The sequence below is a fragment of the Alteraurantiacibacter buctensis genome, from assembly GCF_009827655.1.
GTDB classification, from domain to species: Bacteria; Pseudomonadota; Alphaproteobacteria; order Sphingomonadales; family Sphingomonadaceae; genus Alteraurantiacibacter; species Alteraurantiacibacter buctensis.
On the sequence record NZ_WTYV01000002.1, the window covers coordinates 506,735 to 562,209 of the forward strand.

The window sequence follows — 55,475 nt, forward strand, 5'->3', positions numbered from 1 at the left end:
GATTCCAAGTCGCTGGCTTGCCACCCGGCCAGCACCACGCACCACAACATGGGGCCGGAGGGCCGCGCCGACATGGGCGTGGACGAAGGGATGATCCGCATCAACGTGGGGCTGGAAGATCCGCTCGACGTGATCGAGGACCTGGACCAGGCGTTCAGCAAGGCCGGCATCTAGCCACCGGACGCCGCCAGGCTGGCCGGTGCGGCCGCCTTTGACATGCAATGGACCAAGGTCCATATTGACCGCGCGGTTTTACGGCAGCCGCGGCGCAATGGTCAGCCCGCAATGCGGTTCCCGATAATCACTCGCCAATCGGCCAGAAATGGTGTATTGGCCGCACATTGAAGATTTTGTTCAATGTTTTCAAGGTGATAGGGTTTGATCGGGATCTTCGACTTCTACGCTGCGCTGGTCGAATCCTCGGACGATGCCATCGTCGCCAAGGATGTGAACGGCGTGGTCATCTCGTGGAACCCAGCGGCCGAGCGGCTGTTCGGCTGGAGCTCCGCCGAAATGGTCGGCTACTCGATCCGCCGCCTGCTGCCGCCCGACCGCCAGCACGAGGAAGACGATATCCTCGCCCGCATCGGCCGGGGTGAGCGGGTGGGGCAGTTCCTGACCAAGCGCCTGCACAAGGACGGCCACGAGCTGGACATTTCGGTCACCGTTTCGCCTGTGCGGGACGAAATGGGCACCGTTGTTGGCGCCAGCAAGATCGCCCGCGATGCCGGACCGTACCTGAAGCAGCAGGCGGAACTGCTGGTCAGCAAGGCGCGCTTTGAGACGCTGGCCAACAATATCGCCCCGCTGTGCTGGATGGCCAACGCGGACGGACACCTGTTCTGGTACAACCAGCGCTGGTATGACTTCACCGGCACGACCTGGGAGGAGATGGACGGCTGGGGCTGGGAGAAGGTCCAGCATCCCGACCACCTGCCGCGGGTGAAGGAGCTGTGGATCAAGCACCTGCAATCGGGCGACGAGTGGGAGGACACCTTCCCGCTGCGGGGCAAGGACGGCGAGTGGCGCTGGTTCCTCAGCCGTGCCAAGCCGATCCGCAATGAGGCGGGCGAGATCATCCGCTGGTTCGGCACCAACACCGATATCACCGAGCAGCTCCAGCAGGCCGAGCAGATCCGCCTGCTGCTGCTGGAGGTGAACCACCGCAGCAAGAACATGCTCACCACCATCCAGGCCCTGCTGCGCCGGAGCATTGAGGGCAACGAGGAATTCGTCGCCCGCTTCTCCGAACGCATCCGCTCGCTGGCAGCCAGCCAGGACATCCTGGTGCGCCGCGCCTGGCGCGAAGTGCCGCTGGACGAACTGGTGGCCGGGCAGCTGAAGCTGGTGGAAGGGGCGGCGGGATCGCTGCAGACGGACCTGCCGGACCTGTCCATCGGCCCGCGGGCCGCAGAAACCATCGGCATGGCGCTGCACGAACTGGCCACCAATTCGCTGAAGTACGGCGCGCTCAGCGTGGCCGAAGGCGTGGTGCAGATTGCCGCGCGGGTGGAAGATGGCAACCTGCACCTCAGCTGGACCGAAAGCGGCGGCCCGCCGGTCAGCCCACCCACCCGCAAGGGCTTTGGCACCACGCTGATCAGCGACGTGCCGCGGCGCTATTTCGGCGGCAGCGCCGATATCGACTATGCGCCCGGCGGCGTCACGTGGCGGCTGGTGGCACCGGTGGCCATGGTAACGCCGGGGCACGAGCCGGAACCGGAGGCCTGAGCGCGCGGGCGCTGATGCGCCCGCACCACAGGCCAACGCGCGGCGTCGCATTCCGCCGCATGGCCCTTGCCCGCCACCGCAAACCCGTTACGCTGCCGACTCATGACCATTGCCGATGCCATGAGGGCCCTGTTCCAGCATGTCGCCACCACCAATGGCGTGACGGTGCGCGTCTCGGTCAACTTCATGCCCGAACAGAGCCGGGTAGAAGCGGGCCGCTGGTTCTGGGTTTATCACATCCGGCTTGAGAACCACCGCGAGGACGCGGTGCAGCTGCGCACCCGCCACTGGCGGATCACCGACTCGCGCGGCATGGTGAACCTGGTCGACGGAGAAGGCGTGGTGGGCGAAACCCCGCTGCTGCTGCCGGGGCAAAGCCATGACTATGTGTCCGGCTGCGAGCTGACCGTGCCCAGCGGGGCGATGGAAGGCTACTACACCTTCACCCGGCAGGACGGCAGCCACTTTGAGGTGGCGATCCCGCATTTCGGGCTGGCCGTGACCGAGGAAGACGAAGCGCGGCGATAGAGATCGGCGATAATTCGCTGAAACCGGGCTGCGAACAGGCGCTTTCTCCGCTCCGGTGCTCACGGCCGGAAAGGCCGCTGCGCGCCGGTTCTCGAAATCACCCATTCTCGCTCCAGTTTGAGCGAATTCTCACCAATCCCAGGCGAAGGCTCACCGCACCCGTGCCGGGGCCATCAGCACGGCGTTGGCCAACAGCAGGTCCAGCCCGTCCAGGTAACCGCGCATGGCCGGGTCCTGCGTGAAGCCGATCGCCAGGCCGCCGCCGGTGCCCTGGGCCACCATGAAGGGCTTAAAGGCCATCTGCCGGCGGTTTTCCGCCCATACATAGCCGCTGGCGACCAGATCCGGCGCGGCGGCATAGCGGACCACGTTGGTCCCGTCCGCGCGGCCCATCGGGGCGAATACCAGGTCACCGGCGGCGAAGACCACCGGGGCGGCCTGGTCGTAGCCGGCAGACAGGAAGCTGTCGGCATCGATGGCGGTGTTGAGCAGGGCACCCGGCAGCACGTCGGGCGAGCGGTGCGGATCGGCAATGGCGGCCAGGTAGTCGGCTTCGGAGCCGATGGCTTCGCCGGCGGCGCCGTCCTTCTCGTCCTCGTCGTCCTTGGCCGGTTCGCCGCCCAGCACGGTTTCGCGCTGCAGGGCGAACAGCGCGTTGTCGCCGCTGTTGAATGCGGTCAGCGCGTTGCCGATGGCCACCACCACGCCGCCGCTGCGAGCATAGGTGGCGATGGCTGCGCGCGCGCCGCTGCCCAGCGCCTCGCTGTAATAGCCATCGGGCACCAGCAGCACGTCATACCGGCCCAGGTTCGCCTGGCCCACGGTGCCGGTGCGGATGGCGGTGACGGGGATGCCCAGCCGCTGCTCCAGCGTATAGCGCAGCGCGCCGGCGCTGGTCGGGTCCACCCCATCATCCCACAGCATGGCCACGCGCGGGTTGCGCGAAAGGCGCACGAAGGCATCGCTGCCCATGTTGGGCCCGCTGTCGGTCCAGCCGGAGCCGAGGGCCACGGTTTCCGCCCCGATGCGGGTGGCGATGGCAGTCAGCTCGTCCAGCTTCTCCGGGTTGTCACCGCGGGCGAACACCACGGTGCCGCGCGGGAAGGTGCGGCTGCCCATGGTAAAGGCTTCGTTGGTGGCGCGGCCCACCAGCCCGGCGGCAAGCGCCTCGGTCACCAGGCGGACCTGGCCGCTGTCGGTCCACGGCACGGCCAGGCCGAAAGCGCCGGGGGCTTCGGCGCGCGCGGGCAGGGGATCGTCTGCCCCCACCAGCGTGCCGGCCCCGGTCACCGCGCATTCGCGCACGGCCAGGCCCGACATCTGCCCCACCGACCAGGCGGTGGTATCGTACAGCTCGTGCGCCAGCCCGCGGTCGCGGCGGCTTTCCTGGGCCTGCACGAACTGGGTTGGCAGGGGGGTATCGGCATCCAGCAGGCTGCGGATCAGCCGGCCGCTGGCCTGTGCGGTGGAGACCGACAGGTAGCCTGCGGGATAGGAGCGGCCGCACACGGTGGCGGGGCCTGCCACGCGGCGCACGGCGATGCCCTGCGTCACCAGGCGGCGGGCAAGCTGTTCGGCGTTCCACGGGCGCTGCGCCAGGTCGATCACATAGCCGCCGCTGCCGCCCACCTGCCCGGCCACCGCGCTGCGGCGATAGGCGGCATATTCGGTCAGGAAGCGCTGGGCGTTGTCGGCCACGGTCAGCGCGGTAGCAAAGGTGGTGGTGAAGTGGTTCCTCACCCCGTCGGCATAGGTCAGCACGCTGCCGTCCTTGCGCTCCCACGCCAGCCCGCGCGCCGATGCCTGCTCGAACGTCATGCCCACCGCGCCGTTGTGGGTGGGCCAGCTGTCACCGTAGCCGGGGTAGAACAGGTCGAACACCTCGCGGGTGAAATAGGGCTGGCCGATGCGGTCCATCGCGGCGGCGTTGTTGCGGCCCAGCAGGCCCATCAGGTCGCGCTGGCCCTGGGTTACGTTGGGGTTGATGGGATCGGCCACGGGGGGGAAGAAATAGCTGTCGTCCCCGCCCATCTCGTGCGCGTCCACCACCACCACCGGCTGCCACTGGCGCACGGCGGCGATGCGGCCGCGGGTTTCCGGCTGGGTGACGGCGAACCAGTCACGGTTGAGGTCGAACAGGTAGTGGTTGAAGCGCCCGCCCGGCCACGGCTGGTCCGCCGCCGCGCTGTACCGGTCGCCCGATGCGGCGATGCCGCTCTGCGCCATGAAGCTGTTGACGAAACGGGCGCGCCCGTCCGGGTTCTGGCTGGGGTCGATCACCACCACGGTGTTGTTGAGGATCCGGTCCACCGCCGTATCGTTCTGCGCAGCCAGCAGGTGATAAGCGAGGCTGAGCGCGGCATCGGTGCTGGAAATCTCGTCACCATGCACGCCATAGCCCAGCCAGGTGACCGGGAGCACGTTTCCGAGGGAAGAGGGCGCGGCCCCTTGCGCCAGTTGCGCCAGGTCGGCCTGCACCGCCTCGATCCGCGCCATGTTGGCCGGGCTGGAAATCACCGCATAGACCAGCGGGCGGCCTTCCCAACTGCGCGCATATTCCACCAGCCGCATCCGTTCCGGCTCGGCCTCGGCCAGGGCGCGCATATAGGTGAGCGCCTGCTCCGGGCTGGAGATGCGCGTGCCGCTGCGGTGGCCCACCACCTGCTCCAGCGTCGGCACGTCAGCCCGGAAGGTGCCTTCCACCATGCTTTGCGCGGCAACGGGCGCGGCAACAGGAGCAAGCATCAGCGCAAGGGCGGCAAACAGGCGGCGCATGGAAATCTCCGGCAGAACAGCGGTCTGCCGCAGTCCTGTGGTTTCACCTGCAATCGGTCAAGCCATTATCGACGGGGCCATTAATCGACCGCAAGCTTGCCCGCCGCAGCATGGGGCATTACACGCGGGGCCACCCATGAAGCGCACCCATCTGCCCCTCAACGCCCTGCGCGTATTCGATGCCGCTGCCCGGCACCTCAGCTTCACCCGCGCGGCGGACGAGTTGGCTGTCACCCCCGCCGCCGTGGGCCAGCAGATACGCGCGCTGGAGGATGTGCTGGGCGTGGTCCTGTTCCGCCGCACCAGCAAGGGCCTGGAACTGACTGACGAGGCGGTGGCCGGGCTCGATCCCTTGCGTGAAGGGTTCCTGCGGTTCGAGGAAAGCGTGCAGGCGATGCAGGCGGGCCAGTCCAGCAGCAACTATACCATCGCCGTCCCGCGCGAGTTCTACGCCCAGTGGCTGGCCCCGCGCCTGGCCACGTTCCGCAGCCTGCACCCCGATGTGCGCTTCCAGCTGATCGCCGATGAAGATGCCGACTTTACCGAGGCCAACCTCGATGTCGCCATCCGCCTCACCGAAGGGCCGGGCGAACTGGAGGGCGTGCAACTGGCCCCCGGTGCCCGCGTCACCGTGGCCGCCAGCGTGGATACGCAAGGGTGGATAAGCTGGCCCGGTTTCGCCGCGCCGGACGGCGAGGATGCCCTGCTGCAGGTGGGCAATGCGGGCCAGGCGCTATCTTCCGCCGTGGCCGGCCTTGGCCGCACATCCATGCCGCTGCCGCTGGTGGCCGACGCGGTGGGCAGCGGCAGGCTGGTGGTGCTGGACGGCCCCGAGGAATGCCGCCACGCCTATTGGCTGGTCGCCCCGCGCCCGCAATGGCGGCAGAAAAAGGTGCGCGAGCTGGTGGAGTTCCTGCGGGGCTGAGGCGGGCGGCAGCTATTGGGAAACTTTGAACAAAAGCTGCCTGTCAGCAAACGACCCAATTGCGGACATCGATGCTAATCCGGGTATGGCAGACCTTCGCCCCGGTGAAATAGAATCTCCTGCCTGGCGATCGGCGTGAAACCGGTGATGTCCGCAGTCAGAAGGATGCCGCGGTCCCTCCAAGCGCACCCAAGAACTTCTGCCGCCCTTTGTTGAAGCATTTCGCTTGCGCTTGCGTCGCGCGCCACCTTTTCAAGCTCAGGTAAGGCTTCGTCGAGCGAGTCGATCATGAGAGCGGCATAATCCCGCTCCCAGTCATTCGCGTCGGGGTTCCTAAATATTTCAAGAGCCTCCTGAGGCGTCCTTGGAGCCAGCAAGCCACCCTCTCCAATCACTAGCGCGAGGTAAACTGATGTCAGCTCTAGCACCGGAGGGACTTGAAGCAAATGTCTGCTTCCCACCCCCAATCTCGCCATTTCCGGCGGTCAAGCGTCAGCCTGAAACCGGACGCTCGGCAAACGGCCCCATTGCGGTCGATCAGTCCGGCGCCCCCCTCGGGATCATTTCTCCCCTCTCCCTAACAGCAATTGTCACCCACCTGACGGCCCGCGATAATCGGCTGGCAGCCAGCATTAAGCTTTGACCTGATACCAGCAATGTGGTGCCACTGGGGACGAGCCCGCTGGGCCGCTTGATGAAGGGGAACATCCATGAATTTGCCGCTTGGCAAGGCCGCGTTGCTGGCCGGGGCTGCCATCGTATCCGCACTTGTGCCCGCCGTGGCCACCGCGCAGGAGGCCCGCAACCTTGACCGCGCCACCAGTGACGTGCTGATCTTCGAGGGCGAGGTGACCACCACGCCGCTGAAGTATCGCTATACCATCCCCGCACGCACCCGCCTGCAGGTGGACGTGATCCCGGCGGAAGGCTCGTCGCTCGATCCCACGCTGACCATCACCGACGTGCGCACCGGCGAGGTGCTGGCCGAGGATGATGACAGCGGCGGCAACCTGGCCGCGCGCGCCAATATCCTGTCCGAACGCGGGCAGCAGGTGGAAATCACCGTCAGCCCGTTCGGCTTTCTGGAGGAAAACGAGACCGCCGGGGCCTTCACCCTGGAACTGCGCCCGCGGGCCTGGGTGCGGCCCGTCACGCGCCGCGTGACCACCGGCAGCGATACCACGGGCAGGCTGAGCGTGGGGGGCACCCAGTTGTTCACCATTGAAGGGCGGGCCGGGCAGGTGCTGGAAGTGGCTCTCGTGGCCGCGCAGCAGTCTGACGAGGAGGTGACCGAGAGCGCCTTCGACCCGTACCTGAAGCTCTACAAGGGCGAGGGGATCGACGGTGAGCTGCTGAGCGAGAACGACGACAACGGCAGCAATCTCAACAGCCTTATCCGCTATACCCTGCCGGAGGATGGCATCTACACGCTGGAAGCCAGCCCCTATGGCGATACCGCGGGCGAGTTCACCCTGCGCGTGGCTGCTCCGCGGGAGACTCACGTGGACGGCGAGACGCAATTGGCCTTCGGCGCGCCGCTGGCGGGATTCGTGCAGGCCGCCTATGGCGAACTGGAGGGGGATGAGCAGCCGCCAGCCGCCATCTACTCGCTGTCGCCGGACCTGATCGCCGCGATCCGTGGCGGGCAGGGCGAGGTGACCTTCAACCTTACCAAGCCGCTGTCGGAAGACCCGGATTTCCCCGGCGGCGTTGACCCGATGCTGGAACTGGGTTTCGAAACCCCGCTGGGCTTCGCCACGATGAAGAGCGACGATGACAGCGGCGGCGAGCTGAACGCCCGCATCCCCATCGACCTTTCGGCCATTGCCGCCGATGGCGACTGGCTGGAACGCCTGCGCCTGCGTGCCACCAGCATCGGCGAGGCCGGGGGCTTCTCGATCGAGGCCGTGCCGGGCCTGCAGGAAGTGGTGGCCCCTTCCTGGGATGAATACGCGATCGAGGCTGCGGCCGAGGCGGTGGAGGACGCCGCCGAGGCGGTGGAGAACGCCGCCGAGTAACGGCCCGGCTGGCGAATATCCCGCCGGAAAGTGACGCGGGGCGCGGCTTCAGGGCTGCGCCCCGCTTTTCGTGACCGCACAGGTCATTGATCTGACAAGGCTTGTCATTGGTGGCGGCGCGCCCGTTTTCCTAGCGTCATGGCAGCCGGGGCATTGTCCCGGCCCTGACTTGGGGAAGGGGATTGCCATGACACTGTCGCGCCGTGACCTGATTGCGGGGGCCGTGGCCGCTGCTGCCGTTACCAGCCTGCCAGCCCCCGCGCTGGCCCAGCGCCGCGGGCGCAACGAAGGGCCGGTGGAGATCGAGCGGCCCGAGCTGATGGCGGGGATGACGCAGGTGACGCCGTTCGCCTTCACCGTCGCCTTCATGACCGAAAGCCGCGCCTCGGCCCGCGCCGGGGGCGGCCTGCTGGGCGGCGGCTTCGGCGGGCGCTCAACCGTGCGCTCGGAACTGGTGGGGGTGGGCGATGCCGATTTCCAGGCCGCCACCGATGCCGCCTGGGCCGTGTTCCAGGCGCGGCTGGCGGCCAGCGGCGTTACGCTGGCGGATCGCGCCGGGCTGATCGCCTCGCTGCCCAGCCGTTATCGCCCGCTGGAGCAGGGGGTGGAGCGCGACGTGGTGGAAAGCCGCAACGAAAGCAGCAAGGCGCGGCTGTTCGCGCCCACTGCCCTCGGCACGCCGGTGATCATGCAGGAATGGATGGGCTGGGTATCGGGCGCGGGGTTCAACGGCACGATGCACTCGGTCAACGCCAACCAGGGCGCGGCGGCCTGGGCGCGCAGCACGGGCATTCCGGTGGTGTCCACGCTGCTGGTGGTGAGCTTTGCCGAGGCCGAGACCTATGGCGGGGCCTTCCGCAACACCTCGTCCGTCAGCACCGATGCGGCGCTGGCCCTGCTGCCGGAGAGGAGCCTGCTGTCGGTCTATGCCAACGGCCGCGTGGGCGAGGTGTCCCTGCGCGAGGCGGTCGCCTCCGCCGGGGACTTCGGCACCTACGAGAACACCAACACCACCGCCGACCGCATCGGCCAGGGGGTAGCCAACGTGATCGGCCTGCTGGGCGGGGTGGGCACCAATTCCAGCCGCAAGATGGCCATGACCGCCGATCCCGCCCGCTGGAAGGACGGGGTGAACGACATCATGACGCAGGGGCTGGACCGCCTGGTGGGCGGGATGACGGGGCGCTAGGCTCCGTCATCCCCCGCACGTCTCAGCTCCCGCTGCTGGCCGTCGGCGTGGGGCGCGGCGTGGGGATCGGCGCGCTGGCGCCGCCCGGGCCGGGGCGCGGGCCGGTGCCGGGATCCCAGTCGAACGGCTGGGCAAAGCGGCTGCGGTCGTCGTTCTCGGCGGTCACCGGCGCTTCCTCGCCCCGGCGCACGCGCTCCTGCTGGGCGCGGCTGGCGCTGATGTAGTCACGCGGCATGTAGTTGCCCTCGTGGCAGGCGTATTCGAAGAACTGGTAGTCATCGTCCCGCGTCCACTCGATCCGGGTGGTCCACGGCTGGGTATAGACCTGCGGGTCGGAATAGGTCAGCTCGTGGACGATGGTGTCCGGCCCGGTCATCGTCAGGCGCTCCACGGTCATCGCCTCGGTGCTCATCGGCACGGTGTTGAAGGCGGGGACGGTGAGGGTGCCGGTGAACTGGGTGGCCATGTTCAGCGGGCTGGCGGCGCGGCGGAAGGTATCCTGCGTGGCGCTGTCACCGGAAACGATGTTGGTCGTCTCGATCACCAGCGTCTTGCCTTCCCACCAGCCGCGGCTGTTGCCCATCCAGGCTTCCACCGGCTCGGCCCACTTGGCGGCGCGGGCTTCCTCGGCGGAAGGATAGATCTTGACCACGCGGGTGCCCAGCATCTCCAGCACGATGGTCATGTAGCCGGGGCTCTGGAACACGCGGATGCCGTTGTTGTAGCGGAACGGGTACATGCTGGCGGGGAAGCCGCGGGATACGCAGCGGTCCCAGCTGTCGAAGTCGCTCACCCAGTTATAGGCCTGGCCGGGCACCCAACCGCTGCGGCCGGCGCGGAACAGTTCCATCGCCTGCGGGGTCAGCGGCGGCAACTGGCCGTCGGCGGGCGAGACGAGCATCGAGGTGCGCTTGCCGAAATCGTGCGTCTCGAACCATTCGGCCAGCCCCTCGGTGCCCGAAGCGCCCACGCCGTTCTCGTTCGCCTGGGTGAAGTTGCCATCGTTGCCCCGCGCGGCATCAAGGCGGCGCTGGAACTCCTCGTCGGTCACCCAGAAGCGGTTGCCATAGTGGGCCGGGCGCTGGAACAGGATGCGTCCCTCGTTCAGCCGCTCGATCGGCCAGGTGCCGGTAAAGTCCCAGTCACCCCACGGCAGCCGGTCCGGCGTGAAATCGGTAGGGACGGGCGGCAGCTCCTCCAGGTTGGCAGGGCGCGGCTGGGCGAAAGCGGTGCTGGAGGCGAGGGGGGTGGCAAGGGCCATGGCGGCCAGCGCCACGGCAGAGGCGAACGTGCGGAACATCAGGGGTCTCCCATTTCCCGAAAGCGGATTTTGTCCGCGAAACTAGGAGCATTTTCGGACACGCGCCAGTGGCCAAGTTGATAATGTCTGTAATGAATTGTAATTGGCCTCAGGCGCCGGCGCGGGCATCCGCCCGCTAGGCTATCCTCGCTCCCGGCCTGGCGGCCTCCGCTGCGGGCGTGCGTTCGCACTTGCGGACCTTGCAGGTCCGGTGGAGCCTGCATCGAACCTTGGCTAAGCCCACCCCGCTGCGACTAGCCTCACTGCGTTCGGACAAGTCTCGCTCCCCTCCCGCTTGCGGGGAACCGAAGGTGTGCCGCAGGCACAGCGGGTGGGGGTGGGTGCAGTCGCGGCGGGGTGGGGCGGGTCAGGGTACCACTCAGCCCCCCGCTCCGCTGTCCCCCTCAAGCGGCGGCAGGCCCTGCGCCGGATCGGGATAGCTCTCGCTGTCAATCGCCCGCTTGGCGAGCTCGCGCTCGGTCAGGAAATCGGCATAGTCGGGCGCGTGGCCCTCGGCCAGGTAGCGCTCGCGGATCTGGTCGGCATGGGCCTGCGCCTTGGCCCTGCGCCCGCGCAGCGCCACCATGAACTCGTAGAGTTCGCGCTCGCCATCCTCGTACCGGTCGGCCAGCACCTCGGCCCTGATGCGTTCATAGAGGGGGTGGCCCGCCTTCACCTCGGCGGCGCCATAGCGGCCCGCGCGACGGTTCTTCAGGAAGAACATCACCAGCGCATCGTTGTAGCGGATCTCGGTGCCCAGCACCTGGCCGCCGGAGACGACCATCCGCTCCTCCCCCCGGATGGCGCGGGCCAGCGCCCCGTCCTCCAGCCGCTCGATCCCGCGATCCACGGCGGCCTCCCACGCGGCACTGAACTCCTCGGCCCCCGCCTTGTGGCGCAGCTTGTAAAGCGCCTCCATGCTCGCCCCGATCTCGCGCGCGGCTTCGGAAACGATGCCGGTGGCGGCCAGGTGGGCGATGAAGGCGCGCTGGCGATCGGGCGTGATCGAATTGCGCCGCGGGGCCACATGGGGAACGGGCGCAAACTGCAACAGCGGATCATCGGGCGATGGCGCGGGCCCGTCGCGCACGGTCATGTAGCTGGTGGCCTGGCGAGGAGTGGCGCGGGTGCTCGGCTGGGTCATGCGACTCGGCAGAGCATGGGTGGGGGTGTGCAGGAAAGGGCTTTTGTAGCCTGAATACGCTAGCGCGACCCACTGGATGAGAAATTGGCAACCGCTTCGGAACCGTTCGTCGCACAATCATAGGAAAAATACATGGATCACACTTTGATACAAATTTATCCCGTAAAAACAGCGACTTTTATAGGAGAAGTCCTGCGCCAAATTTGACACAGGCAAACGTATCGTCCATCCATGATACGCCAATGGCTACTAGCCCGGCGGCGCAATCACGGGGGCGGACGGGGATGACGGCAGGCGCTGCACGGCAAGACATCATCAATCGCCTGGCGACGGACTGGAAGCCGCAGGACATACGCAGCCTGGCCGCCACGCTGCTGCGGCTGGCGGATTCGCTGGACCAGGGATGGGACGGGTCCAACGTGCAGTCCATTTTCCGCTGGCCCTCGGCGCTGGCCAGGATCGAGCGCAATGCGATGCAACTGGCGATGAAGGCGCGCCTGATCACCGAGCAGCGCGGCCGCCGCCGCGATTACATCGATGGGGACCTGCTTGGCGAACCCGCGTGGGATATGCTGCTTGACCTGTTCATGCAGTTTGCCGGCGGGGCCAGCGTCTCCACCACCAGCCTGTGCATCGCCTCGCGCGTGCCCGGCACCACGGCGCTGCGCTATATCACGCTGCTTGAGGACAAGGGCTACGTCGCCCGCAGACCGTCGGAGATGGATGGGCGCGTGATGCTGGTCAGCCTGACCGATACGGGCGTGCTGGCCGTGGGGCGCTATCTCGAACAGTGCTGAACCGCCGGTAGCCCGGCCTGGGCGCGGCGGAGCGCATGCTGCAACAGCGGATCATCGGGCGAGGGCTTCGGCCCGTTGCGCGCGGGGCTTTAGCTGGTGGCCTGGCGAGGAGTGGCGCGGGTGCTCGGCTGGGTCATGCGACTCGGCAGAGCATGGGGGTGGGGGTGTAGGAAAGAGGAATTTCGTGTAGACACTAAGATACACAAACTGCAGCGGATTTGAGGTCAGAATGAAGTTTGATATTGTAGGACGCATTCAAAACATGCGCCTCCCCGATGGCAAGACAGCGATCCTTTATTCAATATATGAAGCTGTGAGTAACTCGCTTCATTCGATAGAAGATCGATTTGGTTCTGAGGCCGCAAAAAAAGGCTGGATACACGTGTCCATCGCCACCGATAATGATGGAGATGTCGACAAGATAAGCATCACAGACAATGGTATCGGGTTCAACGAAGAAAATCTTGAGTCCTTTGAGACTAGCGATAGTAGGCATAAATATGTCCGGGGCGGCAAAGGTGTTGGGCGATTTATTTGGATAAAAACATTCAATAAAATCCGCGTGGATAGTGTAACTAAGAATGGTCGCGCTAAAGAAAGAGTCCGCTTTCGGTTCATGCCGGAAAAACCTAATTCGATTGCTTACAAGCGCGTAACTAGCGCTTCTGGCGAGGACTATGAGACGACTGTCGAGTTGTCTGGATTGCGTACCGAGCAGAAAGGACAGATTCGAGTTAGCTCGTATCTCAAAGACCTCTGTTTACATTTTTTTCCGCAATTCATTACAGGGCGGTTGCCTAAAATCACCATAGAGCATGGCGACGAAGAAGAGTCATTGAACGATTTTATTGCAGCCCGGGTCGGAAATGTTACGTCGCAGAAAGTGAGTATCGAAATAGGTGGCGTGTCTTACGGTTTTGATTTTCATCACTTATTCGTTTCAGGCACAATGCCGCCGGGCGTCAAAAACTCCTACATGTTGACCGGACACGGAAGATTGGTCGGAGACCCGATTTCGCTTGCGGCCAAGTTCGATCTTGGATCGCTTGATGGCGACAAGGCTTACTCTTTGGTGGTAACTGGCTCCTACCTTGACGAAAGGGTCGATCAGGAGCGACTGAGCTTTCGAATGCCTACAGAAGCGAGAAAGCTGCTCGAAACGGCGGTCCTTAAATCTGCCGAGAGCTTTCTGGAGGATCACCTTGCGGTTGTCCGTGAAAAGCAAAAAAATACTGTTAGAGAAATACTGTTTGAGCATCCTCAATTGGCAACTCAGGTGGCTGACTTGGACGAGTATGTTCGTCAAATTTCACCTGACATGGATCGGGAGAAAATTGCCCAGAATCTTTTTGTCCTTTTAGTTCGAGACGAAGAGGAGGTCAGAAGGGAATTCCAAAAACTTTGTGATTTGGATAATCTTACTGAAGAGGCGCGAGAAAGGGCTGAGCAGATTTTGGCAGAGGCGGAAAATCAGGAAAAACACCGCCTTGCTGAGTTAGTCGTCAAAAGGCATCAGGTTCTTGAGATTGCAAACATGTTACTCAAGTTCGAGGATGCTGAGGTCGGAACCTACGCGAAAGAGCAGGCCATTCACGACTTGATTTTGCCGATGGGCAAAATGTTTAAGAGTGGCGACATGGCCGACCACAACTTGTGGATCATTGATGATGCCCTGGCGCATTATGGGTTCTTTGCATCTGATAAACCAATCGGAGCCTTCACCGACGCCAAGGATGGCAAGAAGGAACCTGACGGAATTTTCTTCAATCCCCTTGGGTTCTGTGAGGAGGGGCGACAAGGCACCATTACGATCCTCGAATTTAAACGGCCTGGCGATGAGCGAGCAACATCTGATCCTGTTGATCAGGTCCTAAATTATATCGAAAAATTGAGAGATTCGAAAGCACGGGGCTTTGATGGTGAAGTTATTGCGGATATAGGTAAGCAAACTAGATTTGAATGTATTATAGTATGTGAATTGACTTCTGCTGTAAGAAAGAAGTTGGAGCGTTCCTTAGCTCAAAGCCCAACACCAGACGGTGAAGGGTATTATGGGTGGTCAAAGGAGCATAACGCGGCGATCCGAGTTGTTTCTTTCCGAAAGATGCTTCGGGATGCGGAGATTCGGAATTTGCCGCTTTTCAGAAGGTTGGGGCTTACCAGCCCGTCAAGTCGGGCGAAGATGAGGCTTGCTCGTAGGCTTGCCGAAAAGGACAAGATAAGGATCGTAGACTAATAGGTGCTCCCCAACCCTTGACCCCACCCCCGCACCCCGCTAAGGGCGCGCTCTTCCGGGTGAGGGCTTGCCTGATCCCGGGCCAATAGAGCTGAACATTGCCGGTGTCGTCACTCCCCTAACGGAATGGCAGCCGTCAAAGTAACCCGGTGCCTTTATCGGCCATCGGGTGGAGCGTTTCAGGCTCGTGTCAGGACCTTCGCTGGCCTGAGGGGCTTCTGCCCTTCGACAGGCTCAGGGCGAGCGGTTTTCTGGAACGGTCCTCAATCACTCCATCCCTGGCCAGGCGGGCACCTTTTGAACGAAGGTGAAAAACCCTAATGCCCACGATCAACCAGTTGGTCCGCAAGCCGCGCAATCCCGTAAAGGTGAAGAGCAAGGTGCCGGCCTTGGAGCAGAACCCGCAGAAGCGCGGCGTCTGCACCCGCGTGTACACCACCACCCCGAAGAAGCCGAACTCCGCTCTGCGCAAGGTGGCCAAGATCCGCCTGACCAACAAGCGCGAAGTGATCGCCTATATCCCGGGCGAGGGCCACAACCTGCAGGAGCACAGCGTTGTGCTGATCCGCGGCGGCCGTGTGCGCGACCTTCCCGGCGTGCGCTACCACGTGCTGCGCGGCGTGCTCGACACGCAGGGCGTGAAGGATCGCCGCCAGAGCCGCTCGAAGTACGGCGCCAAGCGTCCGAAGTAAGGTTTCAACGCTGCGGCGCAGGACCGCTCCCCCTCCCGGCCACCTTTGCGAAGGTAGCATCTGGGTGGCCGGGAGGGGGAGTGGGCCGGAGCCGCAAGGGTGGCCCGGATGGGCCGACCGCACTCCGAAGGAGTTAAGAAATGTCTCGTCGTCGTCGTCCCGAAAAGCGGGAAATCCTGCCTGATCCCCAGTACGGGGACATCGTGCTGTCCAAGTTCATGAACAACCTCATGCTGGACGGGAAGAAGGCCGTGGCCGAGAAGATCGTCTATGGCGCCATGGAAACCGTGGAGAGCCGGGCCAAGACCAACCCGATCGAGGTGTTCCACGCCGCGCTCGACAACATCAAGCCGCAGGTGGAAGTCCGCAGCCGCCGCGTGGGTGGTGCCACCTACCAGGTGCCGGTGGAAGTGCGTCCGGAACGCGCCCAGGCGCTGGCCATCCGCTGGCTGATCACCGCCGCTCGCGGCCGTGCGGAAACCACCATGGCCGCCCGTCTCTCGGGCGAGCTGATGGATGCCGCCAACAACCGCGGCACCGCCGTGAAGAAGCGCGAGGACACGCACCGCATGGCGGACGCGAACCGCGCCTTCTCGCACTACCGCTGGTAAGGGCCTGGCCATCTGGAGGCCGGGGCCATCGGGGTTCCGGTCTTCAAGTGGTCACATTTCATACTATATGGGCGGCGAGACATTGCTCGTCCCCTGACAACCCAAGGAACACCACATGGCCCGCGAGTATCCGCTGGAGCGCTATCGCAATATCGGCATCATGGCGCACATCGATGCCGGCAAGACCACCACGACCGAACGCATCCTGTTCTACACCGGCAAGTCCTACAAGATCGGTGAAGTGCACGATGGCGCGGCCACGATGGACTGGATGGAACAGGAACAGGAACGCGGGATCACGATCACCTCGGCGGCCACCACCTGCTTCTGGAACGACCACCGCATCAACATCATCGACACCCCCGGCCACGTGGACTTCACCATCGAGGTGGAACGCTCGCTGCGCGTGCTCGACGGCGCCGTCGCCTGCTTCGACGGGGTCGCGGGCGTGGAGCCCCAGTCCGAAACCGTATGGCGCCAGGCCGACAAGTACGGTGTTCCCCGGATGTGCTTCATCAACAAGCTCGACCGCACGGGTGCCAACTTCAAGTACTGCGTGCAGTCGATCATCGACCGCCTCGGCGCCAAGCCGGCCGTGCTGTACATTCCGATCGGCCTTGAATCCGATCTGAAGGGCCTGGTCGACCTGGTCGAGAACCGCGCGATCATCTGGAAGGACGAAAGCCTGGGCGCAGAGTTCTTCTACGAAGAGATCCCGGCCGATCTGGCTGCCGAAGCCGCCGACTACCGCGAAAAGCTGATCGAGCTGGCCGTGGAGCAGGACGATGCCGCCATGGAAGCCTACCTGGAAGGCAACGAGCCGGACGTGGCGACCCTGAAGGCGCTGATCCGCAAGGGCACGCTGAACCAGAGCTTCGTGCCCGTCTGCTGCGGTTCGGCGTTCAAGAACAAGGGCGTGCAGCCCCTGCTCGACGCCGTGGTCGACTATTTGCCGAGCCCGTTGGACGTTCCCGCCATCAAGGGCGTGAAGCCGGACAGTGACGAGGAAGACAGCCGTCCGTCGAGCGACGACGCGCCGTTTGCCGCGCTGGCCTTCAAGATCATGAACGACCCGTTCGTGGGCTCGCTGACCTTCACCCGCATCTATTCCGGCAAGCTGACCAAGGGCAGCTACCTGAACTCGGTGAAGGACAAGCGCGAGAAGATCGGCCGCATGCTGCTGATGCACTCCAACAACCGCGAGGACATCGAAGAAGCCTTCGCCGGCGACATCGTGGCGCTAGCCGGCCTCAAGGAGACCACCACCGGTGATACCCTGTGCGATCCGCTGAAGCCGATCGTGCTGGAGCGGATGGAGTTCCCCGAGCCCGTGATCGAACTGAGCGTGGAGCCGAAGACCAAGGCCGACCAGGAAAAGATGGGCATCGCCCTGTCGCGCCTGGCTGCCGAGGATCCCAGCTTCCGCGTGTCGACCGACCACGAGAGCGGCCAGACCATCATCAAGGGCATGGGCGAACTGCACCTCGACATCCTGGTCGACCGCATGCGTCGCGAATTCAAGGTGGAAGCCAACGTCGGCGCGCCGCAGGTGGCTTACCGTGAATCGCTCGCCCGCAAGGTGGACGTGGACTACACCCACAAGAAGCAGTCGGGCGGCTCGGGCCAGTTCGGCCGCGCCAAGGTGACGGTGGAACCCGGCGAACGCGGCCAGGGCATCCTGTTCTCCGACGAGGTGAAGGGCGGCAACATTCCGAAGGAATACATCCCCGCCATCGAGAAGGGCATGCGCGAGCAGGCCGAAAGCGGTCACCTGATCGGCTTCCCGATCATCGACTTCACCATCCGCCTGACGGACGGCGCCTACCACGACGTGGACTCCAGCGCGATCGCGTTCGAGATCTGCGGCCGCGGCGCCATGCGTGAAGTGGCCGAGAAGGCCGGCATCAAGCTGCTTGAGCCGATCATGAAGGTCGAGGTGGTGACCCCGGAAGAGTACATGGGCGACGTGATCGGCGACCTGAACTCCCGTCGTGGCATGATCCAGGGCACCGACAGCCGCGGCAACGCCCAGGTGGTCGAGGCCAATGTACCGCTGGCCAACATGTTCGGCTACGTCAACGAACTGCGCTCGTTCACCCAGGGCCGCGCGCAGTACTCGATGCAGTTCTCACACTATGACGAGGTCCCCGCGAATGTGGCGGCCGAGGTCAAGGAGAAGCTTGCGTAAGGCACGGCCAACGTCTAGGGGCGGGCGCCTGATTCAGCGCGCCCGCCTGATCGTTAAGCAATCAGATTTGAACAAGAAGGTTATTGGAAAATGGCTAAGGCAAAATTCGAGCGGAACAAGCCGCACTGCAACATCGGCACCATCGGTCACGTCGACCACGGCAAGACCACGCTGACCGCGGCGATCACCAAGGTGCAGGGCGCCCCGGTGGATTTCGCCAACATCGACAAGGCTCCGGAAGAGCGCGAGCGCGGCATCACCATCTCGACCGCCCACGTGGAATACGAGACCGACGCCCGCCACTACGCGCACGTCGACTGCCCGGGCCACGCCGACTACGTGAAGAACATGATCACCGGTGCCGCCCAGATGGACGGCGCGATCCTGGTGGTGAACGCTGCTGACGGCCCGATGCCGCAGACCCGCGAGCACATCCTGCTGGCCCGCCAGGTCGGCGTGCCCGCCCTCGTGGTCTACATGAACAAGGTCGACCAGGTTGACGACGAGGAAATCCTCGAGCTGGTGGAACTGGAAGTGCGCGAGCTGCTGAGCTCGTACGACTTCCCGGGCGACGACATTCCGATCATCAAGGGCTCGGCCCTTGCTGCTCTGGAAGGCCGCAACCCCGAGATCGGCGAAAGCTCGATCAAGGCCCTGATGGATGCCGTCGACAGCTACATCCCGCAGCCCGACCGACCGGTTGACAAGCCCTTCCTGATGCCGATCGAAGACGTGTTCTCGATCTCGGGTCGCGGCACCGTGGTGACCGGCCGTATCGAAACCGGCGTCGTGAACGTGGGTGACGAAGTCGAGATCGTCGGCATCAAGGACACCCAGAAGTCGACCGTGACCGGCGTGGAAATGTTCCGCAAGCTGCTCGATCGCGGTGAAGCCGGCGACAACGTCGGTGCCCTGCTGCGCGGTATCGCCCGCGAAGCCGTGGAGCGTGGCCAGGTGCTGTGCAAGCCGGGTTCGGTGAAGCCGCACACCGAGTTCTCGGCCGAGGTCTACGTGCTGTCGAAGGACGAGGGTGGCCGTCACACGCCGTTCTTCGCCAACTACCGTCCGCAGTTCTACTTCCGCACCACCGACGTGACCGGCGAAGTGATCCTGCCGGAAGGCACCGAGATGGTGATGCCGGGCGACAACGTGACCATCGGCGTGAAGCTGATCGCTCCGATCGCCATGGACGAAGGCCTGCGCTTCGCTATCCGCGAAGGCGGCCGCACCGTGGGTTCGGGCGTGGTGGCCAGCATCACCAAGTAAGGTGACTGCCGCCAGCTTCGGCTGACAAGGATTCGGGCCCGGTTCTCTTCGGAGAGCCGGGCCTTTTCCTTTACGTGTGGGGCAAATTCGGGACTCGCGGTTTTCCGCTACTTTCGGGGTTGTCAGACTGCCGGGTCACCCGTATAGGCGCGGCTCCGAACGAGATTCGTCCCGTTCGAAACGAAATTCAGTGAAGGCCGCCCGTTCCCGGGAAACCGGACAGCAGCGGGGCGGGCCTTTGTTTTTTGGGGCGGGCAACCGTCTCTTGGCTCTTTCGCATCGGTAAGTGGACATGGAAGCACAGAATATCCGCATTCGTCTCAAGGCGTTCGACCATCGCGTTCTCGACCAGGCAACTGGCGAAATCGCTGATACGGCTCGCCGGACCGGTGCGCTTATTCGTGGCCCCATTCCGCTGCCGACGCGCATCGAGAAGTTCACCGTGAACCGCGGTCCGCACGTCGACAAGAAGTCGCGCGAGCAGTTCGAGGTGCGCACCTACAAGCGGCTGCTCGACATCGTGCAGCCCAACGCCCAGACCGTGGACGCGCTGATGAAGCTGGACTTGGCTGCCGGCGTGAACGTGGAAATCAAGCTGGCCTGAGCCAGTACCGCCCCGGCCTGAACGCCGGGGCAAACCGGTTCCGGAAAGGGACCGTGAAGACAGAGCCCGGTGCAAATTCACCGGGACACAAGGGATACCACCGGAGGAATTCTTCCGGGCTTGCGTCCCCCGTCTCAGTCCTTCCTCCCAAAAAGGGGAAGGGCGCTTCAGCCCGGACGGGGCTCGCATCACACATAGGGCTGAGCATGCACCTGGGGATGGTCCCCTTGTGCCTCTGTTGAGGAGTATGGACGATGCGCACTGGCGTGATCGCCAAGAAAGTCGGGATGACCCGCCTGTTCCAGGAGGATGGCCGGCACGTGCCCGTCACCGTTCTGGCGCTTGAAGGCTGCCAGGTTACTGCCCACCGGACCGTCGAGCGTGACGGTTATCTCTCGGTGCAGGTCGGTGCTGGCGATGCCAAGCAGAAGAACGTCAACAAGCCGCAGCGCGAAGCTTTTGCCAAGGCCGAAGTGGGCCTGAAGCAGAAGGTCGCCGAATTCCGCGTGGACAGCGAAGATGCGCTGCTGCCGGTGGGCTCGACCATCAGCGCCGAGCACTTCATTGCCGGCCAGCTTGTCGACATCACCGGTCACACGCAGGGCAAGGGCTTTGCCGGCGCCATGAAGCGCTGGGGCTTCGGTGGTCTGCGCGCCACCCACGGCGTGTCGGTCAGCCACCGTTCGCACGGTTCGACCGGTAATCGCCAGGATCCGGGCAAGGTCTTCAAGAACAAGAAGATGGCCGGCCACATGGGCGATCGCCAGCGCACCCAGCAGAACCTGGAAGTGGTTCGCACGGATGCCGACCGCGGCCTGATCTTCGTCAAGGGCTCGGTGCCCGGCTCGAAGAATGGCTGGCTGCTGGTCCGTGACTCCGTGAAGGTCGCCGCTCCCGAAGGCCTGCCGTTCCCCGGCGCCGTGCTGAGCAAGAACGCCGCCCCGCAGGCTGACGAACCCAAGCTGGCCGACCAGGCCGATGCTGGCGTCGCCGTGGAAGAAACCACCGCTGTCGAGGCGACCGATGTCGCCACCGACGAGAACAAGGAGGGCTGATCCGTGAAGGTGAAGGTCCAGAAGATCGACGGCAAGGCGTCGGGCGACATCGAGCTGAGCGACGACGTGTTCGGCATCGAGCCGCGGGCAGACATCCTGCACCGCATCGTCACCTGGCAGCTCGAGAACCGTCGCGGCACTGCCCGTCCCACGCGTGAGCGTGCCGACGTTGCCCGCACCGGCAAGAAGTTCGGCCGCCAGAAGGGTGGCGGTACCGCCCGTCACGGTGATCGCAGCGCCCCCATCTTCATCGGTGGTGGTAAGGCCCACGGCGCGCGCAAGCGTGACTTCGGCCAGTCGCTGAACAAGAAGCTGCGCGCGCTCGGCCTGAAGATGGCCCTGTCGAGCAAGGCCCAGAACGGCCTGGTGATCGTCGACAGCCTCGAGCTGAAGGACGCCAAGACCAAGGCCATGGCTGCTACCTTCGGCAAGAATGGCTGGACCGGCAAGGTGCTGGTGATCGACGGTGACGCCGTGGACGCCGGCTTCAAGCGCGCCGTCGGCAACCTGCCGGGAGTCAACGTGCTGCCGGCCGTGGGTGCCAACGTCTACGACATCCTGAAGCACGACACGCTGGTCCTGACCAAGGCTGCGGTCGAAAAGCTGGAGGCCCGGTTCAATGGCTAAGAAGCAGATCGACGCGCGTCACTATGACGTGATCGTGGCCCCGCACATCACCGAGAAGGCTACGCTTCTCTCGGAGAACAACGCGGTGGTGTTCAAGGTGGCCAACGACGCCACCAAGCCCCAGATCAAGGAAGCGATCGAAGCGCTGTACGACGTCAAGGTCGTCGGCGTGAACACGCTGACCCAAAAGGGCAAGAGCAAGCGCTGGAAGGGCAAGCCCTACACGCGCTCCGATGTGAAGAAGGCGGTGGTGACGCTGGCTGAAGGCCAGATGATCGACATCACCGAAGGCGTGAGCTGATCCGATGGCACTGAAGAACTATAACCCGACCAGCCCGGCCCGTCGTGGCCTGGTCCTCGTCGACAAGTCGCAGCTCTACAAGGGCAAGCCCGTCAAGGCGCTGACCGAAGGCAAGAGCCGCACCGGCGGCCGCAACAACAAGGGCCACGTGACTTCGCGCGGCATTGGTGGCGGTCACAAGCAGAAGTACCGGTTCATCGACTTCAAGCGTCGCAAGTGGGACGTGCCGGCCACCGTGGAGCGGATCGAGTACGATCCCAACCGCACGGCCTTCATCGCCCTGCTGAAGTACGCCGATGGCGAGCTGAGCTACATCATCGCCCCCAACCGCCTGTCGGTGGGTGACCAGGTGGTGGCCGGTGAGCGCGTCGACACCAAGGTCGGCAACGCGATGCTGCTGGGCCAGATGCCGGTGGGCACCATCTGCCACAACGTGGAGATGAAGCCGGGCAAGGGCGGCCAGATCGCCCGTTCGGCCGGCACCTATGTGCAGCTGGTCGGTCGTGACCGCGGCCTGGTGATCGTGCGCCTGAACAGCGGCGAGCAGCGTTACCTGCGCGCCGACTGCATGGGCACCGTGGGCGCCGTGTCGAACCCCGACAACCAGAACCAGAACCTGGGCAAGGCCGGTCGCGGTCGCTGGATGGGCAAGCGCCCGCTCAGCCGTGGCGTCGCCAAGAACCCGGTCGACCACCCGCACGGTGGTGGTGAAGGCCGCACCAGCGGTGGCCGTCACCCCGTGACCCCGTGGGGCAAGCCGACCAAGGGCGCCCGTACTCGCCACAACAAGCAGACGGACAAGATGATCATCCGTTCGCGTCACGCCAAGAAGAAGAGGTAAGCAGCGATGGCACGTTCCGTCTGGAAGGGTCCGTTCGTCGATCTTCACCTGCTGAAGAAGGCGCAGGAAGCCCAGGAAGCTACCAGCAGCAAGCCGATCAAGACCTGGTCGCGCCGCTCCACCGTGCTTCCCGATTTCGTCGGCCTGACGTTCAACGTCTACAACGGCCAGAAGTTCATTCCGGTATCCGTCTCGGAAGAGATGGTCGGCCACAAGCTTGGCGAGTTCGCGCCCACGCGCAGCTTCCCCGGCCACGCCGCCGACAAGAAGGGTAAGCGCTGATGAGCAAGCAGAAAGCTCCCCGCCGCGTCGCCGATAACGAGGCGCTGGCCGTTGGCACCACCATCCGTGGTTCGGCCCAGAAGCTGAACCTGGTAGCCGCCCTGATCCGTGGCAAGAAGGCCGAGGATGCGTTGAACATCCTGTCCTTCTCCAAGCGGGCGATGGCGGTCGATGCCAAGAAGGTGCTGGCCTCGGCCATCGCCAACGCGGAAAACAACCACAATCTGGATGTGGACGCCCTCGTGGTGGCCGAAGCCAGCGTTGGCAAGTCCGTCACCATGAAGCGTTTCGCGACGCGGGGCCGTGGCAAGTCCACGCGCATCCTCAAGCCGTTCAGCCGGCTGCGTATCGTCGTCCGCGAAGTCGAGGAGGCCTGATCATGGGTCATAAGTCCAATCCGATCGGCCTGCGCCTGCAGATCAACCGCACCTGGGACAGCCGCTGGTACGCCGAAGGCGCCGACTACGCCAAGCTGCTCGAGGAAGACCTCAAGATCCGCAAGTTCGTGATGGAAAGCCTGCCGCAGGCCGCCATCTCGAAGGTGGTGATCGAACGTCCCGCCAAGCTGTGCCGCGTGTCGATCTTCGCCGCCCGTCCGGGCGTGATCATCGGCAAGAAGGGCGCCGACATCGAGAAGCTGCGCGGCCAGATCGCCAAGCTGACCGCCAGCGAGGTGAAGCTGAACATCGTCGAGATCCGCAAGCCGGAAATCGATGCCAAGCTCGTTGCCCAGGGCATCGCCGACCAGCTGATCCGCCGCGTGGCCTTCCGCCGTGCGATGAAGCGCGCCATGCAGTCCGCCATGCGTCTGGGTGCCGAAGGCATCAAGATCATGTGCTCGGGCCGTCTGGGCGGCGCCGAAATCGCCCGTGTCGAACAGTACCGCGAAGGCCGCGTGCCGCTGCACACCCTGCGCGCCAACGTGGACTATGCCGAGGCCGAGGCGCTGACCGCCTATGGCATCATCGGCATCAAGTGCTGGGTCTTCAAGGGCGAGATCCTCGGCCATGACCCGATGGCGCAGGACCGGCTGATGATGGAGGCCCAGACTTCGGGCGTCCGTCCGGTCAACGATCGGCGCTAAGGTAGAGTATAGACCATGCTGCAACCGAAAAAGACCAAGTTCCGCAAGGCCTTCAAGGGCCGGATCAAGGGCGATGCCAAGGGTGGCTCGGCGCTGAATTTCGGCTCCTACGGCCTGAAGGCTATGGAACCCGAAAGGCTGACCGCGCGCCAGATCGAAGCGGCCCGCCGTGCGATCACCCGCCACATCCGCCGTCAGGGCCGCCTGTGGATCCGCGTGTTCCCGGACCTGCCGGTGTCGAAGAAGCCGGCCGAAGTCCGCCAGGGCAAGGGCAAGGGCTCGATCGAATACTGGGCCGCCCGCGTGAAGCCCGGCCGCATCCTGTTCGAGCTCGATGGCGTTCCCGGCCCGTTGGCCGCCGAAGCCTTCAGCCGTGCAGCGATGAAGCTGCCGATCAAGACCAAGGTCGTGGCCCGTCTGGGCGACACCTCGCACCTGGGAGGCGAATGATGGCCCAGAAGATTTACGAAGATCTTCAGCAGAAGACCGACGACCAGCTCGTGGAGGCTCTGACCGAGCTCAAGCGCGAACAGTACAACCTGCGGTTCCAGGCTGCGACCAACCAGCTCGAGCGTCCGGCCCGGGTGCGTGAGGTCCGCCGCCAGATTGCCCGCATCAAGACGCTCCAGGGTCAACGCACCCAGGCAGCGGCCAAGGCTTGAGGAGCTAGACTATGCCCAAGCGTATCCTGATCGGGACCGTCACCTCCGACAAGACCGACAAGACCGTGACCGTGAAGGTCGAACGTAAGGTGAAGCACCCGCTGTACGGGAAGATCATCCGCCGTTCGAAGAAGTATCACGCGCACGACGAAGCGAACGAGTACACCGTGGGCGACACCGTCCGCATCGAGGAAACCCGTCCGATTTCCAAGACCAAGACCTGGCGCGTGCTGGATCGGGTCGTGGCCAGCAAGGGCGTGGCGATCGAGGCGGATCTGGACGTGGCCGAAGCCGGCAACTGAGTAGTGAGCCCCGCGGGCCTGGTTTCGCGGGGGGACGTTTTAGGAACTGCCGGACGCGTTCCGGCAAGCCAATGAGAAGGAAGACGGATCAATGATCCAGATGCAATCCAATCTCGACGTCGCGGACAACAGCGGCGCCAAGCGCGTCCAGTGCATCAAGGTGCTGGGTGGCTCTAAGCGCCGGACCGCTTCGGTCGGGGACGTGATCGTGGTTTCCGTGAAGGAAGCCCAGCCGCGCGCCCGCGTGAAGAAGGGCGACGTGCACCGCGCCGTGATCGTCCGCACCCGCAAGGACGTGCGCCGTCCCGACGGTTCGGTGATCCGCTTCGACAGCAACGCCGCCGTACTCGTCAACAAGAACGAGGAGCCGATCGGCACCCGTATCTTCGGCCCGGTGGTGCGCGAGCTGCGCTCCAAGGGCTTCATGAAGATCATCTCGCTCGCTCCGGAGGTGCTGTGATGGCTGCCGCGAAGATCAAGAAGGGCGACAAGGTCGTCGTGCTTTCGGGCAAGGACAAGGGCCGCACGGGCACCGTGTCGCAGGTCCTGCCCAAGGAAGGCAAGGTCGTGGTTGAAGGCGTGAACGTGGCTGCCCGCCACCGCAAGCCCAGCCAGGCCAATCCGCAGGGTGGCATCGATCGTGCCCCCGCTCCGATGGCGATCGCCAAGGTCGCCGTTGTCGATCCCAAGGATGGCAAGCCCACCCGCGTCCGGTTCGAAACCAAGGACGGCAAGAAGGTGCGCGTTGCCGTCAAGTCCGGGGAGACTATCGATGGCTGATTATACGCCGCGCATGAAGACGATCTACAACGAGAAGATCGTCAAGGCGATGACCGAGAAGTTCGGCTACAAGAACCACATGGAGGTTCCCAAGCTGGAAAAGATCACGCTCAACATGGGCGTGGGCGAGGCGAGCCAGGACAAGAAGAAGGTCCAGACCGCCGCCGAGGAAATGGAACTGATTGCCGGCCAGAAGCCGGTCATCACCAAGGCGAAGAAGTCGATCGCGCAGTTCAAGCTGCGTGATGGCATGCCGATCGGGTGCAAGGTCAACCTGCGCCGTGACCGGATGTACGAATTCCTCGACCGCCTGGTGACGATCGCCATGCCCCGCATCCGCGACTTCCGTGGCCTGAATCCGAAGAGCTTCGATGGCAATGGCAACTATGCCATGGGCATCAAGGAGCAGATCATCTTCCCGGAGATCAGCTACGACAAGATCGAGAAGGTGCGCGGGATGGATATCATCGTGACCACCACCGCAAAGACCGACGAGGAAGCGCGCGAGCTGCTGCGCCTCTTCGGTTTCCCGTTCCCGGCTGAAGAAGCCGCCGAGAAAGCAGCCGCGTAAGCGGCCCTAGGAGAGCTTAAGTCCAATGGCGAAACTGAGTTCCATCAACAAGAACGAGCGGCGCAAGAAGCTCGTGAAGAAGTACGCTGGCAAGTATGCCAAGCTGAAGGCGATTGCCGATAACGAGGCGCTCGATGACAACGAGCGGCTGATCGCCCGCCTGAAGCTGGCCGAGATTCCGCGTAACGGCAATCCCACGCGCGTGCGTAACCGCTGCGCCACCACCGGCCGCCCGCGCGGCTACTACCGCAAGTTCGGCCTGTGCCGCATCGAGCTCCGCGATCTCGCCAACCATGGCATGATCCCCGGTGTCACGAAGTCGAGCTGGTGAGGATCTGACAGATGGCTATGACCGATCCCCTGGGTGATATGCTCACCCGCATCCGCAACGGCCAGCAGGCGAAGAAGGACTCTGTCCTCACGCCGGCCAGCAACCTGCGCGCCAACGTGCTCGAAGTGCTCCAGCGTGAAGGCTACATCCGTGGCTACACCGAGGACAACTCGGGCCCGCACAAGGCGCTGCGCATCGAACTGAAGTATTTCGAAGGCGAGCCGGCGATCAAGTACGTCGCCCGCGTTTCGAAGCCGGGCCGCCGCGTCTACTCGGGCTCCAAGGAGCTGCCGGTGGTGCGCAACGGCCTGGGCATCACCATCGTCTCGACGCCGAAGGGCGTGCTTTCCGACGCGGAAGCCCGTCAGCAGAACGTCGGCGGCGAAGTGCTGGCGGAGGTGTTCTGATGAGCCGCATCGGCAAGAAGCCGGTCGCCATCCCCGGTGGCGTGACCGCAGAGATCAACAACGGCGCGCTCAGCGTGAAGGGGCCCAAGGGCACCCTGACCATGGGCCTGTCGGACCTGGTGACCTACAGCATCGAGGACGGCACCATCTCGGTGAAGCCGGCCAACGACGGCAAGGCCGCCCGCAGCCATTGGGGCATGCAGCGTACGCTGGTGTCCAACCTGGTTGAAGGCGTGACCCAGGGCTTCACCAAGACGCTCGACATCACCGGCGTCGGCTACCGTGCCGCCGCGCAGGGCAAGTCCATCAAGCTGCAGCTCGGCTTCAGCCACGATGTCGACCTGCCGGTGCCGGAAGGCCTGGAGGTGAAGACCCCGGACCAGACCACGATCGAGATCTCCGGGATCGACAAGCAGAAGGTCGGGCAGTTCGCTGCCGAGATCCGTGAATGGCGCAAGCCCGAGCCCTACAAGGGCAAGGGTGTCCGTTATCGCGGCGAGTTTATCTTCCGCAAGGAAGGGAAGAAGAAGTAAGATGGCCAAGCTTTCTCTCTTTGAACGCCGTCGCCGCCGCGTGCGTACTGCGCTGCGCGCCCGTGCCGGTGGCAAGCCGCGCCTGTCGGTGCACCGCACCGGTCGCCACATCTATGCGCAGATCATCGACGACAAGGCGGGCCGCACCGTGGCCGCTGCCAGCACCCTGGGCGCCAAGTCCAGCGGCGCGAACGTCGATGCCGCTGCCCAGGTTGGCAAGGACATCGCCGCCGCCGCCAAGAAGGCCGGCGTGACCACCGTTGTGTTCGATCGCGGCGGGTTCCTGTTCCATGGCCGCGTCAAGGCGCTGGCCGATGCCGCCCGCGAAGGCGGGCTGGAGTTCTGATTATGGCTGACGAGAACAACAACGCCGAGACCCCCGTGGTCGAGAACGCTGAAGCCGTCGCCGCTCCCGCCGAAGGTGGCGAGCAGCGCGAAGGCCGTGGTCGTGGTGGCCGTGGCCGTGGCGGCAACGATCGTGGCGGTGAACGCGGCGATCGTGGTGGCCGTGGCCGTGGCCGCGATGACCGCCGTGGTCGTGGCGACGAGGATGGTGGCGAGGAGCTGATCGAAAAGCTCGTCCACATCAACCGCGTCTCCAAGACCGTGAAGGGCGGCAAGCGCTTCGGTTTCGCCGCGCTGGTCGTGGTGGGTGACGGCAAGGGCCGCGTGGGCTTCGGCCACGGCAAGGCTCGCGAAGTGCCGGAAGCCATCAACAAGGCTACCGCTGCTGCCAAGAAGAAGATGATCCGCGTGCCGCTGAAGGAAGGCCGCACGCTGCATCACGATGGCAAGGGCCACTTCGGTGCCGGCCTGGTGAATGTTCGCTCGGCGCCTCCGGGTACCGGCATCATCGCCGGCGGTCCGATGCGCGCCGTGTTCGAGAGCCTGGGCGTGGCCGACGTGGTCACCAAGTCGATCGGCACCAGCAACCCCTACAACATGATCCGCGCCACCTTCGACGCGCTGGCCACCCAGACTTCGCCGAAGTCGGTTGCCCAGCGTCGCGGCAAGAAGGTCGCCGACCTGCTGGGTCGCGGCGGCGCGAGCGCAGCGGAGGCCGAGGCCGCCGCTGAAGCGATTGCGGAGTAAGACACGATGGCTACCATCAAGATCCAGCAGATCGGCAGCCCGATCCGCCGCCCTTCGAAGCAGCGTGAAATCCTGATCGGCCTGGGGCTGAACAAGATGAACAAGATTGTCGAACGCCAGGACACCCCCGAGGTGCGCGGTGCGATCGCCAAGCTGCCGCACATGGTCAAGATCGTCGACTGAGCCCTCCGGGCCGGTTGCTCCATTGACATCAGGTGGCCCGGGCGCGTACCGGGCCACCTTCCATTTCCAGCGCGAACATAGCGAAAGCGAGTGCACACTATGAAACTGAACGACATCCGCGACAACGCCGGCGCCCGCAAGACCCGTATCCGGGTCGGCCGGGGCATCGGCTCCGGCAAGGGCAAGACCAGCGGCCGTGGCCAGAAGGGCCAGAAGAGCCGTTCGGGCGTGGCCATCAAGGGCTTCGAAGGCGGCCAGATGCCGCTGCACATGCGCCTGCCGAAGCGCGGCTTCAACAACCCGTTCGGCAAGGACTATGCCGAGGTCAACCTGGGCATGGTCCAGAAGCTGATCGATGCCGGCAAGCTCGATGCCAAGGCCGTGATCGATCACGCCGCGCTGCAGGCTGCCGGTGTGGCCCGTGGCGGCAAGGATGGCGTCCGGCTGCTGGGCAAGGGTGAGTTCACCGCGAAGGTGAAGTTCGCCGTGGCCGGGGTCTCCAAGGGCGCCCAGGCGGCGGTGGAGAAGGCTGGTGGTTCGGTCGAACTGCCCGCGCCGCAGCCCAGCGAGCACGAGAAGAAGCTCGCCCGCCGCGACGCCAACAAGGCTGCGGCCAAGAAGTAATCGGGTAGGGCGGACATATTTGTCCCGCGCCGGGTTCGACAAAGGGCCCGGCGCACCCTACATCCCCGTGACGGCCGCTGAGGCGGCATCCAGGTCAGGGTAACAAGTCCATCATGGCATCACGCGCCGACAATCTCGCCAGCTCGCTGAGCTTTGCCAATTTCGGCAAGGCGACCGAGCTCAAGCAGCGCATCTGGTTTACGATCGGTGCGCTGATCGTGTTCCGGTTCCTCAGCTTCGTGCCGCTGCCCGGCATCGATGCCACCGCGCTGCAGGCGTTCAACGAGCGGACCAGTGGCGGTATGCTGGACCTGATCAACATGTTCTCCGGCGGCGCGCTGGAACGCATGAGCCTGATCGCCGTGGGCATCATGCCCTACATCACGGCGTCGATCGTGGTGCAGCTTGCCGCCAGCCTCCATCCGGCGCTGATCGCCATCAAGAAGGAAGGTGAGGCGGGGCGCAAGAAGCTCAACCAGTACACCCGCTATGGCACCGTGCTGCTGTGCATCGTGCAGGGCTATATCGTCGCCCGCAATGCCGAGGCGCAGGCTTTCGCCGTCGATCCCGGCACCATGTTCTATGTGACGACGATCATCAACGTGACCGGCGGCACCATGTTCCTGCTGTGGCTGGGTGAGCAGATCACCAGCCGGGGCATCGGCAACGGCACCTCGCTGATCATCATGGCCGGTATCGTCGCCCAGTTCCCGACCTTCACCAGCAACATGTTCACCGGCTATGCCGAAGGCAACATCACGCTGCCCACGGTGCTGGCCATCGTGGTGACGATCATCGCGCTGATCCTGCTGATCTGCTTCATGGAGCGCGCACAGCGCAGGTTGCTGATCCAGTATCCCAAGCGGGCCACGCAGAACGCCGGGATGCAGGCCGAGCGCAGCCACCTGCCGTTGAAGGTCAACACCGCAGGCGTGATCCCGCCGATCTTCGCCAGCTCGCTGTTGCTGCTGCCGCTGACGATCACCCAGTTTGCCGGCACCTCGGTGCAAACCGACAGCACCGCCTTCTCGACGATCCAGACGATCAACGAGTATCTCGCACCCGGCAGCTGGTTCTACGAGAGCCTTTATGCCGCCGGCATCATCTTCTTCTGCTTCTTCTACACCGCCGTGGTGTTCAACCCGGAGGATACGGCAGAGAACCTGAAGAAGAACGGCGGCTTCATCCCCGGTATCCGCCCGGGCAAGCGCACCGCCGAATACCTGGATTATGTGCTCACCCGCATCACGGTGATCGGCGCGATCTACATCACGGTGGTCTGCGTGGTGCCGCAGCTGTTCCTCAGCGAAGGTGGCTTCAACCAGTTCATCGGCGGCACCAGCCTGCTGATCGTGGTCAACGTGACTGTGGATACCATAAGCCAGATCCAGTCGCATTTGCTCGCGCACCAGTATGGTGACCTGATCAAGAAGGCCAAGCTGAAGGGCCGGCTGCGCTGATTTCCGCTTGTGCGGGTCAGCGCATTGAAGGGGTTGGGGACGCCATGAATATCATCCTTCTGGGGCCTCCGGGCGCAGGCAAGGGCACGCAATCGGGTCGCTTGGTAGATCGGCATGGCATGCGCCAGCTTTCCACCGGCGACATGCTGCGCGCCGCAGTGAAGGCCGGGACCCCTGTGGGTCTGCGCGCCAAGGCAGTGATGGAAGCGGGCCAGCTCGTCAGTGACGAGATCGTGTCCGACCTTATCGACGCCGAACTGGCCGCCATGGGCCCTGAGACCGGCGCCATCTTCGACGGCTATCCCCGCACCGAGGCCCAGGCCGTGGCGCTCGACGCGCTGCTGGCGAAGCATGGCCGCTCGCTCGACCATGTGATCGAGCTGGCAGTGGACGAGGACGCGCTGGTTGAACGCATCACCGGCCGCTTCACCTGCGCCCAGTGTGGTGAGGGCTATCACGACGTGTTCAAGCAGCCCGCCGTGGCCGGCACCTGCGACAAGTGCGGCAGAACCGAATTCAAGCGCCGTCCTGACGACAACGAGGACACCGTGCGCACCCGCATGGCCGAATACCGCGCCAAGACCGCGCCGATCCTGCCCTATTACGAAGCGCGTGACCTGGTCGCCCGCGTCGATGGCATGGCCGACATCGATCAGGTGACCGCCGCCATCGAAAAGGTGCTCGCCAGCTAAGGGCCAGGCAGGCTGTCCAACCCTAGGTTCGCTACGCCGGTCTACCTGCTGATGAGTAGCTTTTGACGCGCCCTGCAAAACGCGTTAATAATATCCGGATAAGAGGGTTGCACTGGCCGGGTCGGGGGAATTTTCCTGCGACTCCCTTGTGTGCTTGACGTATTGGGCGAATCGCCCTACGTGGCCCGTTCATTCGTCTAACCGCACCTTGTCCGGCAGGTGGCAGCCTTCGAAGCGCGCCATCCGGGCTTTTTGCCGTTCCGGCGAATGTTTCAACGCTATGAGATAGGGGCGTTCTGGCCCCTGTGGAGCAGGAGATTTAAGTGGCTCGTATTGCCGGGGTCAATATCCCCACCAACAAGCGCGTGATCATCGCGCTCACCTACATTCACGGTATCGGCCCCGCCACGGCGAAGAAGATCGCTGCCAAGCTGGGCATCGACGAATCCCGCCGCGTGCAGGACCTGTCGGACGCCGAAGTGCTGCAGATCCGTGAGACCATCGACGCCGATCACACCGTGGAAGGCGACCTGCGTCGCGATACCGCGATGAACATCAAGCGCCTGATGGACCTGGCCTGCTATCGCGGCCTGCGTCACCGTAAGGGCCTGCCGGTCCGCGGCCAGCGCACGCACACCAACGCCCGCACCCGCAAGGGCAAGGCCAAGCCGATCGCCGGCAAGAAGAAGTAAGCGAAAACCAGGTCCTCTGGCCGCTTTTCCCTTCTTCCGTAGATACAAGGATTACGAGACATGGCACGCGAACCAGGCCGCATTCGGCGCCGCGACAAGAAGAACATTTCCAGCGGTGTTGCGCACGTCAACGCCAGCTTCAACAACACCATGATCACCATCACCGATGCCCAGGGCAACGCCATTTCGTGGTCGTCCGCCGGCATGATGGGCTTCAAGGGCAGCCGCAAGTCGACCCCCTATGCCGCCCAGGTGGCTGCGGACGACGCCGGCAAGAAGGCCGCCGAACACGGCGTGCGGACCCTGGAAGTGGAGATCAAGGGCCCGGGTTCGGGTCGCGAGAGCGCGTTGCGCGCCCTGCAGGCGGTGGGTTTCACCATCACCTCGATCCGCGACGTGACCCCGATCCCGCACAACGGCGTGCGCCCGTCCAAGCGTCGCCGCGTCTGATCGAGCCTTCCGCGATGGTGGCCGGAAGAGCTCTCCGGCCACGATCGCAAAGTCATTCGCATCGGCCGCAGCGTCCCCAAAACGCTGTGGCTTTTGCCGCCTAAACTAAAGTCCCAAGGGGAAGTCCATGTCCGTCAACATCAAGAACTGGCAGGAACTCAAGAAGCCCAGCAGCCTCGAAATGAAGGAAGGCGGCGACAAGAAGCGCAAGGCGACCTTCGTGGCCGAACCGCTGGAGCGCGGCTTCGGCCTGACGCTCGGCAACGCGCTGCGCCGCGTGCTGCTCTCCTCGCTGCAGGGCGCAGCGATCACCTCGATCCGCATCGAGAACGTGCTGCACGAGTTCTCCAGCCTGGCTGGCGTGCGCGAGGACGTGACCGACATCGTCCTGAACGTGAAGCAGATCGCGCTGAAGATGGAAGGCGAAGGCCCCAAGCGCCTGCAGCTTTCCGCCACCGGCCCGGCCGAGGTGAAGGCCGGCGACATCGCCGTTACCGGTGACATCGAAGTGCTCAACCCCGATCTGGTGATCTGCCACCTGGACGACGGCGCCACGCTGAACATGGAACTGACCGCCGATACGGGCAAGGGTTATGTCCCGGCCGTGTCGAACCGTCCGGTCGATGCCCCGATCGGCCTGATCCCGGTGGACTCGCTGTACTCGCCGATCAAGCAGGTGAGCTACAAGGTCGAGAACGCCCGCGTCGGCCAGGAGCTGGACTTCGACAAGCTGAGCCTGTCGGTCGAGACCGATGGCACCGTGACCCCGGAAGACGCCGTGGCCTATGCCGCGCGCATCCTGCAGGACCAGTTGAGCCTGTTCGTGCACTTCGAGGATGGCATCCCCACCTCGTCGGGCCCGATGATCGGCATGGCTGCCGAGCCGCAGGAATCGGACACCAACCAGCTCAACCGCTACCTCCTCAAGAAGGTGGACGAACTGGAGCTGTCGGTGCGTTCGGCGAACTGCCTCAAGAACGACAACATCATCTACATCGGCGACCTGGTCCAGAAGACCGAGGCCGAGATGCTGCGCACGCCGAACTTCGGCCGCAAGTCGCTCAACGAGATCAAGGAAGTCCTCAGCTCCATGGGCCTGCGCCTGGGCATGGACATCCCTGGCTGGCCGCCGGAAAACATCGAGGAAATGGCCAAGAAGCTGGAGCAGGAACTGCTCGGCTAACAGCCACTCAACGGGGCTTGGGCCGGACCCCTTCTTCCGGCCTGCACCGGGCTACCTGACACGGGCCCCTTTCGAACTGGAGTAAAGAATATGCGTCACGGTATTTCGGGCCGCAAGCTCAGCCGCAAGTCGGGCCACCGTACGGCCCTGTTCCGCAACATGGCTGCCGCGCTGATCAAGCACGAGCAGATCACCACCACGGTGGCCAAGGCCAAGGAACTGCGCCCCTATGTCGAGAAGCTGATCACGCTGGCCAAGCGTGGCGGCCTGTCGAACCGCCGCCTGGCCCATGCCCGCCTGCTGGACGATGCCCAGCTGGTGAAGCTGTTCGATACGCTGGCCACCCGCTATGCCAACCGTGAAGGCGGCTACACCCGCATCATCAAGGCCGGCTACCGCGCCTCGGACGCCGCCCCGATCGCCGTGATCGAGCTGGTCGACCGTGACGAGAGCGCCAAGGGCCAGGATTCGGGCCCGGTGAATGCGGACTTCGCCGACGCCTGAGCGCGGCAATAGACGAACAAAAACAAGGGGCCGGGGCAGCAATGCTCCGGCCCTTTCACTTGCACGCGGCCGATTGATGCTTACATCTGCAACCGCTTTGGTCGCAGAGAGTAATTCCCCCGCATGTCGTTCCTTGCCCGGCTGTCCGCCGCCGTTTGCCTGCTTGCCGCAAGTAGCCTTGCCGCGCCTTTTGGGCCTGCTATCGCCCGGGACATGACTGCACCCACCTATCCCGAGACGCGCCGCGACGAGGCGCAGGTTGAAACCCTGTTTGGCAAGCAGATTGCCGACCCCTATCGCTGGCTGGAGGACGATGTCCGCAACAACCCGGAAGTGGCGGACTGGGTGGAGCGGCAGAATGCGGTGACCGATGCCTACCTGGCACAATTGCCGGGGCGTGACTGGTTCCGCACCCGCGTGGGCCAGATCTTCGACTTCGCCCGCTATTCCACGCCATACGAGCGGGGTGGGCGCTATTTCTACACCTTCAACACCGGCTTGCAGAACCAGAGCCCGCTCTATGTCCGGGATGGCCTGAACGGTGAGCAGCGCCTGCTGCTCGACCCCAATGCCTGGGCGCAGGATGGCGCGACCGCGCTGGATGGCTGGCTGCCCAGCTACGATGGCAGCAAGCTGCTCTACAGCGTGCAGGACGGCGGCACCGACTGGAAGATCCTGCGGGTGCTGGACGTGAACACCGGCCAGCCGCTGCCGGACGAGGTGCGCTGGGCCAAGTTCACCGGCCTGGCGTGGGTGGGCGAGGAGGGTTTCCTTTACTCTCGTTTCCCCGAACCGGAGGAAGGCGCGGATTTCCAGGCGCTCAACTACAACCAGGCGATCTATTTCCACCGCCTGGGCACGCCGCAGAGCGAAGACGAGTTGGTCTATGCCACCCCGGCCGATCCGGTGGTGGGCCACAGCGCCAGCGTGACCAGCGACGGGCGCTGGGCGGTCATCACCAGCCACAAGGGCACCGATGCGCGCTATGAAGTGCGGGTGATCGACCTCGCCGCCCGGGCCACGCAGGGCTGGGCAACGCGCGAGTTGGTGACCGGGTTCGACAATGCCTGGGGCGTGATCGATGCCATCGGCGGCAAGCTGTGGTTCCAGACCAATGCCGACGCGCCGCTCTATCGCATCGCCGCGATCGACCTTGACGCGGCCGAGCCGCAGTGGACCGAGGGCATCGCGCAAGGCGAGCAACCGATCGACGGGGCCAGCATCGTGGGCGACAAGCTGGTGGTCAGCTACCTGCGCGATGCCAGCAGCGTGGCGCGGATATTCTCTCTGGATGGCGCGCCGGCAGGCGAGGTGGAACTGGGCGGCATCGGCAGCGTGGGCGGCTTCAGTGGATCGCCGGGTGATCCGGAAACCTTCTACAGCTTCACCAGTTTCAACCGCCCGCCCACGATCTATCGCCTGGACATGGCGACCGGCGAAGGCAGCACCTTTGCGGAAGCCCAGCTCGCCTTCGATCCCGACTGCTTCGTGGTGGAGCAGCGCTTCTACACCAGCAAGGACGGCACCCGCGTGCCGATGTTCCTGATGCGTCGGCGTGATATTGCGGAAAGCGGGCAGGCGGTGCCTACGCTGCTGTACGGCTACGGCGGGTTCGACGTCTCGCTCACCCCCGGCTTCTCGGCCAGCCGCATCGCCTGGGTGGAAGCGGGCGGGGCCTATGCCCTGGCCAACATCCGCGGCGGCGGCGAATACGGCAAGGCCTGGCACGATGGTGGTCGCCTGGGCAACAAGCAGAATGTATTCGATGATTTCATCGCGGCGGGCGAGTTCCTGATTGCCGAGGGCGTGACCCCGGCGGGTGGCCTCGCCATCCAGGGTGGCTCCAACGGGGGCCTGCTGGTGGGCGCAGTAGCCAACCAGCGGCCCGACCTGTTCGCCGCCGGCAATGCCGCCGTGGGCGTGATGGACATGCTGCGCTTCGACCGCTGGACTGCTGGCCGTTATTGGGTGGACGATTACGGCTATCCCGACCGCGAGGCGGATTTCCGCGTGCTGCGCGCATATAGCCCGCTGCACAACATCCGGAGCGGGGTGGACTATCCCGCGCTGCTGGTGACCACGGCCGATACCGATGACCGCGTGGTGCCCGGCCACAGCTTCAAGTACACCGCCGCGTTACAGGCGGCGGGGCTGGGCGAGCGGCCGCAACTGATCCGCATCGAGACGCGCGCCGGCCACGGATCGGGCAAGCCGACCGACAAGGCGATTGCCGAGGCGGCGGACGTGATGGGCTTCCTGGCCTTCTGGACCGGACTTCGCACTCCGGAATTGTCGTTAAGCTGCCAAGCGATAATCCTGAACAGAACCTAACGGCCAGGTTCAGGCTCGCATCACGCCGACTCGGGTAGATCCTCTCACATGGACGGCCATTCCGCCGCCCCTGACGAGAGGAGAGACCTCATGAAGACGATTACCAAGACTCTGGTCGGGACCGCCGCTACCCTGGCGATGGCGGTGGGCTCGGTGGCACCGGCAGCAGCGCAGGATCGCTATCGCGACCGCGACCGCGGCGGGATCAGCACCGGCGAAGTGATCGCCGGTGCCGTGGTGCTGGGCGGCATTGCCGCCGTGGCGGCTGCGGCCAGCAACGATCGCAACCGCTATGGCTACGACGATCGCGATTACCGCGACCGAGACTATCGCGACCGCAACTGGGACGGGCGCGGATCGGGCTGGTACAACTATGACAGCAATCGCCGTTATGGCCGGGGCAGCAACAACCCCGAGCGTGCCGTCAGCCAGTGCATCCGCGCTGCCGAACGTGAAGCCGAACGCTATGGCGGTGGCCGGGCCGATGTGACCCGCATTCGCGATATCGACCGCGAGCGCAACGGCTTCGAGGTGACCGGCACGATCCAGGTCAGCCAGCGTGGCTGGGGCAACAACCGGGGCGTGTGGAACAACAACCGCCGCAACACCGATTCGGCCCGCTTCTACTGCGACTATCGCCGTGGCCAGGTGGTCGACATCGACTTCAACGGCCTGAACAACCGCTACCGCTAGACGCGGCAGGGCGTAGCCAGACGACGATGGGCGGTTCAGGTTCATGCAAGCCTGGACCGCCTAGTCGTTGCCACGCCACTCTCCCACAGCCCTGCCATGCGGGGCCTTTCGCATAAGGGATTTCTGCCAATGATCGGTCTTGGTCGTCTGGCTTGTGTTTCCGCCTCGCTTGCCGCGTTCGGCATGGTCGCCACCCCGGTGGCTGCCGCGCAGCTTTCCGTTCCGGCGCACCATGCGCCCGCCGCCTACGATGCCGAGGCGGGCAATGCCCAGGGCTGGCGCTATCCGCGCTATCGCCGCCATTCGGGCGCGCACATCCGCACCGGCGATGCCATTGCCGGTATCGCCATCCTTGGCGCCGTGGCGGCCATCGCCAGTGCCGCGAACAACGATCGCAACCGCAGCCGCGAAGTCTATCGCGAGCCCCCGCGCGAGCGCGACACGTGGCGCTACAATGACAACCGGCGCAATGACTGGAACCGTGGCGGGATCACCGGCGCGGTCGACCTGTGCGTGAACCAGGTGGAGCGCGGCGATGATCGGGTCGACACGGTGGACAACGCCACGCGTGATGGCAGCGGCTGGCAGGTGCAGGGCACGCTGAGCGATGGCGCGGGCTTCTCGTGCCGGCTGGACAACGAAGGCCGCATCCGCGCGATCGACATCGGCAACGATGGCTATGCCCAGGCTGCGCCCGCCGCTGGCGGCCAGTGGGATGACCAGGCCTACCTGAGCGCAAGGGCGAGCACCCGCACCGCCATCGACGACAAGCCGGATGCCGCTGACGGCTATGCCGCAGCACCGGCCAGTGAGCCGCAGCCCGCCTATCCGGGCGGGCCGTTGCCCGGAGAAAACTGGGGCGAAGACATCGACGCCGATCTGGGCGGCTGAACCGCCGCCCTCATTCCTTCCCGCGCGAGTAGCCGGGTAGCTTGATGTTCCACACGATCGCCGCCAGGCGCAGGCCGAAGCCTGCCCCGGCGGCGATTGTCCATGCGGCCAGGTTGGGCAGGCCGGCCCAGGCGAAGGTGGCGGTAAGGCCGGCGGACAGGGCGGCGGCGGTGACGTAAAGCTCGGGCCGCATGATGATCGATGGCACACCGGCCACCATGTCGCGCACGATGCCGCCGGCGCAGCCCGAGATGATTCCCAGCACCATGGCCGGCACCGGGGCCACGCCGTAACTCAGCGCCTTGGCCGTGCCCAGCACGCTGAACATGGCCAGGCCCGCCGCGTCCAGCCATTCCAGGATCTGGCGTTCCCACCATTGGCGCGGGGTGAACCAGGCGAGCAGGGCCGTCGCCAGCGCCATCGGCGCGATCCACGGGTCGCGCAGCCAGAACACCGGGGCGTCCAGCATCAGGTCGCGGATCGTGCCGCCGCCAACGCCCGTCACCACGGCGAAGAAGGTGGCGGTAACCAGCGTCTGCCTCAGGCGCGCGGCCATCAGCGCGCCGGAGAGGGCGAATATCGCCGTGGCCCCAAGGTCAAGCCAGGTGGGCAGTACGGGGACGACCGCGATCATGACGCTTTCACGCCTCCCGAGACCCTGGCCTTGCGCCGGCGGAACAGCAGCGCGCAGCCCAGCAGCGATCCCGCCAGGGCCAGCGCGGCAAACAGGATGAGAATGGGGTGCGAGGTGTCCTCGCGCGTTTCCAGGTCCATGATGTGCAGGCCCCACATCACGTCATAGAAGCGCCACCAGCCGGTGCGCAGGGCCAGCACTTCCCCGCTGTCGGCGCGGATGTACAGGTTGGTGCCATCGGCAAAGTGCGCCTGCCAGGTGTCAATGCGCGCGCGCAGGTCCGGCGGGGACATATCGGCAGGAAGATAGGTGACGCTGTCCAGCGCTGCATCGCCACCCCAGCTCGCCACGGCGATGGCGCGGGCTTCGCTTTCGATGAGGGGCGGGACCAGCGAGCCGTCGCGGGCCGAATAGCGGTAGGTGCCGCCCCCCTCGGTCTCGACGATCCACACGGGTCCGTCAGCCTGCTGCACCAGGTGCATCCCTGATATCACATCATGCGGGGCAACCCTCGGCATCACCAGATCCACCCCGAACTCGCGCAGCAGGGGCGGGGAAGCGCGCAGGGCCTCGCCGCGCGTCTCCTCGATGGGCTTGAGCGCCATGACCAGGCCGCTCAGCGTCCACAGCACCAGCGGCACGCCCACCAGCCAGCCCAGCCAGATGTGCCACTTTGCGAGGCGTTGCATGATGGTCTTGCGGGCCATGACCCGGCTTTAGCGCTTTCAACTCGTGGCGAACAGCTTGGAGCGGTCGGCAAAGGCCTTCATTTCAATGGCGTTGCCGCTGGGATCGCGAAAGAACATCGTCGCCTGCTCGCCCGGCTGGCCCCTGAAGCGGATGGTGGGGGCGATGCCGAATTCGGTGCCGGCCGCCACCAGCCGGTCGGCCAGGGCCTGCCATTCGTCGATTCCCAGCACCAGCCCGAAGTGCGGCACGGGCACGCCGTGGCCGTCTACCGGGCTGCTCGCCTGGTCGCGCCGTTCGCAGCCGGGGACGAGGTGGACGACAATCTGGTGGCCGAGAAGATCGAAGTCCACCCAGTGATCGCTGCTGCGCCCCTCCGGGCAGCCCATTACGCCGCCCCAGAAAGCCCGCGCCGCGGCCAGGTCATGCACCGGGAAGGCGAGGTGGAAGGGAGACAGCGTGGTCATGGTGCGGGGCTCCTGTGCAAGGCCAGCGCCAGCCCATAGCCCAGGATCGGCCCCGCGCCATAGGCCACCAGCGGGAAAGGGTAGGTGTTCATCAGGGCCATCATGGCAAAGCCGAACAGCGATCCGGCCAAGGCATAGCGCGCCGGCGCCTCCAGCGGCAGGGTGAACAGCAACAGGGCAAAACCCAGCGCCAGCGCCAGCAGGACCACGGAGGGCCAGGCCAGACCGGCGGCGGCATACTGTGTGGTCACCTGCTCCACGAAGGGCGCGGGCGGCAGTTCGCCATTTACCGCCATCCACAGGCTGAGCATGAAGCCCGCGATCACCAGCAGGCCCATGCGGAAGTCGCGCGTCACCTGGTGCAGGCCCACGGCGGCAAAAGTGATGGCCGCGCCGGCCCCCGCATCGGGCATCAGCAGCGCGGCGATAAGGGCTGCGGCCAGTAGGTGCGGCCCGCGCCCGGGCATCCGCGCGGCGAGGACGGCAAGGGCGGGAATGGCCAGGAACCCGGCGTTCAGGCGCAGCGGCCCCAGCGCCAGCCAACGCTGCACGCCGTTGTATTCCGGGCCGATGACTGCGGCGAGCAGCAGCAGCGCCAGCAGCACGCCCGCCAGCAGGCGGTTCCGCTTCCCGGTCAGCGGGGGCAGCAACGCGATCAGACCGCAGACGAGCACCAGCGCACCCAGGTTGACCTGCCAGTAGCTGGCCGGTGCCCCCAGCGCGACAAGGCAGGCCACTCCTGCAAGCACGGGCAGGCCCAGCGCCAGCAGCGCCGGGGCGCAGTGGTGCAGGCGGGCCCGCACCGGCATGATCACATGTGGATCGGCTTGCCCCGCACGCCCATCGCCGCTTCCTTGATCGCCTCGGAATGGGTGGGGTGCGCGTGGCAGGTGTAGGCGATGTCTTCGGAGGTCGCGCCGAATTCCATCGCCTGCGCGGCCTGGGCAATCATTGTGCCGGCCACGCTGGCGATTGCCCACACGCCCAGCACACGGTCGGTCTGCGCGTCGGCAATCACCTTCACGAAGCCGTCCGGCTCATGGTTGGTCTTGGCGCGGCTGTTGGCGGCCATGGGGAACTTTGATACCTTGACCTCGCCCTTCTCGCGCGCCTGCTCCTCGGTCAGGCCCACGCCGGCGAATTCGGGCCAGGTATAGACGACGCCGGGGATCACGGCGTGGTTCACCAAGCCGATCTCGCCCGCGATCCATTCGGCCACGGCAATGCCCTCGTCCTCGGCCTTGTGGGCCAGCATCGGGCCGGGCACCACGTCACCGATGGCGCGCACACCGTCCACGCTGGTGCGGAACTCATGATCGATGTCGATCTGCCCGCGCTGGTTCACCTCAAGGCCGATAGCTTCCAGGTTGAGGCCCGCAGTGTTGGGGCGGCGGCCGATGGCCACCAGCACGCAATCCGCGGTGAGCGTGTCCGCCGCGCCACCGGCGGCGGGCTCCACGGTCAGGGTGGCCTTCTTGCCCTTGACGGTGCAGCCGGTCACCTTGGTGGAGAGCTTCAGTTCCATGCCCTGTTTGGCGAAGATCTTGGCGGCTTCCTTGCGCACGTCCATGTCCATGCCGGGGAGCAACTGGTCGAGGTATTCGACCACCGTCACCTGCGATCCCAGCCGGCGCCACACGCTGCCCAGTTCCAGCCCGATCACGCCACCGCCGATGACGACCATCGTTTTCGGGACAGCGGGCAGTTCCAGCGCGCCGGTGCTGTCCACCACCACGGCCTTGGCATTATCGATCTCCACGCCGGGAAGCTGTGTAACGCTGGAGCCGGTGGCGATAACGATTTCGTGCGCCGAGTGTCTGGCACCCGCCACTTCGACCGTGTGCGCATCCACGAAGCTGGCATGGCCCTTCAGCCAGGTGACCTTGTTCTTCTTGAACAGGAACTCGATGCCCTTGGTTAGGCTGCCCACCGCGTCGATCCGCTGGGCGTGCATGGCGGGGAGGTTCAGCTTCGGCGTTACCTCCACGCCCATCTTCGCCATCGATCCGTTGGCGGCGGCATCGAAGAATTCGCTCGCGTGCAGCATGGCCTTGCTGGGAATGCAGCCGACGTTGAGGCAGGTGCCGCCCAGCGTCTCGCGGCTTTCCACGCAGGCCGTGCGCAGGCCAAGCTGCGCCGCGCGGATGGCCGCTACATAGCCGCCGGGGCCTGCGCCGATGATGATCACGTCGAAATCGTACATGTGTCTTTCCTCAGTGCGCGCGCTTGCGCAGATGCCAGTAGATCGAACTTACCAGATACTTTTCCAGGGGCGGGATGCTGGCGGGCACAAGCATGGCCTTCATCACTGCGCTGCGCAGCCAAGGGTGCGACTGGTTGCGCCTGGCGGAAATCACCTCCACCGGCAAGGGGGCCAGCGCCCGGCGGAAGTCGGCCGGCGTTGCGCCGTTGAAGCCCAGTTGACCGATGGTGGCCACGGTCCTGCCGTCGCCGGTCTGGAATTGCTCAAGGAAGGCGCGGTTTTCCCGCGCAAGGTGCGCCCAGGGCAGGCGGGCGGCAATCATCCGGTGATGGCCGAAAGGGGAATGCCACAGTGGCCCAAAGCCGATGAACAGTTCGCCCCCCGGCCGGCAGGCGGCGACCACCGATCGCAAGGCGGCGTCCACATCCATCACGTGCTCCATCGTATCGGACGAGACAACGAGGTCGACTTGCGCGAATGCCAGTTCGCAAATGTCGCCGCAGACAATCTCCACTTGCCCGGGCCAACGCGAGGCTACCTTGCGCCGGGCAAAGTCCGTGGTCCCCCGGTTCAGGTCAAACCCAATGGCCGAGCGGGCTCCGGCGCGCATCAGCCGTTCGATCATTGCCCCGCGCGAGCAGCCGAAATCGAGTACGCGCTTGCCGGCGACATCGGGCATTCCACCAAACCGCTGCCAGAAGTGGTCCACTCCGGCCTCGATGCGCTGCGCAAAGCGCAGTTCGTGGAAATCTTCGGCCGTCCGGCTCGACACGGCGATCAGAGATCGATCAGCAGGCGCATCGGATCCTCGATGGCTTCCTTGATGATCTTCAGCGCGGTAACGGCCTCGCGCCCGTCGATGATGCGGTGGTCGTAGCTGAGCGCAATATACATCATCGGGCGGATCACCACCTGGCCATTGCGGGCCACGGGGCGGTCCTCGATGCGGTGCAGGCCCAGCACGGCGCTCTGCGGCGGGTTGATGATCGGCGTGCTCATCAGGCTGCCGAACACGCCGCCGTTGCTGATGGTGAAGGTGCCGCCGGTCATGTCGGCCATGGTCAGCGCGCCATCCTTGGCCTTCTGGCCATAGGCGGCGATGGCCTGCTCGATCTCGGCAAAGCTCATGGCGTCCACGTTGCGCACCACCGGCACGACGAGGCCGTTGGGGGCGGACACGGCCACTGATAGGTCGACGTAATCGTGATAGACGATCTCGTCGCCTTCGATCTTGGCGTTGACCGCGGGCACGTCCTTCAGCGCCAGCGTGGCCGCCTTGGCGAAGAACGACATGAAGCCCAGCTTGATGCCGTGCTTCTTGGCGAACAGGTCCTTATAGGCCTCGCGCGCCTCGATCACGGCGGACATGTCCACGTCGTTGAACGTGGTCAGCAGGGCGGCTTCTTCCTGCGCGCTCTTCAGCCGCTTGGCGATGGTCTGCCTGAGGCGCGTCATCTTCACGCGTTCCTCGCGGCGCTCGCCCGCTGCGGCGGGGGCGGCAGAGGCGGGGGCCGAAGCCGTGGCCGCAGGGGCGGCCTTCTTGGCTTGCGCGGCTGCCAGCACGTCTTCCTTGGTCAGGCGGCCATCCTTGCCGGTGCCCTTGATGGTGGAAGGGTCAAGGCCCGCTTCCAGCACCGCGCGGCGCACGGCGGGGGACAGGGTCAGGTCAGCCTCGGCTGCGGGAGCGGGAGCGGCGGGGGCTGCCGGGGCCGGAGCAGGGGCGGGAGCAGCAGGCGCAGCCGGTGCAGCCGGAGCCGCCGGGGCAGCGGCAGGCTTGGCGGCTGCGGTGGCACCAGCTTCCACCATGGCGATCACCGCGCCCACGTTCACCGTGGCGCCAACCTGCACAAGCTGTTCGCTCAGCACGCCGGCCACCGGGGCGGGCACTTCGATCGCCACCTTGTCGGTTTCCAGGCTGGCAATCGGCTCGTCCGCCTTCACGGCATCGCCGGGCTTCTTCAGCCATTCGCCAAGGGTGGCTTCGGTAACGGATTCGCCCAGCACGGGGACTTTGACTTCAGTGGCCATCTTCGTGTTTCCTCAGGCCTTCGCGGCAGGGGTAAGGCCCAGCGCATCGGCGACAAGCGCGTTCTGCTGGGCAAGGTGGGTCTTGGCAAAGCCGGTGGCGGGCGATGCGCTGGCATTGCGCCCGGCATAGCGCGGGCGCATGCCGGCATGGCCGGCGGCGGTCAGGGCTTGCTCGATGCGGCTCTCGACGAAGAACCAGGCGCCGTTGTTCTTCGGCTCCTCCTGGCACCAGATCACGTCCTTGAGGCCGGTCATCTTCTGCAGGCGCGCGGCCAGCGGCTCACCCGGGAAGGGATAGAGCTGTTCCAGCCGGACCACGGAGACGTTCTCCAGCCCCTCGGCATCGCGCTTTTCCATCAGGTCATAGGCGACCTTGCCGCTGCACAGCACCAGCCGCTCCACCTTGGCATCGGCGATCTCGGTTTTGTCCGAGAGGATCCGCATGAAGTGGCTGTCAACCTGGAAGCGGGCCGCATCGCTTTTGGCCATCGGATGGCGCAGCAGGCTCTTGGGCGTCATGATGACCAGCGGCTTGCGGAACGGGCGCAGCATCTGCCGGCGCAGCACGTGGAAATAGTTGGCCGGGCTGGTGATGTTGCACACCTGGATGTTGTCATCGGCACACAGTTGCAGGAACCGTTCGAGGCGCGCTGACGAGTGTTCCGGCCCCTGGCCCTCGAAGCCGTGCGGCAGCAGCATCACCAAGCCGTTGGCGCGCAGCCACTTGGCTTCGCCGCTGGCGATGAACTGGTCAATCATGATCTGCGCGCCGTTGGCAAAGTCGCCGAACTGCGCCTCCCACATCACCAGCGTCTTGGGATCGGCCCCGGCAAAACCGTATTCGAAACCCAGCACGCCGAATTCGCTGAGGACGCTGTCATACACCTCGAACTTGCCGTGGGGCAGGGTGGTGAGGGGGATGTACTTGTGCTCGTCCTTCTGGTCGACCCAGATGGCGTGGCGCTGGCTGAAGGTGCCGCGCCCGCTATCCTGCCCGGACAGGCGCACGCCGAAGCCTTCGGAAACAAGGCTGCCGAAAGCGAGTGCTTCCGCCGTGGCCCAGTCGAAGCCCGTGCCGCTGGCGAACATCTCGCGCTTGGCATCGAGCACGCGGGCCAAGGTCTTGTGGACGGTGAGGCCTTCGGGGATGGTGGTCAGCGTGCGGCCCAGGCTTTCGAACAGCTTGGGGCTGATCGCGGTATCCACGTTGCGGCGCGCGGTTTCCGGATCCGCCGGCTTGTGCAGGCCGGACCAGCGGCCGCCGAACCAGTCGGCCTCGTTGGCCTTGTAGCCCTTGCCCGCCTCGAACTCCTGCTCCAGCAGGGCATTGAAATCATAGCGCATGTGATCGGCATCGTCGGGGCTGATCACGCCTTCCGCCGCCAGGCGCTTGGCATAGACCTCGCTCACCCGGTCGTGCGCGCGGATGCGCTCGTACATCAGCGGCTGGGTGAAGCCCGGCTCGTCGCCCTCGTTGTGGCCGAAGCGGCGATAGCACCACATGTCGATCACGATGTCGCGCTTGAAGGTCTGGCGGTATTCGATGGCCAGCTTGCAGGCGAAGGTCACGGCTTCCGGGTTGTCGCCGTTGACGTGCAGGATCGGGGCCTGCACGCCCTTGGCCACATCGCTGGGATAGGGGGACGATCTGGCGAACTGCGGGCTAGTAGTGAAACCGATCTGGTTATTGATCACGAAGTGCAGGCAGCCACCGGTGTTGTAGCCGCGCACGCCGGACAGGCCCAGGCACTCCCACACCACGCCTTGCCCCGCAAAGGCGGCATCGCCGTGGAGGAGGACCGGCAGCACCTTCTCGTGCTTGGACAGATCATCGTGGATCGCCTGTTGCGCGCGCACCTTTCCCAGCACCACGGGGTTGACCGCTTCCAGGTGGCTGGGGTTGGGGACCAGGCTCATGTGCACCTTGATGCCGTCAAACTCGCGATCGGTGCTGGTGCCCAGGTGGTACTTCACGTCACCCGATCCGCCCACGTCATCCGGGTTGGCGCTGCCGCCGGAGAATTCGTGGAAGATCACGCGGTAGGGCTTGGCCATCACGTTGGCCAGCACGTTCAGGCGGCCGCGGTGGGCCATGCCGTACACGATCTCGCGCACGCCCATGGCGCCGCCATACTTGATCACCGCTTCCAGAGCGGGGATCATGGACTCGCCGCCATCCAGGCCGAAACGCTTGGTGCCGACGTACTTCTTGCCCAGGAACTTCTCGTATTCCTCGCCGCGGATCACCGCGCCCAGGATGGCCTTCTTGCCCTCGTTGGTGAACTGGATCACCTTGTCCGGGCCCTCGATCCGCTCCTGCAGGAAGCGGCGCTCCTCCACGTCGGCGATGTGCATGTATTCGCAGCCGACATGGCCGCAATAGTTCTTGCGCAGCGTCTCCACCAGTTCGCGCACAGTGGCCCATTCGAAGCCCAGCGTGCCGCCAAGGTAGACCTTCTGGTCCAGCGCAGCGCCGGAAAAACCGTGGTATTCGGGCGTCAGGTCGGCGGGGATGTCCTGCTTGGTCAGGCCCAGCGGGTCCAGGTTGGCCGCCAGGTGGCCACGCACGCGATAGGTGCGCACCAGCATCATCGCCCGGATTGAGGCATCGGCGGCCTGGGTGATCGCCGCCGGGTCCATCGCCTGGCCAGCCTTGGCGGCAGCCTTTTCCACCGCGATGCGCATGGCCGTGGGGTCCATCGCCCCCGAAAGGTCGGCCCCGTCGGTCAGCGGCCAGCGCGGATTGGCCCACGAAGGACCGGGCTGGGGGCCATCCTGGCCGTCCAGCTCGGGGAGGAAATTGTGCGCGTCGTTACCCATGGCGGCTAATCCCGTGTGCGGTTTCAGGCGAGCTCTTTGAGCAGCGCGTCGAGCGTTTCACCCAGCAGGCTGGGCGAGGGGGAAACGCGGATGCCCGCAGCTTCCATCGCCGCGATCTTGTCGTCCGCGCCGCCCTGGCCGCCCGAAACGATCGCGCCCGCGTGGCCCATGCGGCGGCCCGGAGGAGCCGTGCGGCCGGCGATGAAGCCCACCATCGGCTTCTTGCGGCCCTTGGCGGCTTCCTGCTTCAGGAACTCGGCCGCCTCTTCCTCGGCAGACCCGCCGATTTCACCGATCATGATGATGCTCTCGGTTTCCGGATCGTCCAGGAACAGGTCCAGCACGTCGATGAAGTTGGTGCCGTTCACCGGATCGCCGCCGATGCCGACCGCGGTGGTCTGGCCCAGGCCGATCTGGGTGGTCTGGAACACGGCTTCATAGGTGAGGGTGCCCGACCGGCTGACCACGCCCACGCTGCCCTTCTTGAAGATCTTGCCCGGCATGATGCCGATCTTGCACTCGTCCGGCGTGAGCACGCCAGGGCAGTTGGGGCCGATCAGGCGGCTCTTGGTGCCGGAAAGCGCGCGCTTCACCTTGACCATGTCCATCACCGGAATGCCCTCGGTGATCGCCACGATCAGTTCCACCTCGGCCTCGATGGCTTCCAGGATCGAGTCCGCAGCGAAGGGCGGCGGCACGTAGATCACCGATGCGGTGGCCCCGGTAGCTTCCTTCGCCTCGCGCACGGTGTTGAACACCGGCAGGCCGATGTGGGTGGAGCCACCCTTGCCAGGAGTCACGCCGGCGACCATCTGCGTGCCATAGGCGAGCGCCTGCTCGGTATGGAAAGTGCCGGTTTCACCGGTCATGCCTTGCGTGATGACCTTGGTGTTCTTGTTGACGAGGATGGACATTCAAATCTTCCCTTGGGAGTGAGTCCCTGCGAAGGCCGGGACCTCAGGCAATGCAGCGATAGGCCGCAGGAGATCCCGGCCTGCGCCGGGACTCACGAATTCATGCGAGCGAGCCGTCAATCGCGCGGCACGCCACCAGCAGTTCCTTGACCGCATCGACGCTGACCTGGAAGTTGGCCTTGGCTTCGGCGTCGAGGGCGATCTCGACCACCTCTTCCGCGCCGCCCGCGCCGATCACCACCGGCACGCCGACATACAGCCCGTCGAGGCCGTACTGGCCGTCAACGTAGACCGCGCAGGGCAGGATGCGCTTCTGGTCGCCCAGGTAGGCTTCAGCCATGGCGATGGCGCTGGTGGCGGGGGCGTAATAGGCGCTGCCGGTCTTCAGCAGGGCGACGATTTCGCCGCCGCCGCTGCGGGTGCGGGCGACGATCTCGTTCAGGCGTTCGGTGCTGCTCTTGCCCATCTTGACGAGGTCGGTGACCGGAATGCCGCTGATGGTCGAGTATTCGAGCACGGGCACCATGGTATCGCCGTGGCCGCCCAGCACGAAGGCGTTCACGTCCTTCACCGAAACGCCGAATTCCCACGCCAGGAACGTGGCGAAGCGCGCCGAATCCAGCACGCCGGCCATGCCCACCACCTTGTTGTGCGGCAGGCCGGAGAACTCGCGCAGCGCCCACACCATCGCGTCGAGCGGGTTGGTGATGCAGATCACGAAAGCGTCGGGCGCGTGGTTCTTGATGCCTTCGCCCACGGCCTTCATCACGCTGAGGTTGATGCCCAGCAGGTCGTCGCGGCTCATCCCCGGCTTGCGGGGGACACCGGCGGTGACGATGATCACATCGGCGCCCGCGATGTCCGCATAGTCGTTGGTGCCCTTGATCTGCGCGTCAAAGCCTTCGATCGGGCCACACTGGGCCAGATCCAGCGCCTTGCCCTGGGGAATGCCCTCGGCAATGTCGAACAGGACTATGTCGCCCATTTCCTTCTTCGCGGCGAGGTGGGCCAGGGTGCCGCCGATCATGCCGGCGCCGATGAGGGCGATCTTCTTGCGTGCCATTGAATGCCGTTCCTTGCATTGCAGCGCGGGCGCGAAAGAAAAGTCCGTGATGGCCCGCCCCGCGCACCGCCATGGGGGAGGGACCGTCAGAATACCGGCATCGGCCCTACGCCTGCGGGCAGGGGTTGGCAACCGCCAAAAGCCCGTATTTGCGGGTTATTTGTGATAACAGTTCGCAGTAGCAATAATGCGGGTTTCAAGGTGACTTTGTCTGGCAAGATCCGCCCGAATGCCTTGTGGCAACGTTCGATGAATGGCCCATGACAATCAGCCCACAAGCCGCAGGTTGGCTCCCTCGCGCTCGTCCTGCAGCAGGCGCAGCGCCAGGTGGGCGGGGACCGCGCGGCTGAAGTGGTAACCCTGGCCCAGCGTGCACCCGGCGCGGCGCACGGTTTCCACCTGCTCGGCGGTTTCCAGGCCCTCGGCCACGATCTCCATCTCCAGCGTTGCCCCCATCTCGGCCACGGCGCGGATGATAGCATCGCTCTTGCGGCCGGTGTTGGGGCCGGAGACGAAGCTGCGATCCACCTTGATCGTGCGGAACGGGTACTTGTTGATGTAGTGCAGCGAAGAATAGCCGGTGCCGAAGTCGTCGAGCGCGAAGCGCACGCCTTCGACTGCCAGCATGTCCATGAACTGCGCGGTGGCGGCGTTGTCGGCCACGAACAGGTTCTCGGTCACTTCCAGTTCCAGCCGCCGCGCGGGCAGGCCGGCGTCACGCAGCGCCGCCAGGATGCCCAGCGCCGCGCCGGGGGCGTGGATCTGCACCGGCGAGAGGTTGACCGCCAGGGTCACGTCTTCGGGCCAGTTGACCGCTGTGCGCGCCGCCATGCGGGTGATCCAGTTGCCCAGGGTGATGATCAGGCCGGTATCCTCGGCCACGGGGATGAAATCCTGCGGGGGAATCTCGCCCCGTTCCGGGTGGAACCAGCGGACCAGCGCCTCGAACGCGCGGATGCGGCCGGTCTTGAGGTCCACGATCGGCTGGAAATAGATCGACAGTTCGTCACGCTGGATCGCCCCGCGCAGTTCCGCCTCGATCTCCTTGCGGCGTACCAGGTTGCGCGTCATCGCGTGGTTGAAGAAGCACACCTGGTGCTGCCCGGCGGCCTTGGCATAGTAGAGCGCCAGCCCGGCGTGCTGCATCAGGTGTTCCAGGTCCGGCTGGTCGGGGTCGAGCAGGGCAACCCCCAGCGAGGCACCGCTTTCGATCCGCTGGCCGCTGACCCGCATCGGTGCGGCCAGTTCGGCGCTGAGCGCGCCCGCCAGGATTTCGGCCTCGATGCGGGTGGCCAGCGGGACGGCCAGCAGGAACTCGTCGCTGCCGAAGCGGGCCAGCACGGCATCGTCCGGCGCGCGGATCACCAGCCGGTCGGCCACCAAGCGCAGCACCTCGTCGCCCACGTGGTGACCCAGCATGTCGTTCACTTCCTTGAAGCGACGCAGGTCGATCCAGAACAGCGCGACCTGCTGGCCAGAGGCGCGGCTGGCAATCAGGGCCTGGCTCGCCTCGGTAAAGCCGGTCCGGTTGTTGAGGCCGGTGACACCGTCAGTCAGCGACTGGACGCGCATGGCGTGGGCCAGCCGCTCGCTCTCCGCCGCCAGCCGGACCTGCCGCCCCAGGGCGGTAAACATGGCCATGGTGACGAATGTCAGCGCAACGCTCATGCACGGCAGGATCAGGCCCAGCGCCACCAGCGGCGGGCTGCCTTCGATGAAGCAGGCCACCGTCAAGGGGGTGAAGGTCAGCAGCATCTGCCCGATCACCACCGGAGGGCGCGCGGCATTGCCCACGGCGATGCCCGCGCCGACGGTCATGGCGTAGCCCACCACCAGCACTGTCAGACTGTCCGGCGTGCCAGTCAGCACGGCCAGCGTGGCACACAGGCCAACAAGGCCGGCGAAGATCAGCGATGTTGCCGGGAAAATCTGCCGCAGCACCTGGGCCGTGCGGCCTTCGGTGCCAAGATGGGCCAGCGCCAGGAACACGCGCAGCGCGGTAATCAGCGCCAGCGTCCCGCCGGCGGCGCGGAGATGGTCGTTATTCGTGCTGGCAATGATCGCCTGCGCCACCAGCAGCGCACACAGGCAGTTGATCAACAGGCCGGTGGGCCGGTTGTGCATCGAGCGCGCCAGCTCCGCGCGGACGCGCAGCTCCTGCCGTTCAAAGCCGAACAGGTCGGCGAGGATGTTCTCCAGGTTTTTGATCGGACCTGCTCCGTTGCGACGGTGGAGCTTTAGGCAGGGCTTTGAAATTTTTGGTTAAGCCCGACGATACAGCGTTCTACCTAGCGGGCCCTACAACCCGTTGGCGGCATCCTTCTCGATCCGCGCGGCCAGCCGCCGGTCCAGCGTGCGACAGATGTCGAGCCACCAGGCGTGGCCGTCCGCGTCACCCGCCACCCGCGCGGCGCAGGCCAGTTCGGCGGCGATTCGCGGAGCGGCCAGGCCATGCAGGGCAAAGTGGCCCAGCGCCGCATGCAGCACGGCCGAGCGGATCTGGTGCAGCGTGTTGTCGTTGGCGGCCTGGCGGCGGGCCAGCGCGCGCACCTGCAGCGGGCGCATGCGCGGGCCGGGGGTGCGGGTGGCAGCGGCAAAGCGGATCGACATGGGGGTAAAGGCTCCTGCGGCTGCCGGGGCGATGCCACCACGGCACCGCTGGGCCGTGCTCTAGCTGGCCCACGCTAAGCAGGAGTTTGGCAAAATGGTTTCCAGAACCTTTGCTGCCGCTTGGCGCAGGCTAGGGCTGCGCCAGCCAGGTTCCGCTGCTCTCGTATTCCTTGCGCACCTGGCCCGATTGCGGGAACAGCTGGGTCTGCGGTGCCGCGCTGGTGGCGGGAACCGGAGCGGGGGGCGTAAGGGCCGCACCGTCGCCGCTTCCGCCCGCAGTGCCGGCCACGATCACCGGCAGTGGCACGGCGGGCACGCCCAGTTCGCCCGCCAGCGGCATGACCGCGCCCGAGGTGCTCCGCACCGGCAGCGGCTCCACCCCGGCATAGGCGGCGGTGAAGGCGCTGGCCCGTCCCGCCATGCCGCCGAAGCGGTAGAAGCGGTGCGCGCCGATGGTGCCCACCGGAGTCAGGCTGGGGGCCCAGTAGGGATAGATCGCGGTGGTGTGATAGTGCGTGGCCAGTCCCACTGGCGCGAACACGAAGCCGCCCAGCGCGGCGCTGGCCACGCGGCGCGCCTTGTTCCACGCCGCCACGGACGGGCGGCGGGCCAGCGACCCATCGCAAGTGAAGCTGAACTGGCAGCCGGTGCTGCGCTGCGATCCCTGGAAGACCACGCCGCACACCGTGTTGGGATAGCTGGGGTGGCGCACGCGGTTCATCACCACCTGGGCCACGGCCTGCTGGCCTTCCAGGCTTTCGCTGGCGGCCTCGTAATAGATGGCCATGGTCAGGCATTCCTCGGCCCGCAGCTTGTCGGTGAAGCTGCCGCCCATGGAGAAGGCGCGGGCAGCGGGGCCGCGTTGCGGCAGGGCGGGGGTGGTCAGCGAAGCCTCGTCCACCGCAGGGGTAAGGGCAGCGGCTTCCTCGCCGCTGGCCAGGGCCACGGCCGGCGCACCATCGGCGGGGCGCCAGGCGGCGAACTCGGGATCGAGCGGCTGGATCGCGGGTGCGGCGGTTGCAATGGTGGCGGGCTTTTCCGCAACATCGCCCACGCCGGGGGCGGCCATGGCGGGCACGGCCACGGCCAGCGCCAGCACGCCGATCCGGCGGCGCAGCAGGCGGCGGCTGGCCGGCCGGGTCAGGCCGTGGCTGCGGGCGCGCCGCGTCACCCGGGCGGAAAAGTCCCCCGGTTGCAGCTCGTCCATGTCATGCCAGTAGGCCAGCGTTCGATTCCCGCGTGCGACACCGGGCAATTCCGATGCGCCACAGGCGCCTAGCGCGAATTCCTTACCGATTCCGCACCAGCTAACGCCACGTCCCGTAACGGGACGGTGCGGGCCGGGGGGTTAACGCCCCGGCCCGTCCGCAATCAGTCCATCAGGCCGCGCGCGCGCAGCATCGGCTCCGCCCGCGGATCGTGGCCGGTGAAGTCACGATACATCTGCTCGTAGCTCTTCGAATGGCCCTGGCCCAGGAAGGTGGCGCGGATCCGGTCACCCATGGCCCGCGTCATGCCGCCGTTTGCCTCCACATAGGTGTAGGCATCGTGGTGAAGCATCTCGGTCCACTGGTAGGCATGGTAGCCCGACGAATAGCCGTTGGAGACGATGTGCCGGAAGTAGGGCGTACGATAGCGCGGCGGCACCAGCGCGGTGTTGAGGCCGGTGCGCGCCAGCGAGGCGTTCTCGAAAGCCACCACGTCAGCGGGGATCTGGCCCGGTTGCAGGCGGTGCCAGTCAAGGTCCACCAGCGAGGCCGAGATCAGCTCGCCAAAGGCATAGCCCTGATCGAACTTGCTGGCGCGCTCGATCGCCTCGATCAGCTCGGCGGGGATCGTCTCGCCGGTCTGGTAGTGCTTGGCATAGTTGTTCAGCACGGCCGGGATGGTGGCGAAGTTCTCGTGAAACTGGCTGGGGAATTCCACCCAGTCGCGCGCGGTGTTGGTGCCGCTGATGCTGGGATACTGCTGGCTGGCGAATAGGCCGTGCAGGGCATGGCCGAATTCGTGGAACATCGTGGTCACGTCGTCGAAGCTGGCCAGCGCCGGCTCGCCCGGGGCGGGCGGGGCGATGTTGAGCGTGTTCGACACCACCGGCTTGTTGCCCAGCAGGTAGCTCTGCTCCACGAAGTTGTTCATCCACGCGCCGCCGTTCTTGTTGCCGCGGGCGAAGGGATCGAAATAGAACAGGCCCATCTCGGTCCCGTCCTTGTCGATCACGGTATAGACGGTCATGTCCGGGTGATAGACGGGGATGTCGGTCCGCTTGCGGAAGGTCATCCCGTAAAGCTGCTCGGCCATGTAGAACACGCCGTTTTCAAGCACGTTGGTCACCTCGAAATACTGCCGGATGCGGCTTTCATCAAGGTTGTAGCGTTCGGCCCGCACCTTCTCGGCATAGAAGGCCCAGTCCCACGGCTGCACGGTGAAGTTGTGGCCGTCTGCCCGGATGCGCTCGTTCAGCACCTCGGCCTCGCGTGCCTGGGTGGCGGCGATGGCGGGCACCATGTCGCGCAGGAACTGCTCGGCGCGGGCCGGGGTGGCGGCCATGCGGTCGTACATCTGCCAGGTGGCATAGTCCGGCGCGCCCATCAGTTGCGCCTTGCGGGCGCGCAGTTCCATCACCTCGCGCACGATGCCGGTGGTGTCATACTCGCCGCCCGACGAGGTGCGGTTGATGCTGGCTTCGTAGAGGCGGCGGCGCGTCTCGCGGTTTTCCAGCGCGGCCAGCAGCGGCTGCTGGGTGGTGTTGATAAGCGCGAGCATGAACTTGCCGGGATGGCCGCGTTCGGTGGCAAGGCGGGCGGCGGCCTCGATCTGGCCTTCGGTAAGGCCCGCCAGTTCGGCGCGGGTCTCGACCAGCACGGCGGCGGCGGCGGTGCCCTGGGTCAGCTTCTGGCCGAACTCGCTCTCCAGGCTGGAGAGGCGGGTGTTGATCTGGCGCAGATCCGCCTTGGCATCGGCATCCAGCAGCGCGCCGCGATGGACGAACTCCTGATAATAGATGTCCAGCAGCATCGCGTCCTCGGCGGTCATGCTCATGGCGGCGCGGTTGTCGTACACCGCCTTCACCCGGGCGAAGAGCGCATCGTTGAGGTAGATCGCATCGTTCATGGCCGCCAGTTGCGGGGCCACGGCGCTGTCGATCGCGTCCAGCGTGTCGTTGGTGTTGGCGCCCTGCACCTGGTAGAAGGCGGCGGCGGCGCGGTTCAGCATCTGGCCGGTGCGCTCCATCGCCACGATGGTGTTCTGGAACGTGGGCGCTTCCGGATTGCGGGCGATGTGCTCGATCTCGGCCAGCTTGATGGCGATGCCCTGCTCGATCGCCGGCTGGTAGTCGCTGTCCTGGATGCGGCTGAAATCGGGCGCGCCGAAGGGCAGGGTGCTGGGAGCTGCGAAAATGCCGGTGCCCACGGGGATCGGGGGCAGGGCCTGCGCGGTGGCGGGAGCGGCGGCGCTGTCAGACATGGTGGT

The 55,475-nt window shown here is 65.3% G+C and carries 60 protein-coding genes (2 of these 60 running past the window's edge); 42 read left to right on the forward strand and 18 right to left on the reverse strand.

All coding sequences use genetic code 11. The features are described 5' to 3' along the window. The 3 genes from GRI99_RS06945 to apaG form a co-directional block, all read left to right on the forward strand. On the forward strand, positions 1-174 hold the 3' portion of the coding sequence (locus GRI99_RS06945) for a trans-sulfuration enzyme family protein (RefSeq protein WP_160771300.1). Its footprint begins 1,035 nt before the window's first position; only the last 174 of its 1,209 coding nucleotides appear in the window; its start codon lies off the left edge, out of view; it ends in the stop codon at positions 172-174. A 204-nt stretch (positions 175-378) separates the two neighbouring features. Continuing rightward, positions 379-1,731, forward strand: coding sequence for a sensor histidine kinase (locus GRI99_RS06950; RefSeq protein WP_202392973.1), 1,353 nt, complete (start codon positions 379-381; stop codon positions 1,729-1,731). Between the two features lie 120 nt (positions 1,732-1,851). Beyond that, complete coding sequence (gene apaG, locus GRI99_RS06955; protein ID WP_160771674.1) at positions 1,852-2,259, forward strand: Co2+/Mg2+ efflux facilitator ApaG/CorD; 408 nt, start codon at positions 1,852-1,854, stop codon at positions 2,257-2,259. 150 nt (positions 2,260-2,409) lie between these two features. Here the strand turns inward: apaG and GRI99_RS06960 are convergent, their stop codons facing one another. Further along, positions 2,410-5,034 carry a M14 family metallopeptidase gene (locus tag GRI99_RS06960; protein ID WP_160771301.1) on the reverse strand — a complete coding sequence of 875 codons (2,625 nt, stop codon included), beginning with the start codon at positions 5,032-5,034 and terminating at the stop codon, positions 2,410-2,412. Between the two features lie 136 nt (positions 5,035-5,170). On the opposite strand from GRI99_RS06960, the gene GRI99_RS06965 reads away from it, so the two are divergent. Then, entirely contained in the window at positions 5,171-5,959 is a 789-nt protein-coding gene (locus GRI99_RS06965) for a LysR family transcriptional regulator (protein WP_160771302.1), read from the forward strand. 74 nt (positions 5,960-6,033) lie between these two features. Here GRI99_RS06965 and GRI99_RS06970 read toward each other — a convergent pair whose 3' ends face one another. Then, a complete protein-coding gene (locus GRI99_RS06970) occupies positions 6,034-6,249 on the reverse strand; it encodes a hypothetical protein (RefSeq protein ID WP_160771303.1) in 216 nt (71 codons plus the stop codon). Positions 6,250-6,669: 420 nt separating this feature from the next. On the opposite strand from GRI99_RS06970, the gene GRI99_RS06975 reads away from it, so the two are divergent. After that, complete coding sequence (locus GRI99_RS06975) at positions 6,670-7,977, forward strand: hypothetical protein (RefSeq protein WP_160771304.1); 1,308 nt, start codon at positions 6,670-6,672, stop codon at positions 7,975-7,977. A gap of 187 nt (positions 7,978-8,164) precedes the next feature. Further along, positions 8,165-9,166, forward strand: a complete 1,002-nt coding sequence (locus GRI99_RS06980) for a hypothetical protein (protein WP_160771305.1) — start codon at positions 8,165-8,167, stop codon at positions 9,164-9,166. A gap of 22 nt (positions 9,167-9,188) precedes the next feature. Here the strand turns inward: GRI99_RS06980 and GRI99_RS06985 are convergent, their stop codons facing one another. Continuing rightward, entirely contained in the window at positions 9,189-10,466 is a 1,278-nt protein-coding gene (locus GRI99_RS06985; protein WP_160771306.1) for a hypothetical protein, read from the reverse strand. A 379-nt stretch (positions 10,467-10,845) separates the two neighbouring features. After that, positions 10,846-11,610, reverse strand: a complete 765-nt coding sequence (locus GRI99_RS06990) for a hypothetical protein (protein WP_160771307.1) — start codon at positions 11,608-11,610, stop codon at positions 10,846-10,848. A 242-nt stretch (positions 11,611-11,852) separates the two neighbouring features. Here GRI99_RS06990 and GRI99_RS06995 point away from each other — a divergent pair, with 242 nt between their 5' ends. From GRI99_RS06995 to GRI99_RS07170, 36 genes are all read left to right on the forward strand, one after another. Then, a complete protein-coding gene (locus GRI99_RS06995) occupies positions 11,853-12,407 on the forward strand; it encodes a helix-turn-helix domain-containing protein (RefSeq protein ID WP_160771308.1) in 555 nt (184 codons plus the stop codon). 229 nt (positions 12,408-12,636) lie between these two features. After that, positions 12,637-14,643, forward strand: a complete 2,007-nt coding sequence (locus GRI99_RS07000) for an ATP-binding protein (RefSeq protein ID WP_160771309.1) — start codon at positions 12,637-12,639, stop codon at positions 14,641-14,643. A 320-nt stretch (positions 14,644-14,963) separates the two neighbouring features. Continuing rightward, the gene (gene rpsL / locus GRI99_RS07005) at positions 14,964-15,335 is read left to right on the forward strand and encodes a 30S ribosomal protein S12 (protein WP_160771310.1); all 372 of its coding nucleotides are present in this window, start codon (positions 14,964-14,966) and stop codon (positions 15,333-15,335) included. A gap of 140 nt (positions 15,336-15,475) precedes the next feature. Then, positions 15,476-15,946, forward strand: coding sequence for a 30S ribosomal protein S7 (gene rpsG / locus GRI99_RS07010; protein WP_160771311.1), 471 nt, complete (start codon positions 15,476-15,478; stop codon positions 15,944-15,946). 115 nt (positions 15,947-16,061) lie between these two features. Then, complete coding sequence (fusA, locus tag GRI99_RS07015) at positions 16,062-18,134, forward strand: elongation factor G (protein WP_160771312.1); 2,073 nt, start codon at positions 16,062-16,064, stop codon at positions 18,132-18,134. Positions 18,135-18,224: 90 nt separating this feature from the next. Next, positions 18,225-19,400 (forward strand): elongation factor Tu, encoded by a 1,176-nt coding sequence (tuf, locus tag GRI99_RS07020; RefSeq protein WP_160771313.1) that lies wholly within the window; start codon positions 18,225-18,227, stop codon positions 19,398-19,400. A gap of 292 nt (positions 19,401-19,692) precedes the next feature. Further along, the gene (rpsJ, locus tag GRI99_RS07025; protein WP_017665146.1) at positions 19,693-20,004 is read left to right on the forward strand and encodes a 30S ribosomal protein S10; all 312 of its coding nucleotides are present in this window, start codon (positions 19,693-19,695) and stop codon (positions 20,002-20,004) included. A 254-nt stretch (positions 20,005-20,258) separates the two neighbouring features. Beyond that, complete coding sequence (gene rplC, locus GRI99_RS07030; protein ID WP_160771314.1) at positions 20,259-21,059, forward strand: 50S ribosomal protein L3; 801 nt, start codon at positions 20,259-20,261, stop codon at positions 21,057-21,059. Between the two features lie 3 nt (positions 21,060-21,062). Further along, the gene (gene rplD / locus GRI99_RS07035) at positions 21,063-21,686 is read left to right on the forward strand and encodes a 50S ribosomal protein L4 (protein ID WP_160771315.1); all 624 of its coding nucleotides are present in this window, start codon (positions 21,063-21,065) and stop codon (positions 21,684-21,686) included. Further along, the gene (locus tag GRI99_RS07040) at positions 21,679-21,987 is read left to right on the forward strand and encodes a 50S ribosomal protein L23 (protein WP_160771316.1); all 309 of its coding nucleotides are present in this window, start codon (positions 21,679-21,681) and stop codon (positions 21,985-21,987) included. The genes rplD and GRI99_RS07040 overlap by 8 nt, the downstream gene beginning before the upstream one ends. Positions 21,988-21,991: 4 nt before the next feature. Further along, positions 21,992-22,828, forward strand: coding sequence for a 50S ribosomal protein L2 (gene rplB, locus GRI99_RS07045; RefSeq protein ID WP_160771317.1), 837 nt, complete (start codon positions 21,992-21,994; stop codon positions 22,826-22,828). 6 nt (positions 22,829-22,834) lie between these two features. Next, positions 22,835-23,110 carry a 30S ribosomal protein S19 gene (gene rpsS / locus GRI99_RS07050; protein WP_160771318.1) on the forward strand — a complete coding sequence of 92 codons (276 nt, stop codon included), beginning with the start codon at positions 22,835-22,837 and terminating at the stop codon, positions 23,108-23,110. Beyond that, positions 23,110-23,487 (forward strand): 50S ribosomal protein L22, encoded by a 378-nt coding sequence (gene rplV, locus GRI99_RS07055; protein ID WP_160771319.1) that lies wholly within the window; start codon positions 23,110-23,112, stop codon positions 23,485-23,487. The genes rpsS and rplV overlap by 1 nt, the downstream gene beginning before the upstream one ends. A gap of 2 nt (positions 23,488-23,489) precedes the next feature. Continuing rightward, positions 23,490-24,194, forward strand: a complete 705-nt coding sequence (gene rpsC, locus GRI99_RS07060) for a 30S ribosomal protein S3 (protein WP_160771320.1) — start codon at positions 23,490-23,492, stop codon at positions 24,192-24,194. Between the two features lie 15 nt (positions 24,195-24,209). Beyond that, complete coding sequence (gene rplP / locus GRI99_RS07065; protein ID WP_160771321.1) at positions 24,210-24,644, forward strand: 50S ribosomal protein L16; 435 nt, start codon at positions 24,210-24,212, stop codon at positions 24,642-24,644. After that, a complete protein-coding gene (gene rpmC / locus GRI99_RS07070) occupies positions 24,641-24,856 on the forward strand; it encodes a 50S ribosomal protein L29 (RefSeq protein ID WP_160771322.1) in 216 nt (71 codons plus the stop codon). The genes rplP and rpmC overlap by 4 nt, the downstream gene beginning before the upstream one ends. Before the next feature lie 11 nt (positions 24,857-24,867). Further along, positions 24,868-25,158: a 30S ribosomal protein S17 gene (gene rpsQ, locus GRI99_RS07075; RefSeq protein ID WP_160771323.1), complete on the forward strand. Its 291-nt coding sequence runs from the start codon at positions 24,868-24,870 to the stop codon at positions 25,156-25,158. 91 nt (positions 25,159-25,249) lie between these two features. Then, positions 25,250-25,618, forward strand: a complete 369-nt coding sequence (rplN, locus tag GRI99_RS07080) for a 50S ribosomal protein L14 (protein ID WP_120324291.1) — start codon at positions 25,250-25,252, stop codon at positions 25,616-25,618. Beyond that, positions 25,618-25,938, forward strand: a complete 321-nt coding sequence (gene rplX / locus GRI99_RS07085) for a 50S ribosomal protein L24 (RefSeq protein ID WP_160771324.1) — start codon at positions 25,618-25,620, stop codon at positions 25,936-25,938. Before rplN ends, rplX begins: the two co-directional genes overlap by 1 nt. Further along, positions 25,931-26,509, forward strand: a complete 579-nt coding sequence (rplE, locus tag GRI99_RS07090) for a 50S ribosomal protein L5 (protein ID WP_160771325.1) — start codon at positions 25,931-25,933, stop codon at positions 26,507-26,509. Before rplX ends, rplE begins: the two co-directional genes overlap by 8 nt. A 25-nt stretch (positions 26,510-26,534) precedes the next feature. Continuing rightward, positions 26,535-26,840 carry a 30S ribosomal protein S14 gene (gene rpsN / locus GRI99_RS07095; protein WP_160771326.1) on the forward strand — a complete coding sequence of 102 codons (306 nt, stop codon included), beginning with the start codon at positions 26,535-26,537 and terminating at the stop codon, positions 26,838-26,840. Positions 26,841-26,851: 11 nt separating this feature from the next. After that, the gene (gene rpsH / locus GRI99_RS07100) at positions 26,852-27,247 is read left to right on the forward strand and encodes a 30S ribosomal protein S8 (RefSeq protein ID WP_160771327.1); all 396 of its coding nucleotides are present in this window, start codon (positions 26,852-26,854) and stop codon (positions 27,245-27,247) included. After that, positions 27,247-27,780 (forward strand): 50S ribosomal protein L6, encoded by a 534-nt coding sequence (gene rplF, locus GRI99_RS07105; protein ID WP_160771328.1) that lies wholly within the window; start codon positions 27,247-27,249, stop codon positions 27,778-27,780. The genes rpsH and rplF overlap by 1 nt, the downstream gene beginning before the upstream one ends. 1 nt (position 27,781) lies before the next feature. After that, on the forward strand, positions 27,782-28,126 hold the full coding sequence (rplR, locus tag GRI99_RS07110) for a 50S ribosomal protein L18 (protein WP_160771329.1): 345 nt from the start codon (positions 27,782-27,784) through the stop codon (positions 28,124-28,126). A 2-nt stretch (positions 28,127-28,128) separates the two neighbouring features. Next, positions 28,129-28,872, forward strand: coding sequence for a 30S ribosomal protein S5 (gene rpsE / locus GRI99_RS07115; protein ID WP_160771330.1), 744 nt, complete (start codon positions 28,129-28,131; stop codon positions 28,870-28,872). A gap of 6 nt (positions 28,873-28,878) precedes the next feature. After that, entirely contained in the window at positions 28,879-29,055 is a 177-nt protein-coding gene (gene rpmD / locus GRI99_RS07120; RefSeq protein ID WP_160771331.1) for a 50S ribosomal protein L30, read from the forward strand. A 99-nt stretch (positions 29,056-29,154) separates the two neighbouring features. Further along, positions 29,155-29,679, forward strand: a complete 525-nt coding sequence (gene rplO / locus GRI99_RS07125) for a 50S ribosomal protein L15 (RefSeq protein ID WP_160771332.1) — start codon at positions 29,155-29,157, stop codon at positions 29,677-29,679. A gap of 113 nt (positions 29,680-29,792) precedes the next feature. After that, positions 29,793-31,139 (forward strand): preprotein translocase subunit SecY, encoded by a 1,347-nt coding sequence (gene secY, locus GRI99_RS07130; RefSeq protein WP_160771333.1) that lies wholly within the window; start codon positions 29,793-29,795, stop codon positions 31,137-31,139. A gap of 44 nt (positions 31,140-31,183) precedes the next feature. Continuing rightward, entirely contained in the window at positions 31,184-31,831 is a 648-nt protein-coding gene (locus tag GRI99_RS07135; protein ID WP_160771334.1) for an adenylate kinase, read from the forward strand. Between the two features lie 323 nt (positions 31,832-32,154). Beyond that, the gene (rpsM, locus tag GRI99_RS07140; protein ID WP_160771335.1) at positions 32,155-32,523 is read left to right on the forward strand and encodes a 30S ribosomal protein S13; all 369 of its coding nucleotides are present in this window, start codon (positions 32,155-32,157) and stop codon (positions 32,521-32,523) included. A 60-nt stretch (positions 32,524-32,583) separates the two neighbouring features. Beyond that, positions 32,584-32,973 carry a 30S ribosomal protein S11 gene (gene rpsK / locus GRI99_RS07145; protein WP_047003266.1) on the forward strand — a complete coding sequence of 130 codons (390 nt, stop codon included), beginning with the start codon at positions 32,584-32,586 and terminating at the stop codon, positions 32,971-32,973. 127 nt (positions 32,974-33,100) lie between these two features. Beyond that, positions 33,101-34,156, forward strand: a complete 1,056-nt coding sequence (locus tag GRI99_RS07150) for a DNA-directed RNA polymerase subunit alpha (RefSeq protein ID WP_160771336.1) — start codon at positions 33,101-33,103, stop codon at positions 34,154-34,156. A 90-nt stretch (positions 34,157-34,246) separates the two neighbouring features. Then, the gene (gene rplQ, locus GRI99_RS07155) at positions 34,247-34,660 is read left to right on the forward strand and encodes a 50S ribosomal protein L17 (protein ID WP_160771337.1); all 414 of its coding nucleotides are present in this window, start codon (positions 34,247-34,249) and stop codon (positions 34,658-34,660) included. 213 nt (positions 34,661-34,873) lie between these two features. Next, positions 34,874-36,991, forward strand: coding sequence for a prolyl oligopeptidase family serine peptidase (locus GRI99_RS07160; protein WP_160771338.1), 2,118 nt, complete (start codon positions 34,874-34,876; stop codon positions 36,989-36,991). 90 nt (positions 36,992-37,081) lie between these two features. Continuing rightward, positions 37,082-37,684, forward strand: a complete 603-nt coding sequence (locus GRI99_RS07165; protein WP_160771339.1) for a hypothetical protein — start codon at positions 37,082-37,084, stop codon at positions 37,682-37,684. 129 nt (positions 37,685-37,813) lie between these two features. Continuing rightward, complete coding sequence (locus GRI99_RS07170; RefSeq protein WP_160771340.1) at positions 37,814-38,575, forward strand: hypothetical protein; 762 nt, start codon at positions 37,814-37,816, stop codon at positions 38,573-38,575. A gap of 10 nt (positions 38,576-38,585) precedes the next feature. On the opposite strand, the gene GRI99_RS07175 is transcribed toward GRI99_RS07170, so the two are convergent. The 14 genes from GRI99_RS07175 to GRI99_RS07240 form a co-directional block, all read right to left on the reverse strand. Next, on the reverse strand, positions 38,586-39,209 hold the full coding sequence (locus tag GRI99_RS07175) for a trimeric intracellular cation channel family protein (RefSeq protein WP_160771341.1): 624 nt from the start codon (positions 39,207-39,209) through the stop codon (positions 38,586-38,588). Next, a complete protein-coding gene (locus GRI99_RS07180; RefSeq protein ID WP_237438180.1) occupies positions 39,206-39,898 on the reverse strand; it encodes a hypothetical protein in 693 nt (230 codons plus the stop codon). Before GRI99_RS07180 ends, GRI99_RS07175 begins: the two co-directional genes overlap by 4 nt. 36 nt (positions 39,899-39,934) lie before the next feature. Next, complete coding sequence (locus GRI99_RS07185) at positions 39,935-40,363, reverse strand: VOC family protein (RefSeq protein ID WP_160771343.1); 429 nt, start codon at positions 40,361-40,363, stop codon at positions 39,935-39,937. Beyond that, positions 40,360-41,172 carry a hypothetical protein gene (locus GRI99_RS07190; protein ID WP_160771344.1) on the reverse strand — a complete coding sequence of 271 codons (813 nt, stop codon included), beginning with the start codon at positions 41,170-41,172 and terminating at the stop codon, positions 40,360-40,362. The genes GRI99_RS07185 and GRI99_RS07190 overlap by 4 nt, the downstream gene beginning before the upstream one ends. Positions 41,173-41,174: 2 nt before the next feature. Continuing rightward, the gene (gene lpdA, locus GRI99_RS07195) at positions 41,175-42,566 is read right to left on the reverse strand and encodes a dihydrolipoyl dehydrogenase (protein ID WP_160771345.1); all 1,392 of its coding nucleotides are present in this window, start codon (positions 42,564-42,566) and stop codon (positions 41,175-41,177) included. A 10-nt stretch (positions 42,567-42,576) separates the two neighbouring features. Beyond that, the gene (locus tag GRI99_RS07200; RefSeq protein ID WP_160771346.1) at positions 42,577-43,338 is read right to left on the reverse strand and encodes a methyltransferase domain-containing protein; all 762 of its coding nucleotides are present in this window, start codon (positions 43,336-43,338) and stop codon (positions 42,577-42,579) included. A 5-nt stretch (positions 43,339-43,343) separates the two neighbouring features. Further along, positions 43,344-44,594, reverse strand: a complete 1,251-nt coding sequence (gene odhB, locus GRI99_RS07205) for a 2-oxoglutarate dehydrogenase complex dihydrolipoyllysine-residue succinyltransferase (protein ID WP_160771347.1) — start codon at positions 44,592-44,594, stop codon at positions 43,344-43,346. A 12-nt stretch (positions 44,595-44,606) separates the two neighbouring features. Continuing rightward, a complete protein-coding gene (locus tag GRI99_RS07210; protein WP_160771348.1) occupies positions 44,607-47,414 on the reverse strand; it encodes a 2-oxoglutarate dehydrogenase E1 component in 2,808 nt (935 codons plus the stop codon). Between the two features lie 23 nt (positions 47,415-47,437). Beyond that, the gene (gene sucD, locus GRI99_RS07215) at positions 47,438-48,328 is read right to left on the reverse strand and encodes a succinate--CoA ligase subunit alpha (RefSeq protein WP_160771349.1); all 891 of its coding nucleotides are present in this window, start codon (positions 48,326-48,328) and stop codon (positions 47,438-47,440) included. Positions 48,329-48,428: 100 nt separating this feature from the next. Continuing rightward, on the reverse strand, positions 48,429-49,391 hold the full coding sequence (mdh, locus tag GRI99_RS07220; RefSeq protein ID WP_160771350.1) for a malate dehydrogenase: 963 nt from the start codon (positions 49,389-49,391) through the stop codon (positions 48,429-48,431). A gap of 267 nt (positions 49,392-49,658) precedes the next feature. Then, on the reverse strand, positions 49,659-51,515 hold the full coding sequence (locus tag GRI99_RS07225; RefSeq protein WP_160771351.1) for a putative bifunctional diguanylate cyclase/phosphodiesterase: 1,857 nt from the start codon (positions 51,513-51,515) through the stop codon (positions 49,659-49,661). 174 nt (positions 51,516-51,689) lie between these two features. Continuing rightward, positions 51,690-52,001: a hypothetical protein gene (locus GRI99_RS07230; protein ID WP_160771352.1), complete on the reverse strand. Its 312-nt coding sequence runs from the start codon at positions 51,999-52,001 to the stop codon at positions 51,690-51,692. A 130-nt stretch (positions 52,002-52,131) separates the two neighbouring features. Continuing rightward, on the reverse strand, positions 52,132-53,208 hold the full coding sequence (locus tag GRI99_RS07235) for a cell wall hydrolase (protein ID WP_202392975.1): 1,077 nt from the start codon (positions 53,206-53,208) through the stop codon (positions 52,132-52,134). Between the two features lie 164 nt (positions 53,209-53,372). Next, positions 53,373-55,475, reverse strand: partial view of a M3 family metallopeptidase gene (locus GRI99_RS07240; RefSeq protein WP_160771353.1) — the 3' portion only. The gene runs 54 nt beyond the window's last position; 2,103 of the gene's 2,157 nt are visible here — the last part of the coding sequence; its start codon lies beyond the right edge, outside the window — the gene reads right to left on this strand; the stop codon is at positions 53,373-53,375.

Excerpts from the sequence above, each read along its gene's own strand:
- rpsC (WP_160771320.1), top strand. The coding sequence starts at position 23,490 with ATGGGTCATAAGTCCAATCCGATCGGCCTGCGCCTGCAGATCAACCGC.
- rplR (WP_160771329.1), top strand. The coding sequence starts at position 27,782 with ATGGCCAAGCTTTCTCTCTTTGAACGCCGTCGCCGCCGCGTGCGTACT.
- rplE (WP_160771325.1), top strand. The coding sequence starts at position 25,931 with ATGGCTGATTATACGCCGCGCATGAAGACGATCTACAACGAGAAGATC.
- rpsG (WP_160771311.1), top strand. The coding sequence starts at position 15,476 with ATGTCTCGTCGTCGTCGTCCCGAAAAGCGGGAAATCCTGCCTGATCCC.
- GRI99_RS07150 (WP_160771336.1), top strand. The coding sequence starts at position 33,101 with ATGTCCGTCAACATCAAGAACTGGCAGGAACTCAAGAAGCCCAGCAGC.
- GRI99_RS06965 (WP_160771302.1), top strand. The coding sequence starts at position 5,171 with ATGAAGCGCACCCATCTGCCCCTCAACGCCCTGCGCGTATTCGATGCC.
- rplF (WP_160771328.1), top strand. The coding sequence starts at position 27,247 with ATGAGCCGCATCGGCAAGAAGCCGGTCGCCATCCCCGGTGGCGTGACC.
- rpsS (WP_160771318.1), top strand. The coding sequence starts at position 22,835 with ATGGCACGTTCCGTCTGGAAGGGTCCGTTCGTCGATCTTCACCTGCTG.
- rplV (WP_160771319.1), top strand. The coding sequence starts at position 23,110 with ATGAGCAAGCAGAAAGCTCCCCGCCGCGTCGCCGATAACGAGGCGCTG.
- fusA (WP_160771312.1), top strand. The coding sequence starts at position 16,062 with ATGGCCCGCGAGTATCCGCTGGAGCGCTATCGCAATATCGGCATCATG.
- GRI99_RS06980 (WP_160771305.1), top strand. The coding sequence starts at position 8,165 with ATGACACTGTCGCGCCGTGACCTGATTGCGGGGGCCGTGGCCGCTGCT.
- GRI99_RS06995 (WP_160771308.1), top strand. The coding sequence starts at position 11,853 with ATGGCTACTAGCCCGGCGGCGCAATCACGGGGGCGGACGGGGATGACG.
- rplX (WP_160771324.1), top strand. The coding sequence starts at position 25,618 with ATGGCTGCCGCGAAGATCAAGAAGGGCGACAAGGTCGTCGTGCTTTCG.
- GRI99_RS06960 (WP_160771301.1), bottom strand. The coding sequence starts at position 5,034 with ATGCGCCGCCTGTTTGCCGCCCTTGCGCTGATGCTTGCTCCTGTTGCC.
- rpsL (WP_160771310.1), top strand. The coding sequence starts at position 14,964 with ATGCCCACGATCAACCAGTTGGTCCGCAAGCCGCGCAATCCCGTAAAG.
- rpsE (WP_160771330.1), top strand. The coding sequence starts at position 28,129 with ATGGCTGACGAGAACAACAACGCCGAGACCCCCGTGGTCGAGAACGCT.
- rplN (WP_120324291.1), top strand. The coding sequence starts at position 25,250 with ATGATCCAGATGCAATCCAATCTCGACGTCGCGGACAACAGCGGCGCC.
- GRI99_RS07135 (WP_160771334.1), top strand. The coding sequence starts at position 31,184 with ATGAATATCATCCTTCTGGGGCCTCCGGGCGCAGGCAAGGGCACGCAA.
- odhB (WP_160771347.1), bottom strand. The coding sequence starts at position 44,594 with ATGGCCACTGAAGTCAAAGTCCCCGTGCTGGGCGAATCCGTTACCGAA.
- GRI99_RS07165 (WP_160771339.1), top strand. The coding sequence starts at position 37,082 with ATGAAGACGATTACCAAGACTCTGGTCGGGACCGCCGCTACCCTGGCG.
- rpmC (WP_160771322.1), top strand. The coding sequence starts at position 24,641 with ATGATGGCCCAGAAGATTTACGAAGATCTTCAGCAGAAGACCGACGAC.
- GRI99_RS07160 (WP_160771338.1), top strand. The coding sequence starts at position 34,874 with ATGACTGCACCCACCTATCCCGAGACGCGCCGCGACGAGGCGCAGGTT.
- rpsH (WP_160771327.1), top strand. The coding sequence starts at position 26,852 with ATGGCTATGACCGATCCCCTGGGTGATATGCTCACCCGCATCCGCAAC.
- apaG (WP_160771674.1), top strand. The coding sequence starts at position 1,852 with ATGAGGGCCCTGTTCCAGCATGTCGCCACCACCAATGGCGTGACGGTG.
- secY (WP_160771333.1), top strand. The coding sequence starts at position 29,793 with ATGGCATCACGCGCCGACAATCTCGCCAGCTCGCTGAGCTTTGCCAAT.
- tuf (WP_160771313.1), top strand. The coding sequence starts at position 18,225 with ATGGCTAAGGCAAAATTCGAGCGGAACAAGCCGCACTGCAACATCGGC.
- GRI99_RS07230 (WP_160771352.1), bottom strand. The coding sequence starts at position 52,001 with ATGTCGATCCGCTTTGCCGCTGCCACCCGCACCCCCGGCCCGCGCATG.
- GRI99_RS07040 (WP_160771316.1), top strand. The coding sequence starts at position 21,679 with ATGGCTAAGAAGCAGATCGACGCGCGTCACTATGACGTGATCGTGGCC.
- GRI99_RS07210 (WP_160771348.1), bottom strand. The coding sequence starts at position 47,414 with ATGGGTAACGACGCGCACAATTTCCTCCCCGAGCTGGACGGCCAGGAT.
- GRI99_RS07190 (WP_160771344.1), bottom strand. The coding sequence starts at position 41,172 with ATGCCGGTGCGGGCCCGCCTGCACCACTGCGCCCCGGCGCTGCTGGCG.
- GRI99_RS07180 (WP_237438180.1), bottom strand. The coding sequence starts at position 39,898 with ATGCAACGCCTCGCAAAGTGGCACATCTGGCTGGGCTGGCTGGTGGGC.
- rplO (WP_160771332.1), top strand. The coding sequence starts at position 29,155 with ATGAAACTGAACGACATCCGCGACAACGCCGGCGCCCGCAAGACCCGT.
- lpdA (WP_160771345.1), bottom strand. The coding sequence starts at position 42,566 with ATGTACGATTTCGACGTGATCATCATCGGCGCAGGCCCCGGCGGCTAT.
- GRI99_RS06975 (WP_160771304.1), top strand. The coding sequence starts at position 6,670 with ATGAATTTGCCGCTTGGCAAGGCCGCGTTGCTGGCCGGGGCTGCCATC.
- GRI99_RS07185 (WP_160771343.1), bottom strand. The coding sequence starts at position 40,363 with ATGACCACGCTGTCTCCCTTCCACCTCGCCTTCCCGGTGCATGACCTG.
- rpmD (WP_160771331.1), top strand. The coding sequence starts at position 28,879 with ATGGCTACCATCAAGATCCAGCAGATCGGCAGCCCGATCCGCCGCCCT.
- rpsK (WP_047003266.1), top strand. The coding sequence starts at position 32,584 with ATGGCACGCGAACCAGGCCGCATTCGGCGCCGCGACAAGAAGAACATT.
- GRI99_RS06970 (WP_160771303.1), bottom strand. The coding sequence starts at position 6,249 with ATGATCGACTCGCTCGACGAAGCCTTACCTGAGCTTGAAAAGGTGGCG.
- rplB (WP_160771317.1), top strand. The coding sequence starts at position 21,992 with ATGGCACTGAAGAACTATAACCCGACCAGCCCGGCCCGTCGTGGCCTG.
- rplQ (WP_160771337.1), top strand. The coding sequence starts at position 34,247 with ATGCGTCACGGTATTTCGGGCCGCAAGCTCAGCCGCAAGTCGGGCCAC.
- GRI99_RS07170 (WP_160771340.1), top strand. The coding sequence starts at position 37,814 with ATGATCGGTCTTGGTCGTCTGGCTTGTGTTTCCGCCTCGCTTGCCGCG.
- rpsQ (WP_160771323.1), top strand. The coding sequence starts at position 24,868 with ATGCCCAAGCGTATCCTGATCGGGACCGTCACCTCCGACAAGACCGAC.
- GRI99_RS07000 (WP_160771309.1), top strand. The coding sequence starts at position 12,637 with ATGAAGTTTGATATTGTAGGACGCATTCAAAACATGCGCCTCCCCGAT.
- GRI99_RS07235 (WP_202392975.1), bottom strand. The coding sequence starts at position 53,208 with ATGGACGAGCTGCAACCGGGGGACTTTTCCGCCCGGGTGACGCGGCGC.
- GRI99_RS06985 (WP_160771306.1), bottom strand. The coding sequence starts at position 10,466 with ATGTTCCGCACGTTCGCCTCTGCCGTGGCGCTGGCCGCCATGGCCCTT.
- rpsJ (WP_017665146.1), top strand. The coding sequence starts at position 19,693 with ATGGAAGCACAGAATATCCGCATTCGTCTCAAGGCGTTCGACCATCGC.
- GRI99_RS07225 (WP_160771351.1), bottom strand. The coding sequence starts at position 51,515 with ATGCACAACCGGCCCACCGGCCTGTTGATCAACTGCCTGTGTGCGCTG.
- mdh (WP_160771350.1), bottom strand. The coding sequence starts at position 49,391 with ATGGCACGCAAGAAGATCGCCCTCATCGGCGCCGGCATGATCGGCGGC.
- sucD (WP_160771349.1), bottom strand. The coding sequence starts at position 48,328 with ATGTCCATCCTCGTCAACAAGAACACCAAGGTCATCACGCAAGGCATG.
- rplC (WP_160771314.1), top strand. The coding sequence starts at position 20,259 with ATGCGCACTGGCGTGATCGCCAAGAAAGTCGGGATGACCCGCCTGTTC.
- rplP (WP_160771321.1), top strand. The coding sequence starts at position 24,210 with ATGCTGCAACCGAAAAAGACCAAGTTCCGCAAGGCCTTCAAGGGCCGG.
- rpsN (WP_160771326.1), top strand. The coding sequence starts at position 26,535 with ATGGCGAAACTGAGTTCCATCAACAAGAACGAGCGGCGCAAGAAGCTC.
- GRI99_RS06990 (WP_160771307.1), bottom strand. The coding sequence starts at position 11,610 with ATGACCCAGCCGAGCACCCGCGCCACTCCTCGCCAGGCCACCAGCTAC.
- GRI99_RS07175 (WP_160771341.1), bottom strand. The coding sequence starts at position 39,209 with ATGATCGCGGTCGTCCCCGTACTGCCCACCTGGCTTGACCTTGGGGCC.